The 56918-nt window shown below is 52.3% G+C and carries 55 protein-coding genes (2 of these 55 running past the window's edge); 22 read left to right on the top strand and 33 right to left on the bottom strand.

Annotated elements, in window-relative coordinates; genetic code table 11:
* On the bottom strand, positions 1 to 288 hold the start of the coding sequence (locus DUE52_RS25145; protein WP_114408835.1) for a sulfite oxidase-like oxidoreductase. The gene continues 423 nt to the left of window position 1, outside the view; only the first 288 of its 711 coding nucleotides appear in the window; its start codon is at positions 286 to 288; its stop codon lies off the left edge, out of view.
* A 70-nt stretch (positions 289 to 358) separates the two neighbouring features.
* Between DUE52_RS25145 and DUE52_RS25140 the strand changes: the two genes are divergently transcribed.
* Positions 359 to 1255, top strand: a complete 897-nt coding sequence (locus tag DUE52_RS25140) for a LytR/AlgR family response regulator transcription factor (RefSeq protein WP_114408834.1) — start codon at positions 359 to 361, stop codon at positions 1253 to 1255.
* A gap of 76 nt (positions 1256 to 1331) precedes the next feature.
* Positions 1332 to 2036 (top strand): DUF8737 domain-containing protein, encoded by a 705-nt coding sequence (locus DUE52_RS25135; protein WP_114408833.1) that lies wholly within the window; start codon positions 1332 to 1334, stop codon positions 2034 to 2036.
* A gap of 301 nt (positions 2037 to 2337) precedes the next feature.
* On the opposite strand, the gene DUE52_RS25130 is transcribed toward DUE52_RS25135, so the two are convergent.
* The 3 genes from DUE52_RS25130 to DUE52_RS25120 form a co-directional block, all read right to left on the bottom strand.
* The gene (locus tag DUE52_RS25130; RefSeq protein WP_114408832.1) at positions 2338 to 4872 is read right to left on the bottom strand and encodes a YfhO family protein; all 2535 of its coding nucleotides are present in this window, start codon (positions 4870 to 4872) and stop codon (positions 2338 to 2340) included.
* Between the two features lie 87 nt (positions 4873 to 4959).
* Entirely contained in the window at positions 4960 to 5868 is a 909-nt protein-coding gene (locus tag DUE52_RS25125) for an LEA type 2 family protein (RefSeq protein WP_114408831.1), read from the bottom strand.
* 95 nt (positions 5869 to 5963) lie between these two features.
* The gene (locus DUE52_RS25120; protein ID WP_114408830.1) at positions 5964 to 8387 is read right to left on the bottom strand and encodes an endonuclease MutS2; all 2424 of its coding nucleotides are present in this window, start codon (positions 8385 to 8387) and stop codon (positions 5964 to 5966) included.
* A 180-nt stretch (positions 8388 to 8567) separates the two neighbouring features.
* Here DUE52_RS25120 and DUE52_RS25115 point away from each other — a divergent pair, with 180 nt between their 5' ends.
* Positions 8568 to 9449 carry a hydroxymethylglutaryl-CoA lyase gene (locus DUE52_RS25115; protein WP_229312297.1) on the top strand — a complete coding sequence of 294 codons (882 nt, stop codon included), beginning with the start codon at positions 8568 to 8570 and terminating at the stop codon, positions 9447 to 9449.
* A 12-nt stretch (positions 9450 to 9461) separates the two neighbouring features.
* Here the strand turns inward: DUE52_RS25115 and DUE52_RS25110 are convergent, their stop codons facing one another.
* Positions 9462 to 9986: a DUF7935 family protein gene (locus DUE52_RS25110; RefSeq protein WP_114408829.1), complete on the bottom strand. Its 525-nt coding sequence runs from the start codon at positions 9984 to 9986 to the stop codon at positions 9462 to 9464.
* A 174-nt stretch (positions 9987 to 10160) separates the two neighbouring features.
* Between DUE52_RS25110 and DUE52_RS25105 the strand changes: the two genes are divergently transcribed.
* Both DUE52_RS25105 and DUE52_RS25100 read left to right on the top strand, forming a co-directional pair.
* Complete coding sequence (locus tag DUE52_RS25105; RefSeq protein ID WP_114408828.1) at positions 10161 to 10487, top strand: HesB/IscA family protein; 327 nt, start codon at positions 10161 to 10163, stop codon at positions 10485 to 10487.
* 82 nt (positions 10488 to 10569) lie between these two features.
* Positions 10570 to 14310 (top strand): sensor histidine kinase, encoded by a 3741-nt coding sequence (locus DUE52_RS25100; protein ID WP_114408827.1) that lies wholly within the window; start codon positions 10570 to 10572, stop codon positions 14308 to 14310.
* Positions 14311 to 14340: 30 nt separating this feature from the next.
* Here the strand turns inward: DUE52_RS25100 and DUE52_RS25095 are convergent, their stop codons facing one another.
* A complete protein-coding gene (locus tag DUE52_RS25095; protein WP_114408826.1) occupies positions 14341 to 14928 on the bottom strand; it encodes an HNH endonuclease in 588 nt (195 codons plus the stop codon).
* A gap of 359 nt (positions 14929 to 15287) precedes the next feature.
* Between DUE52_RS25095 and DUE52_RS25090 the strand changes: the two genes are divergently transcribed.
* On the top strand, positions 15288 to 15650 hold the full coding sequence (locus DUE52_RS25090) for a CoA-binding protein (RefSeq protein WP_114408825.1): 363 nt from the start codon (positions 15288 to 15290) through the stop codon (positions 15648 to 15650).
* Between the two features lie 92 nt (positions 15651 to 15742).
* Here the strand turns inward: DUE52_RS25090 and DUE52_RS25085 are convergent, their stop codons facing one another.
* The 5 genes from DUE52_RS25085 to DUE52_RS25065 form a co-directional block, all read right to left on the bottom strand.
* The gene (locus DUE52_RS25085) at positions 15743 to 16744 is read right to left on the bottom strand and encodes a 3-oxoacyl-ACP synthase III family protein (protein WP_114408824.1); all 1002 of its coding nucleotides are present in this window, start codon (positions 16742 to 16744) and stop codon (positions 15743 to 15745) included.
* A gap of 21 nt (positions 16745 to 16765) precedes the next feature.
* A complete protein-coding gene (gene purS / locus DUE52_RS25080; protein ID WP_114408823.1) occupies positions 16766 to 17017 on the bottom strand; it encodes a phosphoribosylformylglycinamidine synthase subunit PurS in 252 nt (83 codons plus the stop codon).
* A 50-nt stretch (positions 17018 to 17067) separates the two neighbouring features.
* Positions 17068 to 17751 (bottom strand): CDP-diacylglycerol--serine O-phosphatidyltransferase, encoded by a 684-nt coding sequence (gene pssA / locus DUE52_RS25075; RefSeq protein ID WP_310587827.1) that lies wholly within the window; start codon positions 17749 to 17751, stop codon positions 17068 to 17070.
* A gap of 125 nt (positions 17752 to 17876) precedes the next feature.
* Positions 17877 to 18866, bottom strand: coding sequence for a 2-hydroxyacid dehydrogenase (locus DUE52_RS25070; RefSeq protein WP_114408821.1), 990 nt, complete (start codon positions 18864 to 18866; stop codon positions 17877 to 17879).
* A 143-nt stretch (positions 18867 to 19009) separates the two neighbouring features.
* Complete coding sequence (locus DUE52_RS25065) at positions 19010 to 19861, bottom strand: aldo/keto reductase (protein ID WP_114408820.1); 852 nt, start codon at positions 19859 to 19861, stop codon at positions 19010 to 19012.
* A gap of 149 nt (positions 19862 to 20010) precedes the next feature.
* Here DUE52_RS25065 and DUE52_RS25060 point away from each other — a divergent pair, with 149 nt between their 5' ends.
* The gene (locus DUE52_RS25060; protein WP_114408819.1) at positions 20011 to 20700 is read left to right on the top strand and encodes a hypothetical protein; all 690 of its coding nucleotides are present in this window, start codon (positions 20011 to 20013) and stop codon (positions 20698 to 20700) included.
* A gap of 68 nt (positions 20701 to 20768) precedes the next feature.
* On the opposite strand, the gene DUE52_RS25055 is transcribed toward DUE52_RS25060, so the two are convergent.
* Positions 20769 to 21764, bottom strand: a complete 996-nt coding sequence (locus tag DUE52_RS25055; protein ID WP_114408818.1) for an alpha/beta fold hydrolase — start codon at positions 21762 to 21764, stop codon at positions 20769 to 20771.
* Positions 21761 to 22345, bottom strand: a complete 585-nt coding sequence (locus DUE52_RS25050; RefSeq protein ID WP_229312296.1) for a hypothetical protein — start codon at positions 22343 to 22345, stop codon at positions 21761 to 21763. Before DUE52_RS25050 ends, DUE52_RS25055 begins: the two co-directional genes overlap by 4 nt.
* Before the next feature lie 200 nt (positions 22346 to 22545).
* On the opposite strand from DUE52_RS25050, the gene DUE52_RS25045 reads away from it, so the two are divergent.
* From DUE52_RS25045 to DUE52_RS25035, 3 genes are read left to right on the top strand one after another with little or no spacing between them, the layout of a single operon-like run.
* Entirely contained in the window at positions 22546 to 23718 is a 1173-nt protein-coding gene (locus tag DUE52_RS25045) for an ATP-binding protein (protein ID WP_114408817.1), read from the top strand.
* A 49-nt stretch (positions 23719 to 23767) separates the two neighbouring features.
* Complete coding sequence (locus DUE52_RS25040) at positions 23768 to 24412, top strand: flavin reductase family protein (RefSeq protein WP_114408816.1); 645 nt, start codon at positions 23768 to 23770, stop codon at positions 24410 to 24412.
* Positions 24413 to 24553 (top strand): DUF2256 domain-containing protein, encoded by a 141-nt coding sequence (locus DUE52_RS25035; RefSeq protein WP_114408815.1) that lies wholly within the window; start codon positions 24413 to 24415, stop codon positions 24551 to 24553.
* A gap of 8 nt (positions 24554 to 24561) precedes the next feature.
* Here DUE52_RS25035 and DUE52_RS25030 read toward each other — a convergent pair whose 3' ends face one another.
* The 3 genes from DUE52_RS25030 to DUE52_RS25020 form a co-directional block, all read right to left on the bottom strand.
* The gene (locus tag DUE52_RS25030) at positions 24562 to 25209 is read right to left on the bottom strand and encodes a DUF2306 domain-containing protein (protein WP_114408814.1); all 648 of its coding nucleotides are present in this window, start codon (positions 25207 to 25209) and stop codon (positions 24562 to 24564) included.
* A 163-nt stretch (positions 25210 to 25372) separates the two neighbouring features.
* The gene (locus DUE52_RS25025) at positions 25373 to 25774 is read right to left on the bottom strand and encodes a group III truncated hemoglobin (protein WP_114408813.1); all 402 of its coding nucleotides are present in this window, start codon (positions 25772 to 25774) and stop codon (positions 25373 to 25375) included.
* Between the two features lie 22 nt (positions 25775 to 25796).
* On the bottom strand, positions 25797 to 26144 hold the full coding sequence (locus DUE52_RS25020) for an ArsC family reductase (protein WP_114408812.1): 348 nt from the start codon (positions 26142 to 26144) through the stop codon (positions 25797 to 25799).
* Positions 26145 to 26381: 237 nt separating this feature from the next.
* Here DUE52_RS25020 and DUE52_RS25015 point away from each other — a divergent pair, with 237 nt between their 5' ends.
* Both DUE52_RS25015 and DUE52_RS25010 read left to right on the top strand, forming a co-directional pair.
* Entirely contained in the window at positions 26382 to 27686 is a 1305-nt protein-coding gene (locus DUE52_RS25015) for an alpha/beta hydrolase family protein (RefSeq protein ID WP_114408811.1), read from the top strand.
* Between the two features lie 85 nt (positions 27687 to 27771).
* Positions 27772 to 29661: a YgiQ family radical SAM protein gene (locus tag DUE52_RS25010; RefSeq protein ID WP_114408810.1), complete on the top strand. Its 1890-nt coding sequence runs from the start codon at positions 27772 to 27774 to the stop codon at positions 29659 to 29661.
* 107 nt (positions 29662 to 29768) lie between these two features.
* Here DUE52_RS25010 and DUE52_RS25005 read toward each other — a convergent pair whose 3' ends face one another.
* The 4 genes from DUE52_RS25005 to DUE52_RS24990 all read right to left on the bottom strand — a co-directional run bounded on the left by DUE52_RS25005 (position 29769) and on the right by DUE52_RS24990 (position 33820).
* On the bottom strand, positions 29769 to 31022 hold the full coding sequence (locus DUE52_RS25005) for a DUF2264 domain-containing protein (protein WP_114408809.1): 1254 nt from the start codon (positions 31020 to 31022) through the stop codon (positions 29769 to 29771).
* A 186-nt stretch (positions 31023 to 31208) separates the two neighbouring features.
* Positions 31209 to 32429 carry an NADP-dependent isocitrate dehydrogenase gene (locus DUE52_RS25000; protein ID WP_114408808.1) on the bottom strand — a complete coding sequence of 407 codons (1221 nt, stop codon included), beginning with the start codon at positions 32427 to 32429 and terminating at the stop codon, positions 31209 to 31211.
* 176 nt (positions 32430 to 32605) lie between these two features.
* Positions 32606 to 32809, bottom strand: coding sequence for a type II toxin-antitoxin system VapB family antitoxin (gene vapB, locus DUE52_RS24995; RefSeq protein ID WP_114408807.1), 204 nt, complete (start codon positions 32807 to 32809; stop codon positions 32606 to 32608).
* 72 nt (positions 32810 to 32881) lie between these two features.
* Positions 32882 to 33820, bottom strand: coding sequence for a hypothetical protein (locus tag DUE52_RS24990; RefSeq protein WP_114408806.1), 939 nt, complete (start codon positions 33818 to 33820; stop codon positions 32882 to 32884).
* 112 nt (positions 33821 to 33932) lie between these two features.
* Between DUE52_RS24990 and DUE52_RS24985 the strand changes: the two genes are divergently transcribed.
* Both DUE52_RS24985 and DUE52_RS24980 read left to right on the top strand, forming a co-directional pair.
* On the top strand, positions 33933 to 35597 hold the full coding sequence (locus DUE52_RS24985; RefSeq protein ID WP_114408805.1) for an amidohydrolase: 1665 nt from the start codon (positions 33933 to 33935) through the stop codon (positions 35595 to 35597).
* 6 nt (positions 35598 to 35603) lie between these two features.
* Entirely contained in the window at positions 35604 to 36191 is a 588-nt protein-coding gene (locus DUE52_RS24980) for a Crp/Fnr family transcriptional regulator (protein WP_114408804.1), read from the top strand.
* Between the two features lie 33 nt (positions 36192 to 36224).
* Here DUE52_RS24980 and DUE52_RS24975 read toward each other — a convergent pair whose 3' ends face one another.
* Entirely contained in the window at positions 36225 to 36461 is a 237-nt protein-coding gene (locus tag DUE52_RS24975) for a hypothetical protein (RefSeq protein WP_133299946.1), read from the bottom strand.
* A gap of 243 nt (positions 36462 to 36704) precedes the next feature.
* On the opposite strand from DUE52_RS24975, the gene DUE52_RS24970 reads away from it, so the two are divergent.
* Both DUE52_RS24970 and DUE52_RS24965 read left to right on the top strand, forming a co-directional pair.
* A complete protein-coding gene (locus DUE52_RS24970; protein WP_114408802.1) occupies positions 36705 to 37493 on the top strand; it encodes an alpha/beta hydrolase in 789 nt (262 codons plus the stop codon).
* Positions 37494 to 37683: 190 nt separating this feature from the next.
* A complete protein-coding gene (locus DUE52_RS24965; protein ID WP_114408801.1) occupies positions 37684 to 38148 on the top strand; it encodes an Lrp/AsnC family transcriptional regulator in 465 nt (154 codons plus the stop codon).
* Between the two features lie 97 nt (positions 38149 to 38245).
* On the opposite strand, the gene DUE52_RS24960 is transcribed toward DUE52_RS24965, so the two are convergent.
* The 4 genes from DUE52_RS24960 to DUE52_RS24945 form a co-directional block, all read right to left on the bottom strand.
* Positions 38246 to 39211 (bottom strand): nitrilase family protein, encoded by a 966-nt coding sequence (locus DUE52_RS24960; protein ID WP_114408800.1) that lies wholly within the window; start codon positions 39209 to 39211, stop codon positions 38246 to 38248.
* A 369-nt stretch (positions 39212 to 39580) separates the two neighbouring features.
* Positions 39581 to 41602: an SUMF1/EgtB/PvdO family nonheme iron enzyme gene (locus DUE52_RS24955; RefSeq protein WP_114408799.1), complete on the bottom strand. Its 2022-nt coding sequence runs from the start codon at positions 41600 to 41602 to the stop codon at positions 39581 to 39583.
* 522 nt (positions 41603 to 42124) lie between these two features.
* The gene (locus DUE52_RS24950) at positions 42125 to 43096 is read right to left on the bottom strand and encodes a dihydrodipicolinate synthase family protein (RefSeq protein ID WP_114408798.1); all 972 of its coding nucleotides are present in this window, start codon (positions 43094 to 43096) and stop codon (positions 42125 to 42127) included.
* Positions 43097 to 43229: 133 nt separating this feature from the next.
* Positions 43230 to 44828, bottom strand: a complete 1599-nt coding sequence (locus DUE52_RS24945) for a sodium:solute symporter family protein (RefSeq protein WP_114408797.1) — start codon at positions 44826 to 44828, stop codon at positions 43230 to 43232.
* A gap of 285 nt (positions 44829 to 45113) precedes the next feature.
* Here DUE52_RS24945 and DUE52_RS24940 point away from each other — a divergent pair, with 285 nt between their 5' ends.
* The 3 genes from DUE52_RS24940 (at position 45114) to DUE52_RS24930 (ending at position 50696) form a co-directional block, all read left to right on the top strand.
* Complete coding sequence (locus DUE52_RS24940; RefSeq protein ID WP_114408796.1) at positions 45114 to 45980, top strand: AraC family transcriptional regulator; 867 nt, start codon at positions 45114 to 45116, stop codon at positions 45978 to 45980.
* A gap of 123 nt (positions 45981 to 46103) precedes the next feature.
* Positions 46104 to 47402, top strand: a complete 1299-nt coding sequence (locus tag DUE52_RS24935) for a DUF3748 domain-containing protein (protein WP_114408795.1) — start codon at positions 46104 to 46106, stop codon at positions 47400 to 47402.
* A 450-nt stretch (positions 47403 to 47852) separates the two neighbouring features.
* Complete coding sequence (locus DUE52_RS24930) at positions 47853 to 50696, top strand: putative Ig domain-containing protein (protein ID WP_133299945.1); 2844 nt, start codon at positions 47853 to 47855, stop codon at positions 50694 to 50696.
* Between the two features lie 108 nt (positions 50697 to 50804).
* On the opposite strand, the gene DUE52_RS32855 is transcribed toward DUE52_RS24930, so the two are convergent.
* Positions 50805 to 51071 carry a hypothetical protein gene (locus DUE52_RS32855; RefSeq protein WP_229312300.1) on the bottom strand — a complete coding sequence of 89 codons (267 nt, stop codon included), beginning with the start codon at positions 51069 to 51071 and terminating at the stop codon, positions 50805 to 50807.
* Between DUE52_RS32855 and DUE52_RS24925 the strand changes: the two genes are divergently transcribed.
* On the top strand, positions 50994 to 51158 hold the full coding sequence (locus DUE52_RS24925) for a PDDEXK family nuclease (RefSeq protein ID WP_229312299.1): 165 nt from the start codon (positions 50994 to 50996) through the stop codon (positions 51156 to 51158). The genes DUE52_RS32855 and DUE52_RS24925 overlap by 78 nt on opposite strands.
* A gap of 44 nt (positions 51159 to 51202) precedes the next feature.
* A complete protein-coding gene (locus DUE52_RS24920; protein WP_114408793.1) occupies positions 51203 to 51973 on the top strand; it encodes an HNH endonuclease in 771 nt (256 codons plus the stop codon).
* Between the two features lie 34 nt (positions 51974 to 52007).
* Here the strand turns inward: DUE52_RS24920 and DUE52_RS32215 are convergent, their stop codons facing one another.
* Positions 52008 to 52241 (bottom strand): hypothetical protein, encoded by a 234-nt coding sequence (locus DUE52_RS32215; RefSeq protein WP_133299944.1) that lies wholly within the window; start codon positions 52239 to 52241, stop codon positions 52008 to 52010.
* Positions 52242 to 52455: 214 nt separating this feature from the next.
* Between DUE52_RS32215 and DUE52_RS24915 the strand changes: the two genes are divergently transcribed.
* On the top strand, positions 52456 to 52809 hold the full coding sequence (locus tag DUE52_RS24915; protein WP_114408792.1) for a hypothetical protein: 354 nt from the start codon (positions 52456 to 52458) through the stop codon (positions 52807 to 52809).
* 79 nt (positions 52810 to 52888) lie between these two features.
* Here the strand turns inward: DUE52_RS24915 and DUE52_RS24910 are convergent, their stop codons facing one another.
* The 6 genes from DUE52_RS24910 to DUE52_RS24885 all read right to left on the bottom strand — a co-directional run.
* Positions 52889 to 54562 (bottom strand): thioredoxin domain-containing protein, encoded by a 1674-nt coding sequence (locus tag DUE52_RS24910; RefSeq protein ID WP_133299943.1) that lies wholly within the window; start codon positions 54560 to 54562, stop codon positions 52889 to 52891.
* A 79-nt stretch (positions 54563 to 54641) separates the two neighbouring features.
* Positions 54642 to 55139, bottom strand: coding sequence for an NADH-quinone oxidoreductase subunit C (locus DUE52_RS24905; RefSeq protein WP_114408790.1), 498 nt, complete (start codon positions 55137 to 55139; stop codon positions 54642 to 54644).
* 8 nt (positions 55140 to 55147) lie between these two features.
* Positions 55148 to 55492, bottom strand: coding sequence for a hypothetical protein (locus tag DUE52_RS24900; RefSeq protein WP_114408789.1), 345 nt, complete (start codon positions 55490 to 55492; stop codon positions 55148 to 55150).
* A gap of 79 nt (positions 55493 to 55571) precedes the next feature.
* Positions 55572 to 56120, bottom strand: coding sequence for an NADH-quinone oxidoreductase subunit NuoB (nuoB, locus tag DUE52_RS24895; RefSeq protein ID WP_114408788.1), 549 nt, complete (start codon positions 56118 to 56120; stop codon positions 55572 to 55574).
* Between the two features lie 131 nt (positions 56121 to 56251).
* On the bottom strand, positions 56252 to 56734 hold the full coding sequence (locus DUE52_RS24890) for an NADH-quinone oxidoreductase subunit A (protein ID WP_114408787.1): 483 nt from the start codon (positions 56732 to 56734) through the stop codon (positions 56252 to 56254).
* A gap of 6 nt (positions 56735 to 56740) precedes the next feature.
* Positions 56741 to 56918, bottom strand: partial view of a sterol desaturase family protein gene (locus tag DUE52_RS24885; RefSeq protein ID WP_114408786.1) — the final stretch only. The gene runs 443 nt beyond the window's last position; 178 of the gene's 621 nt are visible here — the last part of the coding sequence; the start codon falls outside the window, past its right edge; the stop codon is at positions 56741 to 56743.

The raw sequence follows: 56918 nt of genomic DNA, 5'->3' as shown, positions 1-56918 counted from the left end.
CAGCCGGATCGGTTGTTCAACTTCGCCATCGATGGCCAACTGCCACTTGTCCAGCGGAATGTTTGGTTGGTAGCCCAGGTCAAGAACCGGCCATTTTTTCGTAACCGTCTGGCTTTTTGGTATCTTCGGCATTCCGTGGCGATTCGGCGGACCAGACCCCAACGGTTTTTCGTCGGTCATCGACGGGGTATTCTGAATGGCTTCCTCAAACCGGCGTTTCAGCTTCATACGAGCGTCGATGATGCGGTCGAGTTTATCAGCATTTGGGGCAGTTTCGTTCGGCTCCATGCGTTTTTAGTTTGATGACTAACGGCCCGTAAGCCGTTCTGTTGATAATACAAAAAAAGCAAAACCCATCATGGAACCGTTAAGCCGCCGACAACACGGTTTTTTGCTGCTGATTCTGGTCCCGCTTCTGGCAACGATCGCGTCGCACGTCGTTTTTTACCGGCATTTTCCCTGGCAGTCGGCGTATCGTTTTCCGACGGCTTACTTTCTGACGGTTGCCACGGTGATGCTGTCGTGCTGGTCGGTCAATGTACTCATTTTCCGGCATTTCGACCGCCGTTTGCCGTTTTCCTACAACCCTACCCGACGCATCGGGCGGCAATTTGTGGTGGGCGGTTTAGCCACGTTGCTGACGTTTTCGGTTGTTTTCCCCGGCGCCATCCGGCTGTATTCCGGTTTCTGGCCCAATTCGGTTCAACTTACGTCCGGTATTTTTGTCTGCCTCACCATCGCCACGCTGGTCAACGGCGGCTACGTCGGTCTGTATCTGATCCAGGCATTTCGGCTCGAAAAACAGTCGGCGACGGAAGCATTAAACCACTTGCAGCAGCCTGTTCAACCGGTTTTGGATGCAGCCCTTTTGATCGACGCAGGTTCTCGCCAGTTCCGTTTGCGCCCCGACGAAATCGCCTATTTCTTCTCGACACAGGGCGTGGTTCTGCTGGTCAAAACCGATGGACAGCAACTGACCACGAATTACAACTCCTTTTCCCGGCTGGAAAGTTTACTTCCTGAAGGCTATTTTTTCCAGTTGAACCGCCAGTTTATCGTTTCGCTGGCGGCCATTCGAACGGTGCAGGACGACAGCAACCGCAAGCTCCGGGTGACGCTGACGCCGGCTTTGCACCGGAACCAGCCCGAAGAAACCGTAACCGTCAGCCGCTACCGGAACGCCGAGTTTAAGAAGTGGCTGCAACAGGTGGCCACTGGCTTACCCTTCATCCCCGGTTTCCGTACCATTCGTTGAATTAGGTCTGAGAACTGTTCAAAAATACCGTCCTGCGACTTTGCTTTGCAGCATAACCAAAAAGCGGTCAACAATAATGGTATGCAATCTTTCACACCTCTTCGAAAACCCGCCCTTCTGGCTGAGCCTCGGTTTCGGCGGAATTCTGATCGTCACCCTGGCGGTTTTCTATACCGCCCTTCGCAAAGCCGCCCCGACCAAAGGCGGTTTTATCCTTATGGGTATGCTATTCTGGCTGACGGTTTTGCTGGTGCTGGCCCAACGTCAGTTTTTCCTGAACATCGACGCCGTGCCGCCCCGTTTCCTGCTGGCGATTGGGCCACCGCTGCTGGTCATTCTGGGCTTGTTTCTCACGAAACCCGGACGCGCTTTTCTGGACCGATTGCCGCTTCCAACACTGACGTTTCTGAATACGATCCGGATTCCGGTGGAACTGGCGTTGTACGGTTTATTCGTTTACCGGCAAATTCCGGAAGTCATGACGTTCGAGGGCCGAAATTTCGATATCCTGGCGGGCATCACCGCGCCGTTGGCGGGTTATTGGGCTTCAAAAAACCGACCAGCCGACCACCGGAAGCTCCTGATTTGGAACCTCCTGGCGTTAGTGCTATTGGTTAACATTGTGGCCACTGCCGTGCTATCCTCCCCCCTTCCCGTTCAGCATCTGGCTTTCGACCAACCCAACGTTGGCATATTGAAATTTCCGTTTATTGGTTTACCCGGCCTGGTGGTACCTTTGGTTTTGTTTGGGCATCTGGTTTCGATCCGGCAATTGATCTAAAAAATAAAGAACGCCCCAGCCAGCATTGCCGTTTGAATCAACCAAAAATGCCGTTAGGCATGACCATTTTGTAGAAATTGCACTACGTTACCAGGTAGTAAGTTCCGTAGGAACGATTCATTTGACTAGTGCATGAAATGGGCCGTTCCTACGGAACTTGCACGTTTTTCTTCCAGGCTTCTGCTACAAAATGTTCATGCCTAACGGCATTTCTGATCGGTTCAGACAACAAACGACTATTTCATTCCTGACCGGCTTAAACGGCATTGACGGGTGTTTTGAACCGGCCTTCCTCCGATTTTCATACCGGTTTTTTCCGGTTTTCGATAAAAACCGCCGTTCCGATAAACGCAATGATCAATAACGAACACACCAGATCGACCACTTTGCCGACGCGGATCGAAACCGGATCAAATTTAAAAACGATCGTGTGTTTTCCCGCCGGAACGCGCATCGCCCGCAACACGTAATTCGCCCGCAGGTGCGGCACTTCCTTGCCGTCGATGGTGGCCTGCCACTCCCCACGAACGTTGTAATAGATTTCGGAGAAAACCGCCAATTGCTCGCTGGTCGCGTTGCTTTCGTAGATCAGTTCATTGGGTTTGTAACTGGTCAGGCGAATCGAATTGGCCGCCGAATCGGGCTGGATTTTCAAGCCGGTCAACTGTTCGGCAAACCGCTGATCGACCACAGCGGCCTTGGCGGTATTCAGGCTATCGAGGGCCTGCATTTCTTCGTTGGCATTCGGTACCAGCCGGTAGGTCTCCACGAACCACGCATTGCCCAACGCCCCCGGATTCCGTTGCGCCACCGGCGGCCCCGGTGCCTGCTGTGGGTTAGCGGTTTGAAGCTGCGTAATGAAATACTTCGTATTCAGCATGTTGATGACGTTCATCGCATTGGGCGCTGTTTGGGGTTCCCGCAAATTCCGGTAAAGCTGAAACTCCGCCAACTCCTGATACCGGCGCAGTTTGGCCGCGTGATAGCCCCCGAGCGATTTGTGGAAATACGACGCTTTGGCATCGCTCATGAAACTGGCGGTCAGGTCGAGCACCCGGAAATCGAGGGCTTTGTCGGCCAGAATCTGCTCGTCGGCGGCTGTTGGTGTAATCGTTTCCTGAATCGCCTGTTTGCTCACAAAATCTTCGTTGTTGAAATACCGCTTGTCGACGTTGAACAGGTCAAAAATCATCAGTGCCAGCAAAACCGGGTAGAAAACAAGCGGTTTGATGCGATCCCGAACGAACAACCAGATTAGCCCGCCCACCAGCAAAATCAAAATCGCCGACCGGAACGCGTCGGAACGCAACATGCCGATGCGGTCTTCAATCATCGCGGCAACAACCTGTTCGGCCAGCGGTTTACTTTGCAGTCCCTGTTCCAGATTGTTCAGCATCATCTCGTCGTTATTGCCCCGGAAGCTTTGAAAAACCGTGGGTGCCAGGGCCATCAGCAGCGAAAAACCGGCGGTTGCGCCCAGACTAATCAGCAGCGGACGATTGAGTTGAGCCGCCGAATATTTTTTGTCGACAATCTCCTTGAGCGCCAGAATACCGAGCAGCACCAGCGGCAACTGCGCCAGCGTGAGCGTCATCGTGACTGCCCGAAACTTGTTGAAAGCCGGGAAATAGTCGAAAAAGGCGTAATTGAACGCCGGAAAGTTTTTGCCCCAGGCCCAGGCGATGTACAGAAAAGCGATGCCGAGCGCCCACCATTTCAGCCGACCGGGAACAATCAGCAAACCGAGTACGAACAGAAAAATGACGATGGCTCCCGCGTAAGCCGGGCCGCTCTGGCTATATAGATTCCCGTGATACATCGGCAATTGCTGCACAAACTGTTGCGCATTGCCCGGATCGACGCCAATGCCGGTCATTTTTTTGTAGGTCTCCGAATCCGTCGTGAGCGAACTGACGGAAGGGCCACCGGCGTAATTGGGAATGAGGAGCGTGAACGTTTCGCCGATGCCGTAGCTGTACTGAAACGCGTAGTCTTTCCCCAAACCGTCTTCCGGCGTCGTGGCCGCAGCCGCCGGCGCACCGGGTTCCGCTTTGGGCGTTATGGTCAATTCGGATTTCCCACGCGTTGTAACAGTCACGTAATCAGCGGCATTCCAAAGCCGGGTGGTATGCGTCCCAACGGCGAGAACAGCCGCAACACCCAGTGCCGACAACGCCAGCAGAAGTTGACGGACACGCCCTTCCCGGATGGCGACCACGCTCTCGATCAGGACATAAATGATGATGCCAAAGGCCAGATAATACGTGATCTGTACGTGGTTGGCGTAGAGTTCGAGACCCAGGAACAAGGCCGCCAGCGCGGCCCCGGCGAGGTATCGACCCCGCAAGGCCAGGATAACGCCCCCCAGAATACCCGGCGCGTAGGCCAGAGCCAGAATTTTTGAAACGTGACCCGCTTCCAGACTCAGCAGGGTGTAAGACGCAAAACTATACGCAATGGCTCCCAGGGCCGACAGCCAGACATTGACACCCAATGCGAGCATGAGCACAAAACCGCCCACCATCATCAGCCAGATGTAGTTGGCCGGATCGGGAAGCAGCAAATTGATGTATTGACCGAGTTTATGGGTGAGGCTGGTGGGATAGTCCCCGGAAATCATGTAGGCAGGCATTCCGCCGAACATGCTGTTGGTCCACCACGCCCATTCGCCGGTTTGTTTGTGGTACTCGACCACTTCGCGACCGGCCGCAACGGACTGAATAATATCGTGTTGGTTCAATCGTTTGCCCTTCAAAACGGGCGAGCAATACAGGACGGCCAGAACCGCAAACCCAATGACGGCGACTAAATGAGGAAGAAAGCGTTTGAAATTCATACAATCGTTAAGAATGCGAAGCGCAGAGCAGCGATGAAATAACGAGTAAAGAAACGCTTTTTTCCAACACGGCGGAAACTCCGCCCGTCACTTTTTCAGTTCTTTGAGGTCCGCCAGGGTGCCTTTGATGCGGTTTACGATCTGACTGTCGTCCAGGGCACTGTTGCCATCCGGGCTGATCAGCTTACTCCGGAAGACCACCAGAAAGTTGGTGTTTTTCTTGTCAAACAACGCCTTCAGGGCGACGTTGTCGAATTTTCCGGGTTTGAGCGTCACCGGAAAAACCACGGGCGTAACGGCCTGCTCTCTGATTAGGATGGGTTCCGGCTGGCTTCCTTCCGCAACGACATCGCCGTCGATGCTGACAATATAGTGGGTATCTTTAAAATTCAGGGGGAATTTGTTCCGGTTTCCAATCTCCACCTTTGCAGCCAGATCCGTCTGTTTAAGGCTAATTTTGCCAAAATCAATAGCCGTTACTTTAATGGTTGGAAGGTAAAGTGTCGGTAGCTTTTTCTCGGTTTTGACCGAAAACGTCCGCTGTCCCAAAACCGGCACGTCCAGATCGAAGGTTGACCGAATCGTGTAAACCGTACTATCGGCGTTTTGCTGATCCAATTGCTTCAGAACGTTCATAAACCGCTTGTAGAGCAGCTTGACCGGAAGCGTAACCAGGGTGCTGTCGCCAGCCTCCAGTTCGACGGTTTTTCGGTAGCTGTCTTTCATGACCAAGGCCGTGTCGATATACACTTCATAATCGACGCGCTTTGCCTTAAAACCAACCGGCAACGAATTGTCGATCAGCAGTTTCATATTCATGTTGACGTGATCGTCATCGATGTCGGTAATCAGAAAAGAGCCAAGTTCCAGCCGTGGGGTCAATACGGTTCCGTGGGGTTCATCGGCCGCCCGTTTCTGCTGACGCTGGTACCAGATATAAGCGCCGATGAAGCCGATCAGCAGCAGGCCAAGGGCAATAAACCATCCTTTTTTCATCCTATTGAGTTACTTGTCGGGTACTAAACCGTCTTACTATGAGACTGTTTACCAAGTATTCACTATTTTTAGGGAAGCAGAAAATTATGACGTTCTTACTTCATCTTCACCACCGTCACCCCGGCCCCGCCCCGGTCGACGTGTTCGTCTTGCATGGACGTCACCTGCGGGAAGGTTCGCAGGTGATTCCGCACCAGCGTTCGCAGAATACCGTCGCCTTTGCCGTGCACGATCCGGAGTTCAGCGTAGCCCAGCATCAGGCCGTTGTTGATAAAATTGTCCAGTTCCACCATCGCTTCCTCGCCCCGCTGCCCACGGATGTCGAGGTTGAAGCTGAAGTTCATCATCTTCTCGTTCAGATCGATCCCCTGCATTTTGGGCCGGGCAGTTTCCCCAACGGCTTCGCGGTACACTTTGCGGCTAACTTTCTCCAGCCGGTTGAGTTTGATGGTTGATTTTAGGTCGCCAATCCGGATTTCGACGTCTTTTCCGCGCAACGCCAGCACCTCGCCAATCGTCGACTGACCTTTGATCTGCACGAAACTGCCCACGGCGATGGCCCCCGATTCGGGCAAAAACTCCTCCGGTTCGACCTTTTCCGGTTTTTTACGGACTTCCTCCACCAGCGTTTCCGGCTTCAGTTCTTTTTTATCGAACTGCTCAAGTTCCTGCCGAGCCAGCCGGGTCATGTCCCGCTCGGCTTTGTTTTCCTTGATTTCCCGAATGGTATTTTCAATCCGCTGATTGGCCTCCGCCACCAGGGCTTTGGCTTTTTGTTTGGCTTCGTTCAGCAGCCGTTTCTGGTCGTTGTCGAGCCGGGTTTTCAGGGCGTTGGTTTCGGCCAGTTGCTGGGCCAGTTTGCGCTGATTGATCCCGACTTCCATGTTTTTTTCGGCAAAAACCCGCTTCTCGATGTCCAGTTCTTTCAGCAGTTTTTCGAGGTTCACCTGCTGCGATCCCAGTTTTTCCTTGGCCCGGTCGATCAGCGGTTTGGGCAGGCCGATTTTCGAGGCAATCTCGAACGCAAACGAGCTACCGGGTCGGCCAATTTCGAGTTCGTAGAGCGGTTCGAGGTGTTCGCCGTCAAACCGCATCGCGCCGTTGACCAGCCCCGTTGTTTTGTCGGCAAAGAGTTTCAGGTTGGTGTAGTGCGTGTTCACAACACCGTAAGCACCCGATTTGGTCAGTTCTTCCAGAATGGCTTCGGCAATGGCCCCACCCAATCCGGGTTCGGTTCCGGTACCGAATTCATCGATCAGAAACAGCGTTTTGCGGTTTGCAAAGGTCACAAATGCCTTCATGCTGGTCAGGTGCGAGCTGTAGGTGCTGAGGTCGTTTTCGAGCGATTGCTCGTCGCCAATATCGATGAACAGATTCTGGAAAACACCCGCCGTGGAGCCTTCGATCACCGGAATGAGCAAACCGCTCTGAATCATGTATTGCAGCAAACCAATTGTCTTGAGGGCCACCGACTTCCCGCCCGCGTTGGGTCCCGAAATAATCAGAATCCGCTGGCCCGAATCGAGGAGCAGATTCAACGGAACCACTTTTTTACCCTGTTTCTGAAACGACAGATGCAGCAGCGGGTGCCGCGCCTGGAGCCAGTCGACCAGCGGCTGGTTAACGAGTTTCGGCATCCCGGCGTCGATTTGCAGGGCAAATTTGGCTTTGGCCCGGATGAAATCGATCAACCCCAAAAACGTAGTAGCGCGCTGTAATTCAGGCAGGTATGGACGAAGCAGGGCGGTCAGCTCGCGCAGGATGCGGGCTACTTCGCGCCGCTCTTCGTACTCCATCTCGCGGATTTCGTTGTTGGCATCGAAGACCTCCGCCGGTTCGATAAAAACCGTCTGCCCCGTGGCCGACTCGTCGTGGATGAAGCCCTTCAACCGCCGTTTGTGTTCTGCCGAAATCGGAATCACGACGCGACCGTTTCGGATCGTCATCGAAATATCATCCGGCATCCAGCCCTGCTGGCGGGCGTTTCGCATAATCCCGTCCAGCTTTTTGCGCAAACCCGCCTGCTCCGAGATGATGCGCCGGCGAATGGTGGCGAGTTCCGGTGAGGCATTATCGCGGACGTGGCCCCGGTCGTCGATGACGCGCTCGATGGCTTCGGTCAGCTTTTTGTCCACCGTGATGGCGTCGGCGAGTTCGTTCAGATACGGGTAAACTTCTTTTTCTTTACCAGCCAGAAACCGCAGGCACAACTGAATGGTCCGAAGTGTCAGTTTCAGGTCAAAAAACTCTTCTTCGGTGAGCATCATGCCCTCAATCCGGACTTTGGCGAGTTGCGGGCGAATGTCGAGATAGTTGGACGACGGAAATTCCGGTTCATACTGCACGATGGTCTTGAACTCGGCCACCTGCCGGAGCATTTTGTCGATTAGTTGGAAATTGTCGGAAAACCGGATTTTATCAACATACGACTGCCCCAGCGGGCTGATACAAGCCTGCCGCAGCAAGTCGCGGATTTTATCGAAACCTAATTTTTGTTCAAATGAATCGGGATAGAGCATTTGTTGTTCTTCTGGTTGTTACGTACCTGCGGCCGGAGCGTCGGGGGTACGTGAAATAACACCGGCGATGGAAAAGCAGTTCGATTCTTTTTTTCGTAAAAACCGCAAAACTACACATTGAACGGCAATTACCGGTTCAAAACCGGCTACCTTTCGTTCAATTACTGCATCTTAACACCCATGAATTCATTTAAATTGATCGAATGTCCCCGCGACGCGATGCAGGGCCTTCCCGGTTTTATTCCGACAACCGACAAAATCCGGTATCTGAACGCGCTGCTGCGGGTAGGGTTCGACACGCTCGATTTTGGAAGTTTCGTATCGCCCAAAGCCATTCCGCAGCTACGCGACACGGCGGAGGTGCTGGCAGGTCTGGATCTGAGCGAAACCCAAACGAAGTTACTCGCCATCATCGCCAACGTACGCGGGGCGGAGCAGGCGGTTTCGTTTCCCGAAATTCAGTACCTCGGTTTTCCGCTGTCGGTCTCCGAAACGTTTCAACTCCGCAACACCAACAAAACCATCGAACAGGCGTTTGCGGAGGTAGAAGCCATTCAGCACCTGTGCGCTGCCCACCAAAAGCAGTTGGTCGTTTATCTGTCAATGGGTTTTGGCAATCCGTATGGCGACCCGTACAATCCTGAACTAATTGGACAATTTACAGAACGGCTGATTCAGAGCGGCATCGAAATCATCGCGCCTTCGGATACCGTCGGTTCGTCGACACCCGAAAGCATTGAAACGTTGTTCCGGTATTTGCTGGCTACGTTTCCGGCCATTGAGTTTGGCGCCCACCTGCACGCCCGACCGGAACAGGTCACCGAAAAAGTGAAGGCGGCTTTGCGGGCGGGGGTTCGGCGCATCGACGGCGCCTTGCACGGCCTGGGCGGCTGCCCGATGGCTGCGGATGACCTGACCGGTAATCTACCGACGGAACATATCGTCTATTTGCTTGAAAAGGAAGGAATTGCAACCGGAATCGATCAAAACCGCCTGGCGGAAGCCCTGGTTTTATCCTCCGAAATTCTCAACACGCACGAACCGCCGGGCGGCCCCGTTTAGTGCGTAGATTCGTTACAGAAAAACCGCCTGCACCTCGTCCTTAACGGCTTTAAGCCCAGCCGCCGTGGGCTGGCTATTCTTCTGGATCACGATGTCAAAAATCCTTTTAGACAACTCCAGGGCGGGCGATTCGGGCGGAACTTGCCCCGCGGCTTCGTTGACAAGCATAATCACTTCATTCATGGCGTTCTGCACCTCTTCCCAGACGGCCTGACTCATGTAGATTTGTTGGGAGACGTTGTGATTGTACTCTTCCCGGATTTCGCGCAGCAGCAGTTGTTGCAGATCCAGCGCCACCGGGGCCTCACTGCTCAGCCGCAACAGCAGGTTGGCGGGCGTGATGCGTTCCAGAAACAGGGCCATTCGTTCGTAAGCCTGCAACCGCAGGGGCGTAACCTCGCTGGCATACCGGTTTTTCAGATCGACGCGTTGCTTTTCGGCTTCGCGTTCGAGCATCAGTTTGACGGTTACATACATTCCGTACAAAACCAGACCGGCCGGAACCAGTAATTTTACTAAATCAGGGATAAAATCCATACGTAATTTTCAAGCGTCGTTGATCGACTTTCCGTTATCCATCGCCGGGGGCTGTCCCGCGGACAGCGTTGCCAGACCGGTGGCGAAAGCCACACACTGAAAACTGGCAATGGGTGGCTATATTGTGGGGTAAAGTTTGTAAATTTCAGTCAGCAAACGGAATTTTTACTTAGTATGTTTATTGAAAGTATCAAAAATCCGGTTCGTTTGACGCCACAAGCCATTGATCAGATTCAGGAGACGTTCCGGGCCAACAAAATCCCGGACACCTATGGTTTGCGGGTTGGCATTCGGGGCGGAGGCTGTGGGTCATCGTGGGTGCTGGGTTTCGACCAGCCCGGCCAGTCGGATGAGGTATTCGACATCGATACCATTCGGGTGATTATCGACAAAAAACACCTGCTTTACGTGCTCGGGGTTGAAGTCGGGTACGAGAATACGGAAGCCGAACGCGGTTTCACCATTCAGAAACCGGAGCAGACCGTATCCGAACCCCAGTAATCGACCTGGGGAGTATGCCGGAAATTTTGGCATGATTTTGGGGTTATAGCAGGCAGGGAAAGCCTTTTCATCCATTTTTGTTGTGAGTATACTCAACAAGCATATCTTCCTGATTCTATCGATTCTGGCACTTGGGTTGTCAGTTTTCTTCTATTCCGTGCTGGAAAGGGGCGCAATCAGTGCGGCCCACGAACAGTATTTGCAGACAACCCAGGAACGGATTAAAAATGAACTGAACACCAGTTCGGAAGAACTCCAGGCCGTCGGCGAATTGCTTCGGGAGAAAACACCACCCACGTTTGCCGGCCTGAGCCGGGAAACGAAATATCCGTATTACATCTTCCGCAACAGACAGCTTCTCTACTGGTCTGACTACCGTTTTATCCCTGATTATCAACAACTAAAGAGCATTCTATACCCCCGGCTGATGTCGTTTCCGCAGGGCAAATATCTGGTCAGCAGGCAGTTTGTCAAGCAGGGTACGGATTCGCTGGAGGTGTTTTCGCTCGTCAATGTCTACCGGCATTACCAGACTGAAAATGGTTACCTGCGCTCGGGATACAACCCGGATCTGTTTTCGCTGACACCGCAGGAAATTTCGGTGGAAAAAAGCAGCATTTACGAAAGCATGTACGACCAGACGCCGGTGTTTCTGTTTTCGGTCATTCCTCCGCAAATGGAGGGCTATCAAAACCAGACGTCACCCGTCAACACGGTCATTCTGGCCCTGTTATCGGTCTTTTTCATGGGCATCTACCTCGTTCGCCGAACCCTGAATTTACGTCGAAGCCGGCATTATGGGGCGGGTTTTGTGATTCTGGCCCTGTATCTGATCGTTCTTCGGGCGGTGATGCTGTATTTTGGCGTTCCTTTTTTGTTTTTCGAAACCGATCTGTTCAATCCCGGCTATTTCGGTTCGTCGGTGGTGGCTCCTTCCCTGGGCGATCAATTGCTGAACTGCATCGTGATGGTCCTTCTGGCGTCGTATCTGGCCAGCACGTTTTACCGCACCCGCTCCTACTACTGGCTTCTGCGCCAGTCGGACGGGTTGAAGGCCGTCGTTTCGACCATCACGGTTGTTCTCAGTTATAGTGTCTTTTACTGTTGTTTCCACGAGCTGAATACCATCTACGAGAAGTCCGGTTTTACGCTCGATATTACGCTCAGTCTTTCGTTTTCCAGCTTAAAAATGGCCTGTCTGCTGGTTTTTATCGGCATTTCGACGGTTTTCTTTCTGCTTCAGTATGTTTTTTCCAGTCTGTTCATCCGCCTGAATCTAACCCTGTGGCGGGGCATGCTCTGGTTCCTGATAGGCACCATTCTGTCGGTCTTGCTTTTCTGGCAAGGCTCCACACCAATGCCCTGGATTTTAGCGATTCAGGGGGTTTATTTCATGGTGCTGTATGTGAGTCGTTTTCCGCGCGCGCTGTATTCATTCCGGTATAAAACCACCCTCTACCTGTTTTTTACGGCTTTTGTCTGCGCGTCGGTAGCAACGTATGTTGTTTACAATCAAGGACTTAAAAGAGACCTTGTCAACAAACGGGAATTTGGCAAACAGTTGCTGGTCGAAAATGATGCATTTGGCGAATTTCTGCTTAACAAGTCACGAACTGCCATTACGCAGGACGCCGAAATTCGGCGGGTAATGACCAGTGACACCCTGCTGCTGCGCGAACGAATCCAGCAGCGGGTCAAAAATGTTCACCTGGATAAGTATTTTGAACGGTATTCGATCGATGTTATGGTTTTCAACTCGGGTAATCCGCAGGCAGAAACCAATTACCGGAATTATGCCGAGCGTTTCCGGCAAGATCACTACCGAACCCAATACTCCGGTATTTATTTCATCAACGACGCCGGCAATAACTTCATCAAGCAATACGTCCAGTTTTTCGACTTCAAACTGGGTGAAAACCGGGTAGGGCATGTCGTGCTCGATCTGAAATTAACCCGAAATCAGCCCGGACGACTGGATCCCAGCCTGCTGACTGACAAAAAATTCATTCAGGCCCCCGAAACACAAATTTACAATTATGCCATTTACAGCCCCGGCAAGCGAATGCTGTACAATTCCGGGGAATACAACTACGACCGGAAGTTACCGGCATCCCTGCTGAGTGACGCTGTTTTGTTCGACCAGGGCGTATCACACGAAAACTACAAACACGTCGGTTTGCAGGATGAAAGCGGCCGGATTGTCGTCATCTCATCCCGAGACTACCCGATTCGCAACCTCTTTTCCAATTTCTCCTTTCTGTACCTGGTTCTGATTCTGTATATCCTGATTCTGATCCTGATTTATTCCATCCGGTTTGGCTTCTCCCGGTTTTATATTAATTACTCGACCAAAACACAACTCTACCTCAACGCAGCCTTCTTTTTGCCGTTGGTGCTCGTTGTCGCCATTACATTTGGCGTCATCAGTTCCAATTATGATGCGTATCAGCAAACCACGTACCTGACCAACGCCAAGAACATCAGTTCCAATTTCCGGGGCGACTGGACCAGCTTTTTACAGGGAACGACCAGCAAAGCGTATCTCGAAGAAGAATTGAAGAAAATCACGCAGGATGACGACATCGAGATCAGTATTTTCGACAAAAACGGAACTCTTTTCTGCTCGACCCAACCGCTGGTCTACGAAAGTGGGCATCTGTCGAAACGGGTCAATCCGGAAGCGTTTATCCACCTGGCTGAGGGGAAAGAAAACCAGGTTCTGCTCACCGAGTCGCTGGGAACGAAGCAATACCGCACGGCCTATGCCAGCATCAAATCCTACGACGGCGAGTTGCTGGGCATGCTGGGCGTATCGCATTTCAATTCCGAACCCGAACTCGAACACCAGATGATCGATGTCGTTTCCACGGCACTGAGCGTGTTTACGGGCCTGTTCATGGTCTTCCTGCTCGTTTCCTACTGGGCTTCCAACGTATTGACCAAACCGCTCAAAATCATCACGCAGAAAATCCGCAAAACCAACCTCGACCGGTTTAACGAGCCGCTGGACTGGAAATCGGACGATGAAATCGGGTTGCTGATTGGCGAATACAACCGGATGCTGGTGAAACTGGAAGAGAAAAAGCAGGCACTGTCGCAAAGCGAAAAACAGTCGGCCTGGCGGGAAATGGCCAAGCAGGTTGCCCACGAAATCAAGAATCCGCTGACGCCGATGAAGCTGACGCTTCAGCACCTGCAACGCACGCTGCAATCCGACAATCCGACGGCCCGGCGGGTGCTGCAACGGACGCTGGAAACGCTGCTCGACCAGATCGACAACCTGAGTGACATTGCCACGTCGTTCTCCGACTTTGCCAAAATGCCGTTGCCCAAAAATGAGTTGTTTGAGATCACGTCCGTAATCAATAAAGCCGCCGATCTATACGCCGACGATGGAAAAATTACGCTGATTCGGGACATTTCCCCGTATCCGGTGATGGTCATGGGCGATCGGCAACTGATTGGCCGCATTCTTACCAATTTGATTATCAACAGTGTACAATCCGTTTCGGCCGACCGGAAGCCGGTTATCAAACTACGGCTAACGGTTACCGACGATCACATCAATATTGAAATCAGTGACAACGGGGCAGGGGTTCCCGAAGCCATTCGCAGTAAAATTTTCCTACCCAACTTCAGCACGAAGGAGGGCGGCTCCGGCCTGGGGCTGGCCATTGCCAAACGCGGGATCGAACACGCCGGCGGCAGCATCTGGTTTGAAACCGCAACCGGAGAAGGAACCACCTTTTTTATCAGTTTACCCCACATTCCGCCCATCGGTACGGGTAGTGGGCTGAAAGGCGAAAGCATCGGGCTCAATTAACAACGCTGAACACACAGCAAAAAACCGCCTTTAGTTTTTCTCACTCGAAACGTCATCGTCAATCGTAACATGCTTCCAGTTCTCACCTGAACGAATGCGGTTCAGTTGGGTGTGGGTAATCCCAAACTGCTTGGCGATCATTTTCAGGCGGTTCTTCTCATTCTTCAATAGCTTTTTGATCATCTTCACCTTCGACTCCGTCAGTTTGTAATTCCGGGTCCGGCGCGGAATTTCGCGGTTCAGGATGTTCGGACTCGTGCGGTTGTGTTCAATCATTTCCTCTTTCGTTACCCACTTCAGGTTCTGAAAATGATTGTTTTTCTTGTCATGGTCGAGATGAATGACGTACTTCTGCTCCGGGCTTTCGCGGTTCAGAAACAGTTCGGCAATCAGTTTGTGAAAATACCGGTTGATCGTTTTTCCGCCGGTTCGGATGTTGAGCGAACGATAGCCCTGAATGATCGATCCGTTGATGAGCGTACCATCCTTCGGGTCGTTTTGAAAACTCTTCAGTCGGCCATAATTCGAAACTTCATAGCGGGGCGGGTTTTCAACTCCCTCAAAGTTGATCGCCACCCATTTCTCATTCCAGTAATTGCTGGTCCTTTTCTCAGGCATGTTTAGGCTAATTCGGTTAGTCATTGGGTATGTTTGTTGAATGAACAATTAACAAAGTAGATGGAAGATCCGGGAATGAATAGGGTTAAAAGTGCAATAATTCATCGAAATAGACAAGTTGAGAACAATTTAGTCAAACTTAATCGTTCCCACAAATTTTATTTTGTTTAATCTTTTTCACTTTTTGTTAAACAAATATAGGCGCATTTTTTGGTATAGCAAGTCGATCAGAAAAGTAACAATAGAGATGGAGTGGCCGGAATGGTATATACGCAACAGAGCCTGATTAGGATTTGAAATAGAAACTAAACTACCGTCCCGATAGTTTTTAGGAAAGAGTCGAATAAAAAAATGCAGTGATGAAAAACAAAACATTAGTTGTTGGGGCTTCCGAAAACCCGGAGCGCTATGCCAACAAGGCCGCCAATCGCCTGGTACAGCATGGCCATGCAATTGAATTACTCGGTTCACGGTCGGGAACGGTTCGGGGTAATCCCATTCGAACCGGGCAACCAGAATTGAACGATATTGATACGGTTACCCTGTACGTTTCAGCCAGAAACCAAACGGGGCTTTACGAATACATCAAAAAATTGAAACCCCGGCGGGTTATTTTTAATCCGGGAACGGAGAACCCGGCTTTTGAGAAAGACCTCCAACAGCAGGGCATCGAACCCATCGAAGCCTGTACGCTGGTGATGCTGGCCACGGGGCAGTATTGATTTTTTTAGAATAAAGAGGTGAGACAAGAGAATAAAGACAGTACGTTTTTTTGTCTTTATTCTCTTGTCTCACCTCTTTATTCTAAAAAAAATCACCACTTTATCAGCGCGGAAGCCCAGGTGAAACCGCTGCCGAAAGCTGCCAGACAAACCACGTCGCCGGGTTGAATACGGCCCTGTTCCCAGGCTTCAGTCAGCGCAATGGGGATGGATGCGGCCGTGGTGTTCCCAAACCGCTGAATGTTGTTGTACACTTTCTCGGCGGGTAGCTTCAGTTGTTGACGAACGTAGTCCGAAATGCGGATATTGGCCTGGTGGGGCACCAGCAATGCAATGTCTTCGGGGCCGTAACCGTTCGCTTTCAGTGCCTCATTAATCACTTCTGCAAACCGTACCGTGGCGTGTTTGAAAACCGCATTGCCGTTCATGACAACATCAAAACCGCCTTCGTCGACCATCTCTTTGGTGGCCGAGCGCGACGGACGGCTGCTGCCGGGGTCCCGAACGTAGAGGTCTTCGGCATATCGCCCATCCGCGTGCAGGTGGGTCGACAGAACGCGGTGTTCAGGGTCGTCGGTGGCCTGCAAAACGGCGGCTCCGGCGCCATCCCCGAAAATGACGGCCACGCCCCGGCCCTGATTGCTTTTGTTGATCCAGGTCGATTGAATTTCGGAACCCACCACCAGCACATTCTTGTACATGCCGGTTTTGATGAACTGGTCGGCAATGGAAAGAGCATACACAAAGCCCGAACACTGGTTGCGGATGTCGATAACGCCGATTCCCTCCAGCCCCAGTTCGCGCTGCATCAGGAAACCCGAGCCGGGAAAGAAATAGTCGGGCGTAATCGTCGCAAAGACAATCAACTCAATGTCAGCCGTTTGCAAACCCGCGCGGTCGATCGCCATGCGGGAAGCAGCCGCAGCCATGCTGGCGTTGGTGTCTTTGCCGTAGGTAAAATACCGCCGTTGCTCAATCCCGGTGCGTTCCCGAATCCACTCGTCCGACGTATCCATGTACTGCGTCAGATCCTGGTTCGTGACGACGTTTTCGGGGACGTAAAACCCCAGACCGGTGATGGTGGAATAGGTCATGAGAAGGGAAAGAGAGGCTGACTACACGCCCTGAATCGAAAACGTGTATTCTTCCATAATCAGGTTGGCAAGCAGTTGGCGGCAGGCCGTATCGACCGTTTCCTTCGCTTTTTCTTCCGACTCCGCTTCGACTTCCAGGCGGATGTGTTTGCCAATCCGGACGTCTCCCACCGAATCGATGTGGAGGTTGTGTAGTCCCAGTTTTACGGCTTTGCCCTGTGGATCCAGAATTTCCTTTTGGGGCATTATGTCAATTTCAGCAACGTATTTCATGTTTCAAGAAGATCAGCAGTGCGGGAATTTAGGAGTAAAAATTCAATCCGTCACGGCTTGTTTTTAGCAAAGTATGAGATCAAAATGTATAAAGCAATCACCAGCGGTACGGCTGCGAAGTGCAAAAATAACAACAGAAACGCCGATCCGATCAGAAAACTGAATTTTATGCGGTTTTCACGCCAGCCGAATGACTTGAATTTGAACGCCAGCAAGGGCAATTCGGCCACCATCATGAACGAAAAAACAATCAGAAGAAAGAGCGTGATGGGGTTTTGCCACAGAAAAGCAAACTGCGGCTGGTAGTAGGCCATGAGCGGAAAAGCCGCAATGAAAATGGTGTTGGCCGGAACCGGCAGGCCAATAAACTGGTCGGACTGGCGGGTGTCGATGTTGAAATTGGCGAGTCGCAAGGCGGCTAAAACCGCAATGGTGAAGGCCAGATACGACCAGTTCCCCATCCCCAGCGACCACAGGGCCTGATAAACCATCGTGGCCGGTAAAACGCCGAAGGTCACGACGTCGGCCAGCGAATCCAGTTCTTTTCCAAACGGCCCCGACGCATGAACCAGCCGGGCCACAAAACCGTCGCCAAAATCGAGTACTCCAGCCAGCAGAATAAGCCAGGCCGCCGTGTCGGAATGGCCGCGCAGGGTCATCACCAAACCGATACAACCGCACAGCAGGTTGCCGCAGGTCATGGCATTGGGTAGATGGCGAAGCAATTTCGTAATGGGTGTGATGGCTAAGTGAAACACGCTCGTCCGAAAACGATGGTGTAAAGCTACACGAGAGAGTTGTCAACTCAAATTTTGGCCGAAAGAAAAACGAATCGGTGGGTACGGTTTTCAGAAACCGGTCACATCGACATCTTGCTGATGCCTTCCTGCCGGCTGTTCTGGAAGAACGAAATCTGGAGGATCAGCCGGTGGGCAATCTGCTGCAGGGCTTCCTCGGTGAGAAATCCCTGGTGGGCCGTCAGCAACACCCGTGGGTGCGTCCGCAAGCGGTTTAGCAAGTCGTCGGTGATGGGCTGGCCGGAAAAATCCCGGTGAAACCACTTCTTCTCATTCGCATACACATCAGCCGCATACCCGGCCAACGCGTTGGCATCCAGCGCATCCAAAACCGCTGCGGTATCGACCAGACCACCCCGGCTGGAGTTGACCACAATGGCCGTCGGTTTCAGTTGCGACAAAGCCGGTGCGTCCAGAAGCTGGCGGGTTTGGGCGTTCAGGGGGCAGTGCAGCGAGATCACATCGGATTCGGCCAGAAGCGTTGGCAGGGCAACGTAGCGGACGCCCGCGTTGAGCAGCGGCTGATTCGGTTTGATATCGAAGGCGAGCACCCGACAGCCAAACCCCAGCATGATCTGGCAAAAAGCCTGACCAATATGCCCTGTACCGATTACCCCGACGGTTTTTCCGTGTAAATCCTGGCCCGTTAGTCCATTGATCGAAAAATTACCCTGCTGAACCCGTTCGTGTGCCTGCGGAATGTGCCGAACCAGCCCCATCAGCAGCGCAACAGCGTGTTCGGCAACGGAATAGGGCGAATAGCCCGGCACGTGTAAAACCGTTATGCCCAGTTCGTCAGCGGCTTCCAGATCAACGTTGTCCAGCCCCACGCAACGCATGGCGACCAACTGAATGCCCAGCGACCGGAGCGATTCCAGAACCGGTTTGCTCAAATCATCTTCCACGAATGCACAAACCGCTTCGTAACCGCTGGCCAGGTGACTGGTTTGCTCGGTCAGAATCTCGTCGATAAACGTGATGGTATGGTGCGCCTGGTACCGGATAAACCAGTCCCGTTCGTAAGCGGCTGTACTGAAAAAGGCGATTTTCATAACTCGTGGATTTTATGCAAAAGTACGGTAATTAGACCCGTCACCGCATGACTTTGATCACTTCGACGAATGATCATGATTGCCATAATCCCGGTTCATGAGGAAAGTCGTTCGCTTGGTTCAACTACCGGACGGGCTGCGATTTATTCCGACAAAGCCGCAAAATCTTCATCCGACAACACAATCCGGTCGGCTGCCAGATTCTCGTCCAGGTGATCGAGCGAGCTGGTTCCGGGAATTAGAAGGATATTGGACGAGCGTTTCAGTAACCACGCCAGGGCGATTTGTGCCGTTGTAGCCTCGTGTTTTTCCGCAATTTCCCGAATTTTGGCGGCCAGTTTCTTCGGCCCGGACGCCAGCGGATACCAGGGAATAAACGCCATGCCGCGTTGAATGGTGTAATCCAGAACCGCTTCCCACTTCCGGTTGCCAAGGTTATACAGGTTTTGGACCGATACGATCGGTAACACTTTTTCGGCGCGTTCAATCTCCTTGATGCCAACTTCCGACAAACCGACATGGCGAATTTTACCCGCCTGAACGGCTTCCACGACCGGCCCAAGGGTTTCTTCAACCGGGATGTCGGGGTCAAACCGATGGAGTTGCCAGAGATCGATGCGCTCCAGTTTCAGCCGCTGAAGGCTTCCTTCAATCGCCTGCCGGATGTGATCCGGGTCGCCGTTGATCACCCACTGATTGGGGCCGGTTCGGTCAAAACCGCCTTTGGTGGCAATGATGAGTCCTTGTTGATATGGATGCAGGGCATCGGCAATCAGTTTTTCATTGGTATGCGGGCCGTACGAATCCGCCGTATCGATAAAATTCACGCCCGTCTCCACGGCTTTTTGCAAAACCGCCTTTGCGGTTTCCCGGTTTGGCGCATCGCCCCACACCCCAAAACCGGTCAGTTGCATTCCGCCGTAACCCAACCGGTTGATTTCCAGGTCGCCCCCAATTTTAAAGGTCGAGGTTGCCTCTTCTGTTGTTTTGTTCATGGTATGGTTTGTTGATTCATTCCACCACAACACAAGATCAATCCGGTTCGCGTTCCAATTTGGGGCGAAAAATTAGTGTGTGACCCTTCCAACCAAATTAGAAAACCGGGAGTCCAACCAGGTAGTATCCTTCAATTTTCCCCAATCCAATGAAAAATACCTTACTCCCAACCTTGTTTCTCTTCGTATTCCTCACCAGTTGCCTAACAGACCCTTCGGTTGAACCCGACCGAATCACCGTGTGCCCACCACCCGCCGTCATCCTTAGCCGTGACAGCATTGCTGCCGGAAGCTATCTGGGCCTGACGATCAACGATGAGGCTGAAAAAGCGTATGCCGGTCTTCAAACCCTCCGGCAAACCGCGGGCGTCACCTTTTTAAACGTCGTCAGCAATAACACGTCGGACCTTGCGCAGTTGCGTGAGCGCCTTCCGCTCTACCAATACATTTTGCTGGATCAGAACCAGGGAACCGACTCCGGTGTCCAGATCACCATCGAAGCCAATCAGGTTAAAAGCATTTATCTGAACAGTGGCCGACAGCTCTCGCAGTGGCCTGCGAACTTACAAGCGGCCTCATCCATCCGGCTCGGAGACGCTACGGGCTCGCTGTATGCCAAGCTTGTTAAAATCAGAGCGGTTCGTGCGTATGCCAATAAATTTGAGCGCATCTCACTCCTGACAAAAAATCTCGCTGCGGCCTATGATCCAGCCATGCGCCAATCGCCACAGTGGTATTTCACCTATAATCCCGGCGCTGGCCTGATGGACGAAGTTCAGGTACATTTCAAGGACGGTAAGATCAGCTACATTTCCACGATTCGCTACAAAATGGATTGAAAGGCGGTTTTGTGGTAAAAGTCAGCCTCCTGATCGGAAAATACGCTCTCGATCAGGAGGCTGACTTTTTACCTGACAAATTTCAACACTTCGCCCACAAACCGGTCGGTTTCCGATATAAACGGTTCGTGGTACGACTGATCGAACGTCACAAACGTCGGCGCGGTTTTTGTCAGCAAATCCCGGGTTTCGTAGCCAATTTCGATGGGGACCACGCCGTCTTTTTTGCCCCAGAACAAGGCCACCGGAATCTGGATATTTTTCAGGAACGCGCTCCGGTCATATCCCCGAATGGTGGTTTCACCGTATTCCGTATACGCTTTCGGATGCGAGAACTGGGCCAGAGCGGTGTTGGGTGAGGCAAATAAATAATTGATGACAAACTTCTTATCGTCGTAAATCGAAACCGGATTGCCGTCCAGGTCGAGCATTCGTTTGTAGAGTTCGGGCCACTCGTAGGTTCCCAGATTCTCGGCGGTTACGGGCCGTGCCTGAACGTACTGCTCGATGGCGGTATTGTTTTGCCGACGGGCTTCCCGCAGCACCCACTCCCGCATCTGTACCAGCCAGCGGTAGGTCGAAAACGTGCCATTGACGGCGATCAACCCGCTGACCAGCTTCTGGTTGTCATTGGTCGTCAGAAATTGCCACGCCAGTTCCACGCCGAAACTATGCGCCACCAGATAAATTTGGGTGTTGGGATATTGCGCTTTCAACAGCTTCACAACGTAATACGCATCTTCGCCGAACTGCTCATAAGTCAACGTTTTGACATCCACTTTTCCCGACGACGACCCGGCAATCCGCTGGTCCCAATAGGCCACGGCCACGTCGTTTTCCAGTCCTTTGAGGTAATGACGGTAACACATGGCGCAGTCGCCGGGGCCGCCGTGTAGAAACAGCACCAGTTTGTTTGACGCCAGGTTGCCGCGCACCCATATGGGCATATCCGCGCCTTTGTGCCGTAAATAAAGCGTCCGGTCGGTCGTCGTTGCGTCGTCTTTTTCGCAGGCAACGAGCGAAACCGCCATCAATAGAAACAGGTATTTATAGATCGTTTTCATTTGTTTTTCAGGGGTTTGCGAATACCACATTCGATTCCAAAGCGCATCAGGCTTGACGCGTTGTAGGGCCGTTGCTGCATCAGGTTCAGCTTGGCATACCAGGCGAGTGAGCGGTTTTTCCGAATCGACAGATCGCGACCGAAACCGACCGAAACCGTCGGCAGATAGGCTCCACGACCGGCCATTTTGACCCGCCGAAAGCCGCCGTTTTCATCGACCTCGAAGGTTTTTCCCGCCAGAAAATACCGGAAATACGAGTTGGAAAGCCCGACTTCAAAGGTACCGCCCCGCCGACCCGTCCGCTGGTAGGCCAGTTCGGGCGAAAGGATGAGGCCCACGTGGTTGTCGGGATGATTGTAAACCGCCAGTCCGGGTGTCAACAGGAATTCTTTCCGCGCCGAATTGCGGACTTTAATGCGGGAAATGAGCGGGTATTCGTAGGCCACTTTTAGCCCGTAGTGGGTGACGGTTTCGCCGAAATAAGCCACCCGCAGTTGCTGGGCGCGGGCTTCCGGGCCGGACAGAGCAGCAAAAACTGCCAGGAGCAGGAGCCCAATCCTGGTGTAACGTTTCATGTTCATGGTATGGTGTTGTTTATCAGGCTGTAAAGGTCGCAGATTGGTTGCAGATGAAAGGTGTCAGAAGATGCAAAAAAACGATCAGAAGGCGACAGAAGTAGCCGATGGTTTGCTATAGGAGCAATGATGATGCTAATGAGTAGGATGGCAATTTTGCTATTAATCAAGTAAATTTTACCTTTGACTAAAAAAATACTTGATTGATGTTCGATCGGGCGCTTTCTTCAGCTATTCAGTCCTGCCTTTCAATCTTTCCTTCTGTCGCCGTGCTGGGTCCCCGACAGGTAGGCAAGACGACTTTAGTTAAAACGTTACTGACCCACTCCGCGAAAGAAGTGCTTTATCTTGATTTGGAGTACTTTGCCGATCAGCGTCGTTTACAACAGCCTGATCTTTTCTTCCAGGCTAACCAGGATAAATTGGTTGTATTGGATGAGATTCAGCGGATGCCCGAGCTATTCCCTTTATTACGCTCGATGATCGATCAGCACCGGATTCCGGGACGATTTGTGCTTTTGGGTTCTGCCTCGCCGGACCTCCTCAAGAATTCGTCGGAAACACTGGCCGGACGTATCATTTATCTGGAGCTTTCGCCCTTACACTTGCTGGAAGTTGAACCTGCGTATACCTACCGACAACACTGGCTTAAAGGTGGATTTCCGGATGCGCTGCAAGCACCCGATCAAAAGGCGTGGCATTTTTGGATGGAGAGCTTTATCCAGACTTATGTTCAGCGCGATTTGCCGCAATTAGGCCTAGCTGCCCAACCTGCCCTCATCCGTAATTTGCTGACGATGTTAGTAAATATACATGGCGGTTTGCTTAATTACAGTGATTTGTCCCGTTCATTGGATTTGTCAGTCAAAACTATTCAACAGTACATCGGGTTTCTGGAGAACGCCTATCTGATTCGACGGCTGGCACCTTACTTTATCAATATTGGAAAACGGCTGGTAAAAGCGCCTAAAATCTTTATTCGGGATAGCGGTTTGGTGCATGCACTGGCTGATATCAGCGATTACAACGCTTTAACCGGTAGCATTCTTTTGGGTGCGTCGTGGGAAGGCTACGTCGTTCAACAGATTATATCACGCATCCCAATGAACGTAACCCCCTATTATTATCGAACGCAAAACGGCGCCGAACTGGATTTGATTTTGGTAAAAGCCGGTAAGCCCGCGGTAGCTATTGAGATTCGCTATTCGAACGATCCATCCTTGAAACGGGGTAACACGGAGGCTCTTATTGATTTGCAAACGCCAGTCAATCTGGTGATTACTCCCGAAACAGAGGGCTATTGGTTACGAAAAGATGTAAAAGTGTGCAGTATTCAATCCGTTTGGTCAGAGTTAGCCAATGCGGGCATCCTGGAGTGACCACTCTTCTCCATTTCTATTTTAAAAGACTTTAAAACCCAGACCGATTATGCACCTGACCAAAGCAGACCTTGAAACCACCGAACGAATCAAACGTCTGAATATCATCAACTCCGTCACCGGCATCAAACCGGCCAACCTCATCGGATCGGTTTCGAACGAGGGCCAGTCCAATCTGGCCATTTTCAGTTCGGTGATTCATTTGGGGAGCAATCCCGCCCTGCTGGGGTTCATCCTGCGTCCCGATCGGGAAGCGGGTCAGCATACCTACGAAAACATTCTCGAAACCGGTTTTTACACCATCAACCACGTTCACGAATCGTTTGCGGAACAGGCGCATTACACCTCCGCCAAATTCAGACGATACGAGTCGGAGTTTGACAAATGCCGCTTTACGGAAGAATACCTTTCCGGTTTTAAAGCGCCTTTTGTAAAAGAAAGCAAGTTGAAACTGGGCCTGAAGTTTTTGCAGGGCATTCCGATTGAAGCCAACAACACGATGTTGATCATCGGCGAAATCGAGCAGTTGATCGTGCCGGACGACGCCGTCGATGAGCAGGGGCATATCGACCTCAGCCACGTTGACGATGTGGGCATTTCGGGCTTGAACAGCTATTACAAACTGGCCAAGTTCGCCCAGTTTCCGTATGCCCGCCCGCAGTCGCTGCCCGATTTTTCCGGAGAAAAGGAATAGATGAAAAAGCAGGATTTACCCACAAAAATCTGCGTGGTCTGTGGAAGGCCGTTTAGCTGGCGAAAAAAATGGGAAACCGTCTGGAGCGAGGTGAAATATTGCAGTGAACGATGCCGGCGAAACAAAAATACCGGGTTATAGAACGCTGCTCATTTAGCCATTCCAGGCAGCATCGGCGGTTTTACCCGATTTCTTCGCAATAGCCACCATTCCACAAAAATCAGATTCGGGATCCAGCACAACCAGGCGACAATGGGATACGCCATTGAAAACGGCAGTTGAAAAACCGCTAGTTCGACGGGTAAAATGATTCGGAGTGTCACCGCCGACAGGGTGGTGGCATAACTGCGCATCATCCATTCCTGATGGCTGCGAATCTGGCCCTGGCGAATCGCCCGGTAAGCGCGAAATGTCGTGTAAAACCAGGCGATGGCCAACCCCGCAAAACCCACAGCCGCCACCCAGCCCGTGCTGGCAAACCAGGCTGCGCAAAATGCGGCCACGCTCGCAATAAGGATGCTGAACACGTAGAGTTTTCCCAGTCGCCGGTGTAACCCGACCCGGCGCTGGCGGAGTTGGCGGGAAAATTGAAACGGCCCCAGGCTCAGCGCAACAGCACCCAGACCAACGTGTGTAAAAAAGACCGTTCGCCAGAACAGGTTGCCCAACGGCTTGCTGGTGAGAAAACCGGGTTGGTAGCCCGGCAGAAAATAGGCCAGGGCATAGAGTGCCACCCCGAAAATCAGGAAATACCCTATCCCGGTGGCAACCTTGCTGAAGAGCCTTTTCAGGCGCATTGTGTTTTCTAAAATTACGGGTGGCTGGTTCAAATTTGTCGGGTTGTGCTGGTTCAGATTTGCAATCTGAACCCCCTCTGTCGCGGATTTGCAATCCGCAGTAGGTGATAGATGCTGCGGATTACAAGTCCGCGACAGAGGGGATCGAGATTGCAAATCTCGATCAGCCGCCCATATGCGAATCGTTGTTGATGTACTCGAATTTGTGGTTCCAGACCAGGGCAATCTGCGTAGCGCGCTGGCGGGTTAGTTCGGCATTCGTTCCCTCAAAATGTTCCGTAAGCGTTTCTGAAAATAGCTTCAGCCACCGCTCAAAATGGTCGAGGGTCAGCGTATGTTGCTGATTGATGAGCAGATGGGGCCGAAACGGATGACCGTGGTAGGCATCGTTGCCCAGAATAATATTTTCCCAGAAGGCGTACATTTTGGGTAAATGCTTCGCCCAGTCGACGTGGGCGACATCGGTAAAAATGGGGCCGATGAAGTCGTCAGCCTGTACTTTTTCATAAAATGAATCCACCAAAAACCGGATGGCTTCCGGCGAATCCAGCGTTCGTTTGCTCATCAACTCCCGGTTTTATACGTTACTACGTTGAGAACACATTTTCGTAGACTTCCGGTTTAAACCCGAGCGCAATAATCTGATTTTCTGCTTCGATCAGCGGCCGGCGAATCACCGACGGCTTGTCGATCATCAGCGCAATGGCGTCTTCCATCCGGGTTGGTTTTTCGGCCTCGGGCAGTTTTTTCCAGGTTGTTCCGGCGCGGTTCACCAGTTCTTCCCACGGCTTTTGCGTCAGCCAGTGTTCAATCGTTTTCCGGTCGATGCCCTGTTTTTTGTAATCGTGAAACTGGTACGCAATGCCGTGTTCAGCCAGCCAGACGCGGGCTTTTTTCACGGTATCGCAATTCGGAATGGCGTAGAGGGTGTACATGAATGGCGTATATTGAGCCGCAAAAGTAGCGAATTTGCGGGTTGGAATCAGCGGTTTTGGAGCGTAGTTTGGCCGGGCGTCCCCCTTTCCGTTTGCCCGGCGGTGCTTACATTCTTTATACTCCTCTTTCGATCACGATAAAGAAACTCACGGACGAGTATTTACAACGTGAAACAAGCTTTGCCACCTGTCAGTTTGAGTTCCCAAACGAAGCGTTCCATCACAACATCCGGATTTATGGTTAACCGACTACCAACCTTGAAAAACCTGCTCCTCGTTCTGTTTCTGGGCGTCAGCTTTCTGACCCACGCTCAGCCAGCCACCGACGCCTTTCTGCCCGGTGACCTCCTGCCCGACGCCCCCGAGCTGGCCCCGCGCGGCCCCCACGCCGTCGGTGTTCGAACCTTAAAACTGATTCACACGGCGCAGGTCGATGTGCTGCATACCAAAGAAGGCAAAAGTCCGCTGTATGACCGGCCCTTAACGGTGGAAGTCTGGTATCCCGCCAAAATACCGGCGGGGAAACCGCAGCTCGTCACCTACGAAGACGCGCTGGGCCGCGCCAACGATCCCAAACGCCCGCTGGTGCCATTTACGTTTGGCGGCCGGGCCTTGCGCGAAGCTGAACCGGATGGATCTCAAGGAGCCTATCCGCTCGTTATTGTGTCACACGGGTATCCGGGGTCTCGGCTGTTGCTGACGTATCTGACAGAGAATCTGGCGTCGAAAGGCTACGTCGTGGTCGCCATCGGCCACACCGAATCGACCTATCAGGATCTGGCCGGTTTTCAGAGTACTTTGCTCAATCGCTCGCTCGACGACCTGTTTGTGCTGAACGAAATAGCGCGGCTGGGTGCTAAAACCGCCAAAAGTTTTCTGAGCGGTTTAGTAGACACCGACAATACCGCCCTGGTTGGCTACTCGATGGGTGGCTACGGCGCACTTAATGTGATGGGTGCCGGGTATAGCGCCCAGGCCGTCAAATTCTTCGGACAATTAGCGGGGGGCAGCACGGCCCTGCAAACCCGCACCCTGAGCGATCCCGGCTACAAAACCTCGATTGGTCCGCGCATCAAAGCCACGGTGGCGTTTGCGCCCTGGGGCATGGAGCGGGGCGTTTGGGATGCCGAAGGGCTGGCGGGTCTGACCGGGCCGACGCTGTTTGTCGCCGGCAGCAAAGACGACGTTTCGGGCTACGAGAAAGGCATCAAAGCCATTTACGACGGAGCCGTCAATGCCGACCGGTATTTGCTGACCTATGTCAACGCCCGGCACAACGTGGCCCCCAATCCGCCCCCGGCCGCCACGCTGAAACCCGGCCAGCCGCTCGACGATTACCAGCATTTTTCGGAACCGGCCTGGAACGAACGCCGGATCAATAACATCAATCAGCATTTTGTCACTGCCTTTCTGGGCATTCACCTCAAGAAACTTGATTACGCGAAGTACCTGAACCTGCCGGAAACCTCCACAACCGAACCGTGGGCGGGTTTCAAACCCCGGACGTCGGTGGGGCTGGAAATGCGGCATGCCAAGCCATAGGGCCGTTGCAATCCACGATAGATTAGGGCTTTGAATGAATTATTTCGTAATTTCGATGGTTCTGAGATAGCTAATTCACGTGCTCATGATTGAAAGACCCCTGACAGACTGGTTGCCTCTGACGATGAAAGAAGTCGAAAAAAGAGGCTGGGATGAAGTTGATATTGTGCTTGTTTCAGGGGACGCCTACGTAGACCACCCGGCGTTTGGAACCGCCGTGATTGGCCGCATCATGGAAAGTGAAGGCTTTCGGGTCGCCATTATTGCCCAACCCAACTGGAAAGACGACCTGCGCGATTTCCGGAAGTTTGGCAAGCCCAAATACTTCTTTGGCGTGACGGCGGGTTGTATGGATTCGATGGTCAACCACTATACGGCCAACAAACGCCTGCGCTCCAACGACTCCTACACGCCCGGCGGAGAAGCGGGTTTCCGACCCGACTATGCCACCATTGTGTATACCAAAATTCTGAAAGAAATCTACCCCGATGTGCCGGTTTTGCTCGGCGGCATCGAGGCTTCGTTGCGTCGGGTAACCCATTACGATTACTGGCAGGACAAGCTGATGCCGTCGATTCTGGTGGATGCCGGGGCCGATATGCTGGTGTACGGCATGGGCGAGCAACCCCTGCGTGAAATCCTGAAACTGGCGCGGCAGGGTGTGCCGTTTTCTTCGATGCGGAACATCAATCAGGTGGCTTTTCTGCACGATGCCAGGACTGAACTACAGGATTATAATGCGTGGAGTTCAGTTGAACTGGCGAGCCACGAGGTTTGTCTGGAAGATAAAATCAAGTACGCGGCCAACTTCAAAATTGTGGAGGTGGAGTCGAACAAGTGGCAGGCCAACCGGATTCTCCAGAAAGTCGGCGACCAGGTTCTGGTGATCAATCCGCCGTTCAAGACGATGGAAGAAGCCGAAATCGACCAGTCGTTCGATTTACCCTACACCCGCCTGCCGCACCCGAAATACAAAAAGCGGGGGCCGATTCCTTCCTACGAAATGATCAAGTTCTCGGTCAACATGCACCGGGGCTGTTTTGGCGGCTGTAGTTTCTGCACCATTTCGGCGCACCAGGGCAAGTTTGTTGCTTCCCGGAGCGAAAAGTCGGTTCTGAAAGAAGTCGAAGAAATTACGAAGCATCCCGAGTTCAAAGGATACATTTCGGATTTGGGCGGGCCATCGGCCAACATGTACAAGATGAAGGGCAAAGACGAGTCGATCTGCGCCCGGTGCCAGAGCCCGAGTTGCATTCACCCGGTGATTTGTTCGAACCTCGATACGTCGCACAAGCCGATGACGGAGCTGTATCGCAAAGTCGACGCCCACCCCGCCATCAAAAAGGCCTTTGTGGGTTCGGGCGTACGCTACGATTTGCTGGTCGATGATTTTAATAAAAACAATCAGGATGGCAACCACGACGAATACATGGAGCAACTCGTTACGCGCCACGTGTCGGGTCGGTTGAAGGTTGCCCCCGAGCACACGTCCGACGATACGCTGCGGGTGATGCGAAAACCGTCGTTCAAGTATTTCAAACTCTTTAAGGAGAAATACGACAAGATTCAGGAAAAATTCAACCTCAAGCAGCCACTGATTCCCTACTTCATTTCGTCGCACCCCGGCTGCGAGGAACAGGATATGGCCAACCTGGCGGCAGAAACCAAAGACCTCGGCTTCCAACTCGAACAGGTTCAGGACTTTACGCCCACACCGATGACGGTGGCCGAAGTGATCTATTATTCCGGGGTTCATCCCTACACGCTGAAACCGGTGAAAACCGCGAAAACCCGGGAAGAAAAAAAGAACCAGAATAACTATTTCTTTTGGTACAAACCGGAATACAAAAACTGGATTCGCGACCGGCTGACCAAACTCAACCGCCCGGATTTGCTCGAACGGCTTTTGGGAAGTGCCAAAAAGGAAAGTACCAACAAGTATACCGGGAATTACAACGGGCGGAAGCGGAAGTAAAACGGTTTTGAGGCTTCTAGCCATTTGAATAACCCCTAAATCCCCTAAAGGGGACTTGGACACCGCTCACTTATGACGCGAAAAGTCCCCTTCAGGGGATTAGGGGTCTATCTCAAATCAACGCTATGATCATTGGGGAAATCGTCGCCACTCCAGATGCGCTGTGAACTCCATTTGACCGGCGCATCGGCCCAGAACGGGTCGGAATCGGGCAAACCGAGCGGCAGAAAAAGGGCGGTGCAGAGGTACGGACTGCCCTGGTTGTTGTAAACGTCGGCAATGTCGGGTTGTGATCCATACAAACCGAGGGTCAGCCAGCCGTTGCGGTAAGTCGAAGGGCTCTCCAGCGTTTTTGTCAAAACCGCCGTCAGGGCACCGCGAACCTGGGCCGGTTTCAGTTGTTCGGGCAGGGCTTTGCGCCAGGCCATGTCTGCGAGGTGGTGAAAAGCCGCTCCCCGATAAATGATCGAACGGCCCGTTGCGGGAAAGGTGCCATCCGAATTGATCAATCGCTCCTGAATCACGGCATAGCGTTCATTGCGCTTCTTTATTTTCAGCGTCATGTCTTTGTACGACCCGTTTTTCCCGTTGATAATCCCGGTAATGGTGGCCAGATAGGGCTGCATGACGTAGCTGTTGTAGTAGTCGAACGCAAAGTGCGTGCCGTCGGAATACATCCCATCCCCCACATACCACTGCTCCAGTTGTTGCAGGGCATAATCGACGCGCATGGGGTCCCATTCGTAGCCGTATTTACAAAAAAAAGCTTCGGTCATCGCCGAAAAAAGCAGCCAGTTCGAGAAACCGGGGCGGTATCGGCGGGTTGTTTTAAATCCGTTGACCAGTCGATTTCTAGTGGTTACATCCAGATTTTCCCAGAGCCAGGGCGCCCTTACGAACGCAAAAGCCAGAAACGAAGCATCGACGAGTTGCTGGGCGGCCACATCGAACCGCATGTAATCGTTCTTCGTCGAATCCAGCGCGTTCGACAGCCCTTGCAATGTCCACTGCCGGTATTGGTTGCGCAGGGCCACCTCTTCCGCCGTTCCACCTTCCCCTTGCAGCCAGGGTGCCATGCCGCTCAGCACCCGACCCAGCACTTCCAGATACTGCACCTGAATCCGCTGCGCCTTGTTGTCGACCCGTTGGGAGGTGATCTGGGGCATCACAAGGCGGAGGCTGTCGTGCGCCAGACTCCGCAAAACCGGGCGAACCATTTTGTCCATTTCGGCCAGCCAGCGCTGACGATCAGTCAGCAACGGGGCTTTTTTAACAACGGTTTTTTTCTGCGCAAAACCAGGATTGGCTATCGTCGCCAGCAGCAGCCACAGGACAAGACAGGTAGCGGTGTTTGTTTTCATAGGGAGGATGCTAAAGGAATGATACCGGGATTGTGCAGGCCGGGAAATTACAAAACCTGGCGTTGTCAGCACCAGACGAAACAAGCGAAATAGAAATAGAAATAAAAATAGACCTGTCAGGTTTTTGAAACCTGACAGGTCTATTTTTATTTCTATTTCTATTTCGCTTTCGCTTTACCCTAACAATTAACCCAGTTTCACTTTCAGATTCTGATCCAGTGCTTCCAGGAAATCTTCGGTATTGAGGTAGTGTTCGCCAGCGACGAGTTTGGTGCCGCTCGGGAACGCCGACAACGCCAGATCTTTCGTCATTTTTCCGCTTTCAACGGTTTCGACACACACTTCTTCCAGGGCCAGGCTGAAGTCGATCAGCGCCTGGTTGCCGTCCAGTTTACCCCGGAAAGCCAGACCGCGCGTCCAGGCAAAGATCGAAGCAATCGGGTTGGTCGAAGTCGGGTTGCCTTTCTGGTGTTCGCGGTAGTGGCGCGTTACCGTTCCGTGAGCCGCTTCCGCTTCCATCGTTTTGCCGTCGGGCGTCACCAGCACGGACGTCATCAAACCGAGTGATCCGAAACCCTGGGCTACGGTATCCGACTGAACGTCGCCATCGTAGTTCTTACAGGCCCACACAAAGTTACCTTCCCATTTCAGGGCCGATGCCACCATGTCGTCGATCAGGCGGTGTTCGTAGTGAACGCCTTTCGCCTTGAATTCAGCTTCGTAAATTTCCTGGAAAATATCCTTGAAACGTCCGTCGTATTTTTTCAGGATCGTGTTTTTGGTCGACAGGTACAGCGGCCAGTTTTTCTGCAACGCCATGTTGAAACACGCATGGGCAAAACCCCGGATGGACTCGTCCACGTTGTACATGCCCATGGCCACACCCGGCCCCTGGAACTGGTACACTTCGTATTCCTGCACGGTTCCGTCTTCGCCTTCGAACTTCATCGTCAGCTTGCCTTTGCCCGGCACCAGAAAATCCGTCGCCCGGTATTGGTCACCGAATGCGTGCCGACCAACAATAATCGGGGCCGTCCAGTTGGTAACCAGACGCGGCACGTTTTTGATCACGATGGGTTCGCGGAAAACCGTACCGTCCAGAATGTTCCGGATGGTGCCGTTCGGCGATTTCCACATTTGTTTCAGATTGAATTCTTTGACACGGTCTTCGTCGGGCGTGATGGTGGCGCATTTGATACCGACACCGTATTCTTTGATGGCATTGGCGGCATCGATCGTCACCTGGTCGTTGGTCTCATCGCGGTATTCAACGCCCAGATCGTAGTATTTAATGTCAACATCGATGTAGGGTAGGATGAGTTTGTCTTTGATAAACTTCCAGATAATTCGGGTCATTTCGTCACCATCCAGTTCGACAACCGGATTTGCCACTTTAATTTTCTCCATTTGTTTTCTATCAATCAAGTGAAACGATACAGGAAATCAGCCGCAAAGGTAACAATTCTGCCAATACCGGGAAATGAAAGCGGAGGAATAGAATGGGGAACTGAGCAGACGGACGGAATTACGAAAGAAGCTACCAAAGCCAGCCGATTGGATAGCCAGTAATAAATCCGTTAATGTCAATCACCAAAGTCGTCCAACGGCTTATCAAAATCGGGCGACATTTCGAATTGCCCCCTGGCACTACCAAAAACCGGCCTTTTCCCGGGCTGGTTACCCTGGGCTTGCTTCGCAATTAGAAAATCAATAAAATCCTCTACCTCAGCTTGATAAGAAGCAGATAGCGCTTGCAGCTTGTTATATACCTCCCAATAGTTTAGCATAGAAAACCCGGAAAATTATTTCGTATTTTATCCAGAAGCCGATACGTGTTTGCGATTGAATACTAAAAGCAGTCAATTCGAGCAACCGTATTCATAACGATAGTAGATGGGCTGCTCCAACTCTTTATTCGTGAGTTTATCCAATTTATGAATCAAAACCTGCGTGGGATAACCTGCTGAATTATAGTCATACGTATACCTGACTTCTACATGTCCCACCAATACACTCCCGTCATAGGTTAACCTGGTCTCCTTAAGGCGATTATTTCGTTTTTTCCCAAACGAAAAAAAACCGGCCGGAAATCCTTTAAAATCAGCATAAGAAATGTCTACAGGCGGTGTCTTTTTAGTGTCGTAGTCAATGGTAATCCGGGTTAATGATTTATTCTCAATCTCTACCACCCGTTTCTGTTCAATCAGGATTTCGTTGCCCTTTTCATCGAAGGTACTTTCCCAATAGCCATAGAAAGAATCAGGGGTAGCAGCTTTGTAGCCCCCTTCTATCGCATTAAGCTGTTTACCATCAACAAGCGAACTGCTGAAGTTACATCTTCCCTGCAAACAACTGTACCTATCAATTCGCTTTTTAGGATCATCGTACTCAAATTTCCACTCTAATTCTCCGTTTTTAACCATGCTTTTTATCCGTCCCTGATTATCGTATTCGTAAATATGATGTTCCAGTAACCTATCCGGTGTATCATAAAATGGCGTATAATTGACGTAAACCGTTTCTTCGATCAACAAATCATCGGTATTATAGACATAAATAGTCTTCTTGGTATCGAGCAGAAAGGTTTCATCTCGGAATGATTCTTCTTTCCGTTGCACCAGCCGACAGTACTGATCGAAGTAATGCGTTATTTTCGTTTCATTGGTGTAGTTACCATAAGCTTGACGAACGGAAGATGTTCGAAGAATTGAGCCAATATTGGTTGGCAAAACAAATTTTTCTTTCTGACAACCCAGTGTGAACAAGAATAAAAGCATGAAATAGAACAAAGGCTTCATAAAAGAACAATTTTTATGAACACACCGGTTACCTGATCATAAATATGTAACCGTTTGTCCGTATATTTAACAGGTTTTTACTCTAATCTTAGAATAAAATTTGGCCTAAATTATGAAAAACTTTACAAAAATCATGATTTTGCTGGCATTAGTTCCTTCGCTGCTGGTAGCACAATCGAAAAAAGCCAAGGCTCCCGACAAACTGGAGCGCCTGAAACAGGAAGCCGTCGCCGACATCGACAAGCGGAAAGACCAGGCGCAGCAAATCAACGACATGCTTTTCAGCTTTTCGGAACTCGGTTTTCAGGAAGAAGAAACGTTCAAGTACCTGACGACTTTGCTCGAAAAAGAAGGATTTAAGGTACAGAAAGGAATTGCCAACATGCCGACGGCCTGGATTGCGACCTGGGGAAGCGGCAAACCCGTGATCGCCATCGGTTCCGACGTCGACTGTATTCCGAAAGCCAGCCAGAAACCGGGGGTGGCCTACCACGACCCGCTGGTCGAAGGCGCACCGGGTCACGGCGAAGGCCACAATTCCGGTCAGGCCCTGAACATCGTTGCAGCCCTGGCCGTGAAGCAACTGATGGAACGGGAAAAAATACCGGGTACGCTGATGCTCTGGCCGGGGGTTGCCGAGGAACTGGTGGGTGCCAAAGCCTTCTACGTCCGCGACGGTTATTTCAAAGATGTGGATGCCTGTATTTTTACGCACGTCGGCAACAACCTCGGCGTTTCACACGGCGATGCGGGAAACAACGGGCTGGTGTCGGTAAAATTTACGTTTGAAGGACAGGCGGCTCACGCAGCCGGCGCACCCTGGCGGGGCAAAAGTGCACTGGATGCCGTCGAACTGATGAACATCGGCTGGAACTTCCGGCGCGAACACCTCGAACTGACCCAACGGTCGCACTACGTCATTTCCGACGGCGGTGACCAGCCCAACGTGGTGCCCTCGAAAGCCGCCGTCTGGTATTATTTCCGCGAGCGGTCGTATCCCAAAATCAAGAAACTTTACGAAACCGGTGTCAAAATTGCGGAAGGTGCGGCCTTGATGACCGATACCAAGTTTACCTACGAAATTCTGGGATCGGCCTGGCCGGGGCACTTCAACAAACCGATTGCCGAAGCCATGGATGCCAACATCCGGAAAGTAGGGTTGCCGGTTTGGTCGGAGGAAGACCAGATGCTGGCCAAAGCGTCGCAGAAGGAATTGCAGGCCCCGAAAGTGGAAGGACTGGCGATGAAACTGGACAGCATGAAATCGCCCTCGGCACCAACTGCCATGATGGGCGGGCAGGTGATGACATCCATGGGTGGAGGCTCCGACGACATCGCCGACATTTCGTGGTCGTTGCCGACGGTCGTGTTGCGGTATCCGTCCAACATTCCGGGGTTGCCAGGCCACCACTGGTCGAACGCCATTTCAATGGCCACGCCGATTGCCCACAAGGGCGTCGTAGCCGGTGCCAAAGCCGAGGCCATGACGCTGCTGGACATGTTGCTGAAGCCCGAAATCATCAAAAATGCCTGGGACTATTACACGAAGGAACAAACCAAAGAGATCAAATACACGCCCCTCATTTCGCCCAAAGAATACCCGGCGGTGTATCTGAACAAGGAGATCATGACGAAATTCAAGCCGGAATTGAAGAAGTATTACTACGATCCGACCAAATACAAAACCTACCTGGAGCAGTTGGGCATCAAATACCCTACCCTGCGCGACGACCAGCGAGCGGAATTGATGAAGGAAAAAGAATCGAAAGGAAAGTAACCGGCAATGACGGAAATCGATTTACTAGGATATGCCCTGAACCAGTTTGCGGGAATGGACGAGGAAGCCTTTGCCTTGTCCATTCCCTATTGGCAAAAGAAACATTACCGGAAAGGCGAGTTTTACAATGAATACAAGAATGTCTGTAAACACCTCGGTTTCATTCTGGACGGGGTTTTCAGAACGTATTATGTGAATGAAGAAACCGCTGAAGAAAAGAACGTTTTCTTCTTCACGCAGAACCAGATCGTCGTTTCCTACAAGAGTTTTGTCAACCAGACGCCCTGCAATTATTACACGGAGTCGATGGTCGATTCCACCATTCTGTACATTCACATCAACCACATGAACCAGCTCTACGCACAATCCCAACCGTGGGAGCATTTTGGAAGGCTGGTGGCCGAGCGGGCGTTTAACCTGGCGATGGACCGTGCGGAGGATTTTCTCTTTAAAACAGCGGAACAACGGTATCTGGAACTGATTGAACAGCATCCCGATCTCTACAACGCGATCCCGCTCTACCACATTTCTTCGTACCTCGGGATTCAGGGACCGTCGCTGAGCCGCATTCGCAAAAGAATGGTCGGGCGTTGAGAACGAGGAGAGTAGCCAGTATGCTGAATCAATTCATTGCGTATTGGAAATCAATGCGCGGGTTTTTATCCGGGACACATGGGACGCATCCGGATCTGGAATAAAGTACTCGTGTTCGTCGACCCATTCCGCCGATTGAACAATACCGGCCGTTATACCCAGCCCTGCCGCAATCAGGCCGCTAAGAATACTCAGGATACCACTACCAGCGATAGAAGCCAGAACGAAAAAGAGGGCCAGGGCGGCCAAAGCAAGGGTTGGTTTTCTCATGGCAATAAGCAAGGTTGGTGGTGTGAATGTCCGTCTCTCGGCTTTCTATAAGGTTGGACGAAGGAAGTTGGAAGAAGTCACGTATTCCGGTAAAAAATTTGGGTTGTTTGCTCCGAAAAGTTTTTTTCGCCCGGTTTCGCTTTCTTAACCCGGGTTAAAAATATTGGTCGCGATCCTGCCGAATTTTGTCCTGTTCAAATCGCTGAACGACAAACGAAAACATACCTTCTAAACGATACGATCATGAAAGCCAGTAAAACCAAAACCGTTCTGTTTGTTACCGGAGCCTTCGTCGCCAACAGTGGTTGGGCTGAATGGAAAGCCTATTTTGAAAGCCAAGGCTACAAAACCCTCGCCCCCGCCTGGCCCTACAAAAACGGCACGGCAGCCGAATTGAGAAACCGCCAGCCAAACGACACCGACCTGGCCGCCCTGACCCTGGGCGAACTCGTTGACCACTACGCGGCTATTGCCAAAAGCCTGCCCGAAAAACCGATCATCATCGGACACTCGCTGGGCGGTTTGATCACGCAGATTCTGGTGAGCCGCGATCTGGCGGCTGCCGCCGTCGCCATCCACTCCGTGCCTCCACAAGGTGTTTTTCCCTACGAATTTTCGTTTCTGAAAGCCGGCTGGAAAGCCCTCGGGTTGTTTACCTCGCTCAAGAAAACCTACCTGATGTCTTTCAAAGACTGGCAATACGCTTTCGTGAATAACATGCCGCTGGCCGAGCAACAAAAGGCGTACGATGAAAACACGATTCCGGAATCAAAAACCGTCGCCCGCGGGGGGCTGACCAGTGCCGCCAAAGTGGATTTTGCCAAACCGCACGTCCCCCTCCTGCTCACCTCCGGCGAGATCGACAACATCATCCCGGCCCATTTGAACTACCGGAATTTCAAAGCGTATAAGGGGAACGGTTCGGTGCTGGATTACAAGGAATTTCCGGGGCGCAACCACTACGTGCTGGGACAGTCGACCTGGAAGGAAGACGCCGATTATATCCTGAACTGGCTCGCCAAACACGCCTGATAGCCTAATGCCCGCTGCCTATTCTCATCAAGTACCGAAGCCGTCTACATTGTTGTTGAACGATAGTTCGACAGATTTTTTTTAGGAATTTGTCAAATAAATCAGTTAATTCTATTGCGATACGATAGCTGATAAGATAGTATTGCTGAATGGAACACGTTTAGGAATTGAAAAAAGAAAAATTTTCGGCATGGAACAACTGGATGAAATCGACAAAAAACTGCTGCGGCTTTTGCAGGAAGACGCAAAGCTGACCACCAAAGAACTGGCGTCTCAACTGGGTTTAACCCTCTCACCGGTTTACGAACGGATCAAACGGCTGGAAGGTCTCGGTTTTATCAAACAGTACGTAGCCGTTTTGGATAAAAACCTGCTGGGGCAACCGATTACCACGTTTTGCCAAGTGTCGATGCGGTATCATGACAAAGCCTTCATCAACAAGTTTGAAGAAGAGATCAAAAAACTGGTTGAAGTGCAGGAGTGTTACCACATGGCCGGACAGGTCGACTTTCTGCTGAAAATCCACGTCGGCAGTTTAGACGAGTACCACAACTTCGTAAAATACAAACTATCTGAAATTGAGAACATTGGCACCCTGAACAGCACGTTTGTGCTGAAAGAAATCAAACGTAACCTGGGCTACCCGATTCATTGAGTGTCGATGCGGGGCAATGACCAGCCTTTCCGGATGGCCAATAGCCGAATTCGGGCCAATGCGTTTTTGCCCGGCGGGAAATACCACCAGATCGGCTTTATGATGCCGAATCGGTTTCGGTATTCAGCCAGACGACTTTTTGTTCCGACTGGTGTTCCTGCCCGATAATGTCCCGGTAGAGTTCGGGTCGACGGGCCAGTTTATAGCGATAACCGCCCGCCCGCGTCAGCTTTTCCGGGGTGCAAAGCGCCATCGCCAGGTCATTGCCGAGCGTCCGGCATTCGGCCAGCACATCGCCAAAGGGGTCGATGATCATCGAGCAGCCGTTTTTGAGCTGATCGTCGTCCATGCCAATCGGGTTGGAAAAAACCACGTAAATGCCGTTGTCGTAGGCCCGGGCCGGGAGCCACTTCATCAACCAGGAACGGCCTTTCATGCCGTCGAATTCCAGCCGCAGCGAGGTTGGGTCCTGCTCCCGGTTTTCCCAGAGCGCCGGATCGACAAAACCGGCACCGGGGCGGGTCGAGGGCGTGCCCATCGTGACGTGCGGCATGAAAATGATGTCGGCCCCCAGCAGGGTGGTGGCCCGGACGTTCTCGATGATGTTGTTATCGTAACAGATCAAAATGCCACATTTCCAGCCCTTAATCTCAAAAACGACGTATTGATCACCCGGCAACAAATGGGGATTGATGAAAGGATGGAGTTTGCGGTATTTGGCAACCAGCCCGTTTTCATCGACGCACACGTACGGTTTATACAGGCGGTTTTGGTCGTCTTTTTCAAACAAACCGGCCAGAACCACAATCTGGTGTTCGCGGGCAATTTCGGTCAGCGCCCGAACGCTGTCACCGTCCGGTACGGGTTCGGCCAGTTCCAGCATTTGTTCCCGCGACAGGTGCCGGGCGTGGGTATAACCGGTAATCGAGCATTCATGAAAAGCAATGACATCGGCACCCTGTTGAGCGGCCTGTGCGGCTAACTGGCGGATGATCGAAAGGTTGTAGGCCTTATCACCGTTGCGGTGTTCAAACTGGGCGGTGGCAATGCGAAGCGGTTCCATCCCGCAAAAGTAAAACGAGAATCATATTTCGGCTAATGAATACCGCCCCGGTTTATCAGAATTCAAGAAATAACCGTTCGGTTTGTTGCCCCTTTAGGGGCTCCACAGCGTAGCGTCGGTAGTCAACCCGGTTTTTCACGTTTTAGTGTGCCGTGAGGTGCACGACCACCATCTCGCTAAAAATAGTTGCGTGCCTATCGGCACGCGGAATCGTGAAAAACCGGATTGACTACCGACGCTGCGCTGTTCAATCCCTCCGGGATTTTTGGATTTAATAATCCCGGAGGGATAACCCATGTTGTAGCGGTGGGGTTTAGCCCCTTGATTAACCGTGGGCGGTTTTGTTCACCCCAATCCAACGACAAACGTCTACGGCTTGGCCGCTTCCTGCACCAGCTTCTGCTGCAGCCACGTCAGGTTAAACCGGTAATGAATGCTGCTGCTGATCAGATGAATCAGATTGTCAGGGGTTTGGGTGAGAGCCAGATAGCCGCGTGGTTCGGCATTGGTTGCGTTCATTTCAAACGCGCCCGTCCAGGCTCCGCCGTTGAGGTAGCGGTATTTTCCGTCGGTTAACAGCTTCTTCACCGGCCAGGTTTTGCCTTCGTCGAACGAAAGAGCCGCATACATGCCGTAGCCTTTGAACGGCTTTCCGCTGGCGTCAGTAAACACCATGCCTTTCTTTGTTTCGTCGGGTTCTTCGGGGTGGTGCGTAAACGCAATCAGCATCAGTGGCCCTTCGTTCAGCCGGTAGAAAATCAGCCGCTGCCCGCCCCCAATTGGCGGAAATTCCGAGGGCGAATACGTCCAGGTTTTGCCCATGTCCTTCGATACGCTCATCGGCATTTTTGCAACGCCATCGGCACCGGAAACGTTATCGTTGCGACCAAACGCCATCAAGCTACCGTCTTTCAACTGCGTTACCCCCGCATGAATCCCGGCAATCAGTCCGCCGGAAGCGCCGGTTTTGTAGTCCGGTTTTTGCGGGTCGGTATACGGTGCTACCCAGGTTTTGCCGCCATCCTTGCTGACGTGCACCGCCGTTCCGCCCGACGAACTGGGATCAGCATCACAGGCCTGCACCAGCCATCCTTCTTTCGTCTGAAACAGCCCGGCAATTACCTGATGCCGCTTTTCGTGTTCCGGAGCCACCAGTTGCGGGGCCGACCATGTGGCGCCGTTGTCGCGGCTGATGCGCAAAACCATCGCCAGATTCTGCCAGTCTCCGCTGGCTTCGACGCCGTTCATGTGATAGATCGTTCCTTTTCCGTCGTGAAAAAGTGAGCTGCCCGTCATGTTGCGATCCGGCACTTTGAAAAATTCGGAAGGCGCATCCCAGCGCGTCTGACCGGCGCGCAACCGACTGGCCACCACCGTCATTTCACGCCCGGATTCCTTCTCGGTCGAGAACCAGATCGCCAGCAGATCGCCGTTCGGACACCAGCTCAGGGCGGGTTGGTGGTTGTGCGAATAATACGTCACCCCGGCATCACAAGCCGGTTTGTTGGCATAGCGAATCGGTTCCAGAAAAACCGGCTGTGAGGGCGACACGGTTTTCCACGAAAACGGTTTTTGGGAAACTTTCTGCGCGTTGGCTTTGGACGGCAGGGCCGGAAGCGGCTGGCTGACCGGTTTTTCGGCCTGTACGACCCGAAAGCCCACCAGCCAGTGTCTGTCGTCGGGAATCATGCCCAGACGGTTGGTTGCCCGTAAATAATTCATCGGAGTGCCGTGGCTTCCTCCGCGTGTGACGCGAAACAAACCGACAGCCCGGCCCACGGGGTCGCGCTGTTCGGCGGCTTCGTAGGGGCCATACCAGTCCGAGCACCACTCTTCGACGTTGCCGTGCAGATCCTGCAAGCCCCATGGGTTTGCAGGATTCTGTCCCACTTTCAACGAGACTACCACCGGCGTGCGGTCGGTTTTCTGGCTTTTCTGGTAGCTGTTGGGTAAAAACCGGCCCGTCGAAAAATCGGTCACGGTGCCGGCATGACAGGCGTATTCCCACTCGGCCTCAGTCGGAAGCCGATACGGTTTGCCTTCTTTTTTGCTCAGCCAGTCGCAAAAAGCCACGGCTTCGGCGTAGTTCACGAACACAACGGCTTCGTCATCTTCTTTAGAAAAACCGGCTTTGCCCCGCAGCTTTTTGTGTTCGGGGTCGAACGCTTCGTATTGCGCATTGGTCACCTCGGTGGCTGCCATCCGGAACGGTTTGCTGATCGTCACGCGGTGTACCGGTGCTTCATCAGCGTTTTCGCCTTCGCCTTCCGACCCCATGTAGTACCGCCCGGCAGGAATGGTCACCAGCTTCATGCCGACGGAGTTGATTTCCTGGGAGAAAGCGGTTTTTGCAAACAAAAGGAAGAGGAGAATGAGACGGCTTGGTTTCATACGGACTTAATACTTTGAGAAATAATGCTTCATTCAACGCGTGGAAAGTACCGTCAGGCACAGTATCCGGATCGTAAAGATAGAAGGTCAAGCGAGTTTTTGCCCCGTTAGGGGCTTTAACAGCGTAGCGTCGGTAGACCTGAGAAACCGAGCCATTTTCGCCCCGTTACGGGCTCAACAGCGCAGCGTCGGTAGACCTGAGAAACCGAGCCATTTTCGCCCCGTTAGGGGCTCAACAGCGCAGCGTCGGTAGATAAAGACAAATCCACAGTTCCATCGTGCCGTGAGGTACGAAACAACTAATACCTGCTGTCTAGTCGCGTACCTCACGGCACGCGTTGGGCTACTGATTGTTTTCGGCTACCGACGCTACGCTGTTGAGCCCCTAACGGGGCAAGAATGGCTCGGTTTTTTCAAACTTCTGACAAACAGGAATGACTGGCTCGATAGGAACACGGATGCAACGGATCAAAACGGATTAAAATCTGTGGAAATCCGTTTTGATCCGTTCAATCCGCGTTCCTATCCAATCAATTTCCCAACGAAAACCGACTCGATTCCCAATTCCAGTTGGAGTTGATTGGCGGTTTCGATCAAGGCATCCATGTCGCGTTGCAAGGCCGGCATCAGGGGGTCGACGTCCCGGCGGGTGTACAATGAAATGGGTAAGCCCCGTTTTTGCAGGGTATATTTGGCAATGGTCGGATAGGCCGTGTGAACCAGATCCATACAATCTACGAAAAACTGCTGCACCCGCCTGACATCGTCCTGCCGCGCCGAGTTATTGTAGTTGTTGGCCAACCAGACCACCAGTTCCGGAAACTCATTGCCCTGAATGCACGACAAGCCGGCCGCTCCGGCCCGTAACGACGAAACCGCATTGACCATGTAGGCATCATACAAACCGAACTGATACCCGGCACCAACGGCAATCCGGCGGGCTACTTCGGCATCATCCAGACAAGTATCTTTGTGGTAGATAAGCCGTCCGGTCGGCATCAAATCTTTCAGTATCTCACTGCTAATCAACCGCTTGTAGGGAACCGGGCATTCGTAAAAACCCAGCGGAATATTTTCGGTCAAGGCAATCAGTTCGTGCATCCGTTCCAGAAAAACCACATCCGATTCGTCGGCATCGGCAATCAGGCTGGTGATGACGATCACGGCCTGAACACCGGTATCGTAAATCCGTTTGACAAAGTCGGCCTGCTGAGCGATGGGACCACCGAACGTGCCCGTGGCGACCACCGGAACCCGCCCGGCGGTTTGGTCCACGACCAGCTTGGTGACGGCCAGCCGTTCGGCTTCCGTCAGTTCATACATCTCGCTGGACAAACAGTTGGCAAACAGGCCCGCAGCACCCGCTTCGATGTAAAATTCGGTCAATTGGGCCAGCGTCGCCAGATCGACGGCACCGGTTTCCTGAAAAGGGGTAAGCATGACGGGAATGAACCCACGGGGTAACGACCCGACTGAAGGAGTGGAGGATGGCATGGTTAGAGGAAAGAAGGTAAAAAAGATCGTTACCCTGCCCACCGCCCCTTCAGGAGGGGCGGTGGAGGACGGGCAGACTAAGGGTTAGGGTTTAGAAACAGACTTTTTAATTGGGTTAGTCAAGGGGTAGACGCTACTGTTTAATGACGCTATTGTTGGGCTTCAATTCAGGAACAGGTTCGAGTTTTTTGCCCCGGATTCGGGTGAGCAGCAAGCCGACCAGAAAGATCGTCAGCGTTCCAACCACCATGACCATATTCAGGTGGAAAGTGCTGCGGAGAGCTGCGTATTCATCGGGAATCTGGGGCGAAAACGTCATCCAGACAATCACCAGCACGCCGACCAGGGTAGCCGTCAGGGCTTCAGCATTCTGGGTTTGCCGGGAAATCATGCCCAGTAAAAACAGACCCAGCATGCCACCGGCAAAAATACCGGACAGTTGCCACCAGATATCCAGCACGCTTTTGACACCAATCATGGCAATGCCAGCCACCATGCCCAGAACCCCGAAAACCGTAGTGGCAATGTATAACAACCGCAGCGATTGTCCGTCCGTCATCTTCGGGTTCAAATACCGCTGGTAAATATCGACCGAAAAAACCGTGGCCGACGCGTTCATGCTCGAACTGATGGTGCTCATGGCTGCCGACAAAATGGCCGCGACGATCAGGCCGACCAGCCCCGCCGGCACCTTGTTCACCATGAAATGCGGCATCACTTTATCGCCATATTCCGCCGGACTCAGGGTGGCCGCCAGTTGCCGGATGGCTTCGGGGCTGCCATTGGGCAAGCGTTCGCCGGCAACCTGCATCCGGATGGCGTCGAGCAGTTCCGGATTGGTTTGGTAGTAGGCGTACAGACACGAGCCGAGCACGAAAAACATCAGCGAAACCGGCACATACAGGTAAACGCACAACCAGATGGAGCGCGCGGCTTCCTTAATCGAGGTGGTGGTGTGATACCGCTGGACATAGTTCTGATCCATCCCGAAGTTGTTCAGGTTCATGAAAAAACCGTACAGAAAAATCACCCAGAATGTTGACTGTGAGAAGTTTGGCGCAAAACTACCCAGACTGAATTTGTCATCGACCTTCCCGATTTCAATAATCTTGTCGACCCCGCCCGGCATGCCGTCGACGACCAGATACAGAATGATGAGCGCTCCGGCGGTTTTGATGACGCCCTGTACCACTTCCGTCCAGATCACCGCTTCCATGCCGCCCATCACCGTGTAAAGAATGATGCAGATGCCGACCACGATCATGATCGTTGCCATCGGATAACCCGTCAAAGCCTGCAAACTCAGAGCGATGCCGAAGAAAATGGAGCCCATGCGGGCGAGTTGGGTCAACAGAAAACACACAACGGCGTAGGTTCGCGCCCAGGCCCCAAACCGGTGTTCCAAATGGGTGTAGGCCGACACTTCGCCGGTATTGCGGTAGAACGGAACAAAATACCGGGCGGCAACCCAGGCCGACAGCGGCATGGCCAGACTAAAAACGAACGAATTCCAGTTGCTGCCGAAGGCTTTTCCCGGTACGCCCAGAAAGGTATTGCTGCTGAGAAAGGTCGCGTAAATTGACATGCCAATGGCCCAGCCCGGAATCTTGCCCGAAGCTTTCGTAAACTGATCGGCACTCTTGTTGTTGCGGGAAAAATAGACCCCAACGGCAATCATCCCGACCAGATACGCTACAATGACCAGCAAATCGACAACGGGAAGAGTTTTCATAAGATTTCGAGCGTACCCCCAACCGTGCGACAGCCGCCCCTAAAGGGTCTTTACTGGATGTCCAAAGCCCCCTTTAGGGGGTTGGGGGCATTAGATAAATTATAAGAATTATTTTTTATTCTTTACCGAAAATAAGTGCTTCTTGATTAGCTTGCGGAGGCACTTTTATGACTGCGCTGGTATTTTATTTAATTTTACTGGCAAATGTACGCGATAAAGTGGTAATACCGGTATGGGGATTTTTCCAATTAATGTACGAATTTATCATATTCGAGTAATTCCTGAATGAAACCGCAATTTCACAAAGTACCCCTGAATGCCCAGGATTCGTTCAGCATCCGGCACGAAGTCAAAGCCAGTTTCGGGAACATCTGGCACTACCATCCCGAACTGGAATTGCACTACGTGATTCGGGGCGAGGGCGTCCGGTTTATTGGGGACAATGTCAGCAATTTTTCGGCGGGTGAAATGCTGCTGGTGGGCGAAAACCTGCCGCATACCTGGCGGTGTAACGAAGCGTATTTTCGGGAAGACCCCCATCTGCCGGTCGAAGCGATCGTGATGCAGTTCCGGCCCGATTGCCTGGGTCGCGATTTTCTGAATCTGACCGAAACCCAGCCCATCCGGCGGCTCTATGAAAAGGCGCTGCGGGGCTTGCTGATCAAGGGCGGAACCAGCGAAAAAGTGGCGGCTTTGCTGCACAGCGCGGTGGAAGCCCAGCCCCTGCAACGGCTGATCGTGCTGCTGTCGATTCTGGACGAGCTATCACACTCCGCTGATCTGGAGACCATTACGTCGGAACGGGCGTTCTACCAGTCGAACGAACTGGAAACCGTTCGGCTCAACAAGGTCTACAGTTACACCTTGTCGAATTACGCCAAAGACATCGGTCTTGACGAAATCGCGTCGGTGGCCAGCCTGAGTGTGACGTCGTTCTGCCGGTATTTTAAACTGATGACGCACAAGACTTACCACGAATTTCTGACCGAGATTCGGGTCAGTCACGCGTGTCGGGCGCTGATCGAAAACAAACTGAGTGCGGAGGCCATCTGTTTTGAAAGCGGTTTTAACAACCTGTCGAATTTTTACCGGCATTTCAAGCGCGTCAAAGGCATCACGCCCCTCGAATACAAACGAAATTATTTACAATAGACGATTGACGATGGACCATGGTCAATCGTCAATCGCCCATAAACCAAATCCATGCATTCCCGAATCGGCTGGCTTCTATTTGGCGCAAGCTTGCAGGCCTGCGCTCCCAAACCTCACACCACCATGACTTTTACGGAACACCAACTCACCTTCGACACCAAAGGACACACGATTCACAACAACCAGGCTTTTTCACCCACCGACGAGTGGCTGGTGTATGACACCCGGAACCAGGACGGCGGCATTGGCGGCACGGCAGCCATCGAAATGGTGAACGTCAAAACCGGCGAAATCCGGCTGCTTTACCAGACAACAAATCAAACCGAATTTGGTCCCGGCGTGGGGGCCGCCACCTTTTCGCCCACCCAAAACCGGGTGCTGTTTATCCACGGCGTCCGGAATGCCAACCAGCAGAAACCGTATGATTTCGACCGCCGGACGGGCGTGGCCATCGACATCGACCAGCCCGGCAAACCGATTTTTCTGGACGCCCGCAACGTCAAACCGCCCTTTACGCCGGGGGCCTTGCGGGGCGGTACACACGCACACTACTGGAGCGCAGATGGTCAGTGGATCAGCTTTACCTACAACGATCACCCCATGAATGTGCTGAGCAAAACCAATCCGGCGGTGAAGGATTTGCGCGTCGTGGGCGTGATGGCTCCGTTCGGAAAAGTGAGCGTGGCCGACGACGGTTCGCTGGAAAACAATCCGGGTGAGCTGTTTTCGGTGGTGGTAACGAAGGCCACTGAAAACCCCAAACCGGGCAGCGACGAGATCGACAAGGCGTTTGACGAAGGCTGGATTGGCAGCAACGGCTATCTGAAACCGGACGGAACCCGGCAGAAACGGGCGATTGCGTTTCAGGGCAATGTGCGCAACAAGGAAGGGAAAACCGTTACGGAAATTTTTGTGGCCGACCTCCCCGGCGACCTGACGCAGGCCGCTGACGGTCAGCCGTTGGAAGGCACTGAAACCACCCGACCGAATCCGCCGAAAGGCGTTCAGCAGCGCCGGATCACGTTCACGGAACACGGCGCGGAAGGCCCCCGCCACTGGCTCCGGACCCCGCCCGACGGTTCGGTGATCGGTTTTCTGGCGAAAGACCCCAGCGGAACGATTCAGATTTTTGGGGTGTCGCCCAACGGCGGTACGATCCGGCAACTAACCCGCCAGCCGTTCCCGGTCCAAACCACCTTCAATTTCAGCCCCGACGGTCGTTGGCTGGCCTATGCCGCCGACAATAGCGTGTTCGTCACGGATCTGCAAAACGGCGACTTCAGGCGATTGACGCCCCGCTCGTCGGACGACGCCAAACCCTGGAACGGCATCGTCTGGTCGAATAAAGGGGATCAGATTGCGTATAACCGCTACGTGACGACGGAGAAAGGGCGGTTTTTGCAGTTGTTTTTGTTGAAATAGCCTGGCTATTCAAAAAATACCGTGGTTTCTTAAACCGAAAGATAACGCGTGTGAAGACGGACGGTTTTCAGGTACTTACTTTTTTGTTACCAAGTCGGTTTCTGATTAAAAAAAATTCTACATTTACTGTCAAATCAGTGCTAAATCAGGCTACGTAATCGCCCGCATTCTTTCAATCGTATGTGGGCAGCGTTAGCTGATTTTATTAACCCTCCCGGTCAGGTCCGAAAGCAAAGTGAGCAAAACCTGTCATGAAACAGGTTTGTCGGCCTTTGTGCTTCAGTCCGTTTCATTTATCGACGAAACGTGTGTTGATTCAAATCCGTAGTTGGTTCCTGCCATTCGGCAGGGCGGAGATTGTTTGTGCCCTACGGAAATGACACGAGTCGGATTACTACGATTTTGATTGTTCATTTACTGATCTACTGTCCACCTAACTCCTTCCTCCCGATGAGTATTCATGTACACGTTTCGATGACCCGCAGGTATCTGATTCGCGCCGTATTCATTTGTCAACTGGTTGCCGTAGCTGCCGTTGCCGCTGTGCAGGCCCAGCCTCCCCTACGCTGGGATAAAACCTTCGGCGGGAGCAGTTCTGATGGGACCCCCGAGGTAGTCCAAACAGCCGACGGAGGGTTTCTATTGGGTGGTAGTTCTTCTTCCAATGCCAGTGGCGACAAATCGGAGAATAGCCGGGGCGGTCTGGATTACTGGGTGATTCGGATGGATGCCCAGGGCAATAAGCTCTGGGATAAAACCTTCGGGGGAAGCGAATGGGATGACCTCAATGCGATCGTCCCGACAACCGATGGCGGTTTTCTGCTTTGCGGTTCTTCGCGCTCCGGACCGAGTGACGATAAAACGGAGGACAGCCGGGGTGATCTGGATTACTGGGTGGTTCGGATTGACGCCGGGGGGAATAAACTCTGGGATAAAACCTACGGGGGAGATGGCTACGATGATCTGACTGCCGCTGTCCTGACCACCGATGACGGTTTTCTGCTGGGCGGTTCTTCGACCTCCGGGCAGAGTGGCGATAAAACGGAAGACAGCCGGGGAAATCGGGATTACTGGGTGGTTCGGATTGACGACGAGGGCAACATGCTCTGGGATAAAACCCTCGGAGGTGGAGAGATCGACTATTTAACGGCTTTGGCCACCACGTCCGATGACGGCTTTCTGGTGGCCGGTTATTCGCTTTCCGGGGACGATGGTGATAAAACCGAAGGGAACAAAGGCGGGGGCGATTACTGGGTGATCAAGCTCGATGAGGAAGGCAACACCCTGTGGGATAAAGCCATTGGAGGCAGTGAGACCGACTACCTGAGTGCGGTGCTGGCAACCCCCGACGGAGGGTTTCTCCTGGCCGGGGCTTCCGGTTCAAACACGAGTGGCGATAAAACCGAAGATAGCCGGGGTGATCAGGATTACTGGGTGGTCAAACTGAATGCTGACCGGGCGGTTGAATGGGATAAAACCCTCGGAGGAGATGGGTACGATGGTTTGTTCAGTGCGTTGCTCACGGCGGATAACGGTTTTCTGGTGGGGGGCTATTCCTACTCCGGACATAATGGCGACAAGTCCGAAGAAAACAAAGGGGATGTGGATTACTGGGTGATCAAACTCGATGAGGAAGGCAACATCCTGTGGGATAAGACGGTTGGAGGAACGGGAGCAGATTATCTGTCAGCGATGACCACGACCCTCGACGGCGGTTTTTTGCTGGCGGGACGATCTGACTCGAATGCCGGTGGGGATAAGTCCGACAATAGCCGGGGCGATTCTGATTATTGGGTCGTCAAACTGAAGGCGTGCGAGGTCGTGCCGTCTTCCCTGACCCTTACTTCAAATGTTGTCAACCAGCCGCTTTTCCAAAATACACCCTCCGTTTTGCTGACCGTTTCGGGCTGTAAGGGCGGCACTGTCGCCTGGACAGGTCCGGGCGGTTCTTCCGGGACAGGCGTAAGCATCCCGGTGCCCACGTCGGCCACCGGTACGCTGGTTTATTCGGCGACTTGTACGGGTGGACTTTGCCCTACCGCACCCGGTTCGGCTACGATCACCGTCAGCCCGCCCCTGGTGGCAGGCAGCTTCGACGGGTACATTTACGGGGCCGATTGCAACACCTTCCGGGGTTGGGCCTGGGACCGTAACAAACCCAACACGATTCAGTCCGTCGATATCCTCGACGGCCCCAACGTCGTTGTCACCATCCCGGCCAACGAGTTTCGGCAGGATCTGAAAGATGCCGGCAAAGGCAACGGCATTCACGCCTTCCGCTGGAGCATCCCGGCCGGACTTAAAGACGGCCAGGTGCATTATCTCTCGGCGCGGGTTGCGGGCAGCAGTTTTATTTTGAAAGATTCTCCCAAAGCCCTGGTTTGTGAGGAAGGGGCGTCTTCCCCACCGAACAAACAACCGGTGCCACCGACGGTTTCGCCCCTGGTAGCGCAGCAAAATGTGGCTTTCACCACCACGCTCCCGGCTTTTACTGATCCCGAAAACAGCACACTGAGCTACGGACTGGTGAGTTTACCAACGGGTCTGAGCTTCACCCCTTTCACCCGGCAAATCAGCGGGACACCCACGCAGAGCGGTTTGTTTGTGTTGACCTACTCGGCCACCGATGATAAAGGAGCCACCAACTCGGTGAGTTTCAACCTGACGGTCAATCCGGCCGCCACCACGCCGGTGACGGGCAGTTTCGAAGGGTATCTGGACAAGGTCGAATGCGGAACGATCCGGGGCTGGGTCTGGGACCGCAACAAACCCAACACGCCGGTAACGGTGGAGTTTTATAACACCAACACCCTGGAAGTGTATGGGAGTGTGGTTGCCAATATTTACCGGGTGGATTTGCTGAATGCGGGCAAGGGCAACGGCGCTCATGCCTACAGTTTTGAAGTACCAGCCGGGTTGAAAGACAATACGACCCGGTTGATCAGTGCGCGGGTATCGGGCAGCACGTATGTGTTGAAAGATTCGGGCAAGCCGTTAACGTGTCTGTCGGCAAGCCGGTTGTCGGCCGAAAGCAACCGGGAGTTCCAGGTCACGGTTTTGGGCAACCCATTGAGCCGCGATGCCGTAGAGGTAGAAATTCGGGGGGCGGAAGGAGAGCCGGTGCGGCTGGCGTTGACCGACGTGACCGGTCGGCTGGTGACGGAACGGTTGATTGAAAAAGCGGGAGTCGTCGAGCGGCAGGCCGTGCCAGTCGGCAAAAATGCTTCCGGTATACTCTTCCTGCGGGCAAGCAGCGGTTCGCGCTCTGTGACGTTGAAAGTATTGAGAAACTAACGAAGCACCGACGCCCGAACCCCGGCATCGAAAGGGCTGACCGTTCTTTCGAGGGTTCTCGGTGGCGAAACCGCTGTTGAGGAAATAGCGATCGGTTTTTATTGCAGGTCAAGATTTGAAATCCTGACCTGCAACCATTTCAAATCCTGACCAGCAACCGGGTTTGGGAGGCTTAACAAAAAACACGTCCGGGAGGTTGATGCATTGACGCTCCATCCGTCCGAAACACCGGCGAAAGGAGCGGGTAATATGGCTGATGTACATACCCCCCAGCAGCGGAGCTTCAACATGAGCCAAATCCGCAGCAAAAACACCAAACCCGAACTGCTGGTCCGGAAGTTTCTTTTTGCGCACGGTTTTCGCTACCGGCTTCATGACAAAAAATTGCCGGGGAAACCTGATGTTGTGCTACCAAAGTACAAAACCGTTATCTTCGTACATGGCTGTTTCTTTCATGTTTAAATCTATAGCCGTTAACTAACTGTGTAAAGTATTGTATTATAATTATGGCAAGAGATGATCTCTGGACACGCGACCAACTTATAGTCGTCTTTAATCTTTACTTAAAATTACCATTTGGGAAACTGGATAAACGAACACCAGAAGTAAAAGAACTCGCAGCTCTTATTGATAGAACGGATAATGCTGTTGCAATGCGGCTTAATAACTTCGCTCACGTTGACCCATACCATCAACAACGCGGAATAATTGGTTTAGCAAATGGTAAAAAACAAGTTGAACCAATATGGAATGAGTTTGTAAATAATAAAGAAGAATTAACTTTTGAAAGTGAACGAATTTTAGCTAATTATCAGCATAAGACCGTAGAAGAGAAATACCCGGAAATTGTGTTTGACTTGAAAGATTTGAAAGGCGAGGTTAAAATTAGAGCAGTGAAAACGCGGGTAAATCAGAATGTCTTTCGGCAAATGATTCTAAAAACCTATTCAAACCGTTGCGCTATTTCAGGCATAAATATTTCTGAATTGCTAGTAGCAGGACATATTGTTCCATGGGCTGCAAATGAGCAAGAAAGGCTTAATCCTGAAAACGGACTGTGTTTATCGAATTTATATGATCGTGCTTATGAAAAGGGGCTGATTTGTATTGATACGGATTTTAAAGTTCTTTTATCAAAGCGATTACAAGCCCAATCATCTAAAGAGTTTTATGAGCAGTTTTTCGGGCGTTTTGAGCATCAGTCCATTCAAGTGCCAAAGACCTACCAACCGAAAAAAGAATTTCTTGAATACCGCTTAGGTCTATTTGACCATTAGTATTTACAGACTTTTATAAAAGTATTACCATTTTTTAGACTTGATTTCTCCTTTCTTCTTCACTCATATTCCAGTAATCAATACTAAAGTATTCGTCTTCTCTATCAATAAAGCGGTGCGTTTGATCAGCGGATAAGCAGTCATAAATACTTCCTTTATAATTGGTATGCTGGAAATAGGCAATTATTTCGCCCCTGCAACCGCAAATTTCACAACTTGGAGATTGGTCTGGAATTGTAATATATACCGGCAAATTGGGAAGAATCATAAATATTTTAAATAAAACAGTTCTGGAAAACCGGAATTTAAAGAACGCAGCCAGTTTAGGATAAAATCAAAAAATCTTGGCAATCTATATAAGAAAAACGAAATCGTTGATGTAACGGCACTCTAACTAAACTACAATCATTTTCGCCAAATTAGCTCCCCTCCCCCAACCTTTTCCCCACCAAAAGCGTCTTACTACCAAAACCAGTACATCCATGAAGACGCTATCTTTGATTGTTGGCCTGCTGATGGTGGCCTGCCAGCCCAATCCCTGGGACCATGAAGTGGCCGTCAGTGCCGACTGCCCGGCTTATGCCGAATGGAAAAAAGCCGCCGAACTGCGCGAAGTGCCGGGGACGGTGGTCAACGAAGCGGAGACCTCCCAAACCAGTACGTGGATTTATATTCAGACCAGCGACAATACGCGCTATTTCGCCTGCAACCTGCCGACCTCGGTGCAGAAAACCGGTACGAAAGTCGTTTTCAACGCCGACGAGTTTGCGCCCCCGCCAAACGTCCGGCTGGCCGGTGTTCCGGTTAAACTGACCAAACTGCGGACGGCACCCTGAGACGGGATGACAATTGCGCACTGATCGCCGGACGAAGGAGAATTTCAGGGTCGTTGAAGTGAGTACGCTTGATGCGGTTTTACAATTTTTCCCGGATGAGTTTCAACACCTCGTCCGGTTTAGACGGCAGCGGGGCATCGCGTTTGAGGACTTTCCCGTCGCGGCCCAGCAGCCCGGCCGCCGGAATGTATTCGGCCCGGAGTGTGGCAATCAGGTTGCCAAGCTGGTCTTCGTCCACAAAAACGTGCAGGCCTTTGGGCTTGTTTTTAGCCACCCACTCCCGCCAGATCTCCATCGAATTTTCACTGCTGCACACATAGGCAAACAGCACATCACGACTGCCAAGCTGGTCCTGAATGGCCCGGGCCGCGAGGGCTTCCTGCCGCGACGGTTCCACCTCGGTCGACCACGCCAGCACGTAAACCAACCGCCCCAGCGCCTGTTTCTGCAATTGTTCGAGCAGGTCTTTGCCGTAGCGGCTGGAGCGCATCAGGGTCACCCCCGACAACACCTCGACCGGTTCATCGACCTGATTGGTAAACTTTTCTGCCACCTCCCGCACCGTCGCACTGTCTTTGACCTCCAGCCGATACAATTCTTCCAGCGAAAGCCGGTAGCGCGGATCGGTTGCCTGGGGCATGATGTGCTGGTATAAAAGCTGCTGATTTTTCAACTCGATATTGGGCAAAATGGACGCCAGAAAATGGGCTTTCAGGTAATCCAGTCCGGTGGTGTCCACGATTTTCCGGTACTGCGACATCTCCGTTTCATACACCAGCAGCTTCGCCAGCGTGTCCTGGTGGCGTTGCAAAATCCGCTGCAACATCGGCATATCCCGGCTCACGGCGGTCTTTCCGGCCTTCAGTTCGTCTACCCGCGTCCGCTCCGTGGCCGACAAATCCCGGATGTAACGATCCACGAGCGTGGCAAACGTGCCCACCGGAACGCCACGACCGGCCTGGTCGGCGATTCGCGAATTGGCGTATGCTGCAAACCGTTCCATCGCCGTCGTCCGCTGAACCGTCAGGAAAAGGTCGTCGGCGGGTCGTAAACTGACGCCGGAGGGCAAACCCGTTTCCAGACGCGTGTCCTGCTCGGCCAGCGCCCGATCATACAGATAAGTAGACACTTCGTATTTGATGCCCGACCGAATGTACTGATCCAGCAGCGGCAACACCTCGTTGGTCTGGCGGTATTTTTCGTAGGTGGTAATGAATTCATTCGTCAGAATCTTCCGGCTGTCGTCCGCCGACCGCCCTTCGACCCGTTTCGCCAACTGGCGGTTATCGACTTTGGGTTTGTTTTTAAACTCGAACGCCTTATACCGGGTCAGTTGGTTGTTCACCTGGGCGTTGGTGCCGCTAAACCGGAAAGGGGCTTCGGACAAAAACAGGGAGTCGGCATCGAGCGCAATTTCGATGGTGCCGGCCGAACCCAGAAACGCGGTCGAAATCTGGCCAAAATTGAAATACAGTTCTTCGTATGGATACACCAGCGGCAGCGTCACCTGAAACGATCCGTCGGGCTCCAGCGGGGCGGGGCGCGCCATTTCGCGGTTGGCCTGCAGGATGTTGTTCCGCGAAACCGTTACATTGGGACTTTGGCGATACAGTTGAATCGTCAGATTTTTGATCCGGCCCTTCACCGTCACGGAATCGGATTTGAATTGGGCGTAAACGGTCGGGAACTGGCCGAAAAAGAAGGTCAAAAGAAGGCAGAACGCCGGGAATAGTCTATAAAGTCGCGTTGGCATGAAGGCAATGGCTCAAATCCAGAAAAGATACAAGTTAAACTGCCAATTGCACACTACCAAACGTTCCGGGCTTGCCGGGCTATTTCACTTTAATTCCGTGGTACGTTTCCATCTCCCGGTAATCTTTCCGCAACGGGTGGCCCACCCAGTCGGTGGGAAGCAGAATCCGGCGCAAATCGGGGTGGCCGTCGAAATGAATTCCGACCAGATCGTAGATTTCGCGCTCGTGCCAGTCGGCCGTTCGCCAGACGCTGCTGACCGTCGGAACAACCGGCATCGGTTCGCCTTCGGCATTGCGCGGCAACACGACTTTCAGCGTCAGGTTATGCTCGTAGGGGATGGAGGTAAGGTTGTAGACAACCTCCATCGTGTTGACCTGCAGACCGTTATCGATCCCGGTCATGCAGGCCAGAAAGTCAAAAAAAAGCCGGTCATCGTCGCGCAAAAACCGGCAAATTTCAGCGATCTGCGTTGACTCCACCACGAGGAAAGGCTGCGGATTGGCGGTGTTGGTTTGCAGAATTCCGTCGGTGCCAAATTGAGCCACCAGCAGTTCGGTCAGTTCGGAAAAATTCATTCCGCAAGTTAACGAATTGAGACGATCGTTATCTCATCGGCTTCGAATTTCGAATTCCAGCCGCACTCGACGGTTTTCTTCCGGTCCGTAAATTTATAGACGATGGTGCCCTGTTTCTGTTGTTCCTTGCCCACGAAGTTCTCCACCAGGGCAACGGATTCGGCATCGGGTGCATACCGGATTATCTTCTGCGGGTCGTTCCAATTCAGGGCCACATGCGCCTGACAACCGTCATACGCCAGTCCGTTGGGATACAACATGACTTCCGACCGGAGTTCGGGGCCGGAAGTGGAATCGTCTTCGGTGCAGGCTGCGAAGCACAATACCATTAGGGTGATCAGGATCGTTTTCATACGTGTTAGCATTTGTTAAACGATATGACCCTTTTATCCTTTAAGGGGTTGGAGCGTATGCGGTTCTTTTCTAACAAAATTAATTTTCGTCCGTCGCTGCGTCGGCTTCCATCGCCAGCAAAGCTGTCGGCGCCGGTTCGTCCCGCAGGCTGCTGTTTCGGATTTTCTCCTGGAGTTTCAGAAAACCGCCAATCAGGGCTTCGGGGCGCGGTGGACAGCCCGGCACATACACATCGACGGGAATGATCCGATCCACGCCTTTCACGACGTGGTAACCGTGCTGCCAGTAGGGCCCTCCGCAGTTGGAACACGACCCCATCGAAATCACATAACGCGGTTCGGGCATCTGTTCGTAGAGCCGCCGGATGCGGTCGGCCATTTTGAAGGTCACGGTACCGGACACAATCATGACGTCCGACTGCCGGGGCGAAGGCCGGGGAAAAATCCCGAACCGCTCCAGGTCGTAGCCCGACGCAAAGGTTTGCATCATTTCAATGGCGCAGCAGGCCAGCCCGAAGCCCATCGGCCATAGCGACGAAAGCCGCGCCCAGTTCAGGAGGTCTTCAGCCGTGGTCAGCAACACGCCACCTTCGCCGGATTTGAATCGTTGATCAAGTAAGCCGCTCATGGTTGATTTTGCCCCCACCCCCCTAAAGGGCCGGGCTGTACATTCTTATATTATAGCTAACAATTCCGAGCTGCTTTTGCCCCCAACCCCCTAAAGGGGGCTTTCACAAAAACCGGGTGCAGAAGCCCCCTTTAGGGGGTTGGGGGCATTTTTTTATATTTCTGATTCACTTTCTCGTACAGCGAAACCGGCACGGCGGTTTTTATTTCCGGCACTTTCGGTTCCGGTTTCACCCAATCCAGGAAGCCCTTGGCCCAGACATACGCCAGCCCCAAGGCCAGAAGGGCCACAAAGATGAACATTTCCGCCAGCGAAATCCAGCCCCACAAACCGTTCGTTTCTTCGATCAAGGCCTTTTGCCCGAAAACCGTGGCCCACGGAAACAGGAAGACCAGTTCGACGTCGAACAAAACAAAAATAAGGGCGACCACATAAAACCGCACGTTGAACTGCACATTGGCGTTGCCAACCGGTTCTTCGCCGGATTCGTAGGTGGTTTGCTTCTCGATGTTGGGGCGGTTGGGGCGCAACAGACTCCCAACAAACAAAACCAGCCCAACGAACGCCAGGCCGGTAATGATGAACAATAAGATGATTCCGAAGTCGGAGAGCATGCGGTGTTATTTCATGTACGTTCCAAAAACATGATCCCAGAGGGGCGATGAAACGCCGTAATTCTTTTCGTGGCTCTTGTAGTGGTGTACCGAGTGATTGATCCACAGCCACTTGAAGAAATTCTTGGGCGGAGCGTAGGCATGAACGATGAAATGCACGAACAGATAGCCCGAATAGCCGACC

Origin of the sequence: Larkinella punicea, from assembly GCF_003334855.1 — a bacterium.
GTDB classification, from domain to species: Bacteria; Bacteroidota; Bacteroidia; order Cytophagales; family Spirosomataceae; genus Larkinella; species Larkinella punicea.
This window is presented reverse-complemented; position numbering and strand designations above follow the sequence as displayed.

Bases quoted from the DNA above. Each gene is read 5' to 3' on its own strand.
- DUE52_RS25065 (WP_114408820.1), bottom strand. From the start codon at position 19,861: ATGAACAAAACAACAGAAGAGGCAACCTCGACCTTTAAAATTGGGGGC.
- DUE52_RS25115 (WP_229312297.1), top strand. From the start codon at position 8,568: ATGAATTCATTTAAATTGATCGAATGTCCCCGCGACGCGATGCAGGGC.
- DUE52_RS24985 (WP_114408805.1), top strand. From the start codon at position 33,933: ATGAAAAACTTTACAAAAATCATGATTTTGCTGGCATTAGTTCCTTCG.
- DUE52_RS32215 (WP_133299944.1), bottom strand. From the start codon at position 52,241: ATGATTCTTCCCAATTTGCCGGTATATATTACAATTCCAGACCAATCT.
- nuoB (WP_114408788.1), bottom strand. From the start codon at position 56,120: ATGAGCGGCTTACTTGATCAACGATTCAAATCCGGCGAAGGTGGCGTG.
- DUE52_RS25005 (WP_114408809.1), bottom strand. From the start codon at position 31,022: ATGAAAACAAACACCGCTACCTGTCTTGTCCTGTGGCTGCTGCTGGCG.
- DUE52_RS25060 (WP_114408819.1), top strand. From the start codon at position 20,011: ATGAAAAATACCTTACTCCCAACCTTGTTTCTCTTCGTATTCCTCACC.
- DUE52_RS25015 (WP_114408811.1), top strand. From the start codon at position 26,382: ATGGTTAACCGACTACCAACCTTGAAAAACCTGCTCCTCGTTCTGTTT.
- DUE52_RS24940 (WP_114408796.1), top strand. From the start codon at position 45,114: ATGAAACCGCAATTTCACAAAGTACCCCTGAATGCCCAGGATTCGTTC.
- DUE52_RS24955 (WP_114408799.1), bottom strand. From the start codon at position 41,602: ATGAAACCAAGCCGTCTCATTCTCCTCTTCCTTTTGTTTGCAAAAACC.
- DUE52_RS25055 (WP_114408818.1), bottom strand. From the start codon at position 21,764: ATGAAAACGATCTATAAATACCTGTTTCTATTGATGGCGGTTTCGCTC.
- DUE52_RS24975 (WP_133299946.1), bottom strand. From the start codon at position 36,461: ATGAGAAAACCAACCCTTGCTTTGGCCGCCCTGGCCCTCTTTTTCGTT.
- DUE52_RS25095 (WP_114408826.1), bottom strand. From the start codon at position 14,928: ATGCCTGAGAAAAGGACCAGCAATTACTGGAATGAGAAATGGGTGGCG.
- DUE52_RS25030 (WP_114408814.1), bottom strand. From the start codon at position 25,209: ATGCGCCTGAAAAGGCTCTTCAGCAAGGTTGCCACCGGGATAGGGTAT.
- DUE52_RS25130 (WP_114408832.1), bottom strand. From the start codon at position 4,872: ATGAATTTCAAACGCTTTCTTCCTCATTTAGTCGCCGTCATTGGGTTT.
- DUE52_RS24945 (WP_114408797.1), bottom strand. From the start codon at position 44,828: ATGAAAACTCTTCCCGTTGTCGATTTGCTGGTCATTGTAGCGTATCTG.
- DUE52_RS25020 (WP_114408812.1), bottom strand. From the start codon at position 26,144: ATGTACACCCTCTACGCCATTCCGAATTGCGATACCGTGAAAAAAGCC.
- DUE52_RS24990 (WP_114408806.1), bottom strand. From the start codon at position 33,820: ATGAAGCCTTTGTTCTATTTCATGCTTTTATTCTTGTTCACACTGGGT.
- DUE52_RS25085 (WP_114408824.1), bottom strand. From the start codon at position 16,744: ATGACCTATTCCACCATCACCGGTCTGGGGTTTTACGTCCCCGAAAAC.
- DUE52_RS32855 (WP_229312300.1), bottom strand. From the start codon at position 51,071: ATGAAGCCGGTAGCGAAAACCGTGCGCAAAAAGAAACTTCCGGACCAG.
- DUE52_RS25035 (WP_114408815.1), top strand. From the start codon at position 24,413: ATGAAAAAGCAGGATTTACCCACAAAAATCTGCGTGGTCTGTGGAAGG.
- purS (WP_114408823.1), bottom strand. From the start codon at position 17,017: ATGAAATACGTTGCTGAAATTGACATAATGCCCCAAAAGGAAATTCTG.
- DUE52_RS25090 (WP_114408825.1), top strand. From the start codon at position 15,288: ATGAAAAACAAAACATTAGTTGTTGGGGCTTCCGAAAACCCGGAGCGC.
- DUE52_RS24900 (WP_114408789.1), bottom strand. From the start codon at position 55,492: ATGAAAACGATCCTGATCACCCTAATGGTATTGTGCTTCGCAGCCTGC.
- DUE52_RS24935 (WP_114408795.1), top strand. From the start codon at position 46,104: ATGACTTTTACGGAACACCAACTCACCTTCGACACCAAAGGACACACG.
- DUE52_RS24960 (WP_114408800.1), bottom strand. From the start codon at position 39,211: ATGGAACCGCTTCGCATTGCCACCGCCCAGTTTGAACACCGCAACGGT.
- DUE52_RS25010 (WP_114408810.1), top strand. From the start codon at position 27,772: ATGATTGAAAGACCCCTGACAGACTGGTTGCCTCTGACGATGAAAGAA.
- DUE52_RS24980 (WP_114408804.1), top strand. From the start codon at position 35,604: ATGACGGAAATCGATTTACTAGGATATGCCCTGAACCAGTTTGCGGGA.
- DUE52_RS24930 (WP_133299945.1), top strand. From the start codon at position 47,853: ATGAGTATTCATGTACACGTTTCGATGACCCGCAGGTATCTGATTCGC.
- DUE52_RS25110 (WP_114408829.1), bottom strand. From the start codon at position 9,986: ATGGATTTTATCCCTGATTTAGTAAAATTACTGGTTCCGGCCGGTCTG.
- DUE52_RS24970 (WP_114408802.1), top strand. From the start codon at position 36,705: ATGAAAGCCAGTAAAACCAAAACCGTTCTGTTTGTTACCGGAGCCTTC.
- DUE52_RS24920 (WP_114408793.1), top strand. From the start codon at position 51,203: ATGGCAAGAGATGATCTCTGGACACGCGACCAACTTATAGTCGTCTTT.
- vapB (WP_114408807.1), bottom strand. From the start codon at position 32,809: ATGCTAAACTATTGGGAGGTATATAACAAGCTGCAAGCGCTATCTGCT.
- DUE52_RS25045 (WP_114408817.1), top strand. From the start codon at position 22,546: ATGTTCGATCGGGCGCTTTCTTCAGCTATTCAGTCCTGCCTTTCAATC.
- DUE52_RS24965 (WP_114408801.1), top strand. From the start codon at position 37,684: ATGGAACAACTGGATGAAATCGACAAAAAACTGCTGCGGCTTTTGCAG.
- DUE52_RS24890 (WP_114408787.1), bottom strand. From the start codon at position 56,734: ATGCTCTCCGACTTCGGAATCATCTTATTGTTCATCATTACCGGCCTG.
- DUE52_RS25000 (WP_114408808.1), bottom strand. From the start codon at position 32,429: ATGGAGAAAATTAAAGTGGCAAATCCGGTTGTCGAACTGGATGGTGAC.
- DUE52_RS25120 (WP_114408830.1), bottom strand. From the start codon at position 8,387: ATGCTCTATCCCGATTCATTTGAACAAAAATTAGGTTTCGATAAAATC.
- DUE52_RS24910 (WP_133299943.1), bottom strand. From the start codon at position 54,562: ATGCCAACGCGACTTTATAGACTATTCCCGGCGTTCTGCCTTCTTTTG.
- DUE52_RS24905 (WP_114408790.1), bottom strand. From the start codon at position 55,139: ATGAATTTTTCCGAACTGACCGAACTGCTGGTGGCTCAATTTGGCACC.
- DUE52_RS25135 (WP_114408833.1), top strand. From the start codon at position 1,332: ATGGTATGCAATCTTTCACACCTCTTCGAAAACCCGCCCTTCTGGCTG.
- DUE52_RS24915 (WP_114408792.1), top strand. From the start codon at position 52,456: ATGAAGACGCTATCTTTGATTGTTGGCCTGCTGATGGTGGCCTGCCAG.
- DUE52_RS25025 (WP_114408813.1), bottom strand. From the start codon at position 25,774: ATGAGCAAACGAACGCTGGATTCGCCGGAAGCCATCCGGTTTTTGGTG.
- DUE52_RS25125 (WP_114408831.1), bottom strand. From the start codon at position 5,868: ATGAAAAAAGGATGGTTTATTGCCCTTGGCCTGCTGCTGATCGGCTTC.
- DUE52_RS25070 (WP_114408821.1), bottom strand. From the start codon at position 18,866: ATGAAAATCGCCTTTTTCAGTACAGCCGCTTACGAACGGGACTGGTTT.
- DUE52_RS25050 (WP_229312296.1), bottom strand. From the start codon at position 22,345: ATGAACATGAAACGTTACACCAGGATTGGGCTCCTGCTCCTGGCAGTT.
- DUE52_RS24950 (WP_114408798.1), bottom strand. From the start codon at position 43,096: ATGCCATCCTCCACTCCTTCAGTCGGGTCGTTACCCCGTGGGTTCATT.
- DUE52_RS25105 (WP_114408828.1), top strand. From the start codon at position 10,161: ATGTTTATTGAAAGTATCAAAAATCCGGTTCGTTTGACGCCACAAGCC.
- DUE52_RS25040 (WP_114408816.1), top strand. From the start codon at position 23,768: ATGCACCTGACCAAAGCAGACCTTGAAACCACCGAACGAATCAAACGT.
- DUE52_RS25140 (WP_114408834.1), top strand. From the start codon at position 359: ATGGAACCGTTAAGCCGCCGACAACACGGTTTTTTGCTGCTGATTCTG.